The sequence below is a fragment of the Burkholderia sp. AU33803 genome (genome assembly GCF_002223095.1).
Lineage (GTDB): Bacteria > Pseudomonadota > Gammaproteobacteria > Burkholderiales > Burkholderiaceae > Burkholderia.
Map to the genome: position 1 here is coordinate 1,883,356 of NZ_NKFJ01000006.1, position 57,671 is coordinate 1,941,026.

Here is a 57,671-nt window from a genome sequence, read left to right on the forward strand (position 1 = left end):
TCGCGGCGCCGACAGGCCGAGAATACGGGCCCACCCGGGATAGCTTGCAAACATGGTGTGTCATGAATCGTTCATTCTCGTTTAGCCGGGAACGCGCATATAACATTCGATCGCTGACGATCCAGCAGAAGACCCATATCGGCTTCGCACTCGTCACCACGCTGCTGGCCTTGCTGTGCGGCACGATCATCTGGGGGAGTGTCCGGCAATACCGGCAGGAGAACGCCGACCTGCAGAGTTTCGAATTCGTCCGCGGCGCGATAAGCGCCGCCAACGTGATCTCGGCCGAACGCGGCCCGACGAACGACCTGCTGGTGCGCCCGCAGGACGACGGCGCCGCCGAGGCCCGCAACCTGCTCGCCGCGCGCGTGCGTTCCGACCAGGCGCTCGAGCGTTTTCGCGGCGGCATTGCGCAGGCGACCGTGCTCGACGATCGCGAACGCAGCACCTTGCTGCATGCCCTCGACTCGGTCCGGATCACGCTCGCCGATGCGCGTACGGAAGTCGACGCACTCGGCAGGCGGCCGCTCGCGACACGCGGCGTTCACGATATCCAGCACGCGCAGGCGCGCCTGTTCCGGATCGTCGACACGCTGTCGCTGCTGATCGACGGCGCCATGACCGACACCGCGATGGGCGACCCGCGCACATCGGGGGCGATCCTGCTCGCGCGGCTCCTCGGCGAACTCCGCGAATACGCGGGCCGCACCGGCTCGCTGCTGATCGCGCCGATGTTCGCGCGGCAGGCGCTCGACCGCACGCAGTTCGCGGACATCATGCGGATGCGCGGCCGCATCGAGCAATTGCGCGCGCTGATCGACGGCTCGATCGGCGCGCAGCTCGACGACCCTGACGTGGCGCGCGAATACGCGCAGCTCAACGACGCCTTCGACGCGCATATCCTGCCGCTCGTCGACGCGGCCGTCGCCGGCGGCAAGAGCGGTGTCTATGCGATGAGTGCGGCCGACTTTTCCCGCGCGATCGTGCCGCATTTCCGGCCGAGCGAGCGGCTGCGCGACCACGTGATCGACCTGGCCCGGCGTCGCGCGATCGGCGACCGCAACACCGCCCGGCTCAAGGTCGCGTTGTCGGCGTTCGCCACGACACTGTGCATCGCGATCCTGGCCTCGCTCGCGCGCGGCGTGCAGCGACTGCTGTCGAAGCCGCTCGATGCGCTCGGCCGCCGGATCGTCGCGCTCAGCGATGGCGATACGTCGCACGTCGCGATGCCGCGCGGCATCGGGCCCGAGATCACGCAGATCCACCACGCGCTGGAAACCCTGCGCCACGCGACCGTCCGCCGCGACATGCTCGAGCGCCAGCGCAACGACATGCTGACGCTGTTCTCGCACGACATGCGCGCTCCGCTGACGTCGTTGATCATCCTGATCGACACGCAGGCGCGACGGGCGGGCGACGGGCAGATGAAGCAGCAGTTCGAGAGAATCGGCAAGCTGGCGCGGCACACGCTGGCGCTGGCCGACGGCTTCGCGCAGCTCTCGCGTGCGGAGGCCAGCGACTACGAACGCGTGCCGGTCAACCTCGCCGACCTGATGAACGAGGCACGCGACGCGGTGTGGCCGCTCGCGCACCGGAAATCCATGTCGATCGACGACGTGCCGCGGCGCGACGACACGATCGTGCAAGGCGACCCGGCGCTGCTGTCGCGCGCGCTGATCAACCTGCTCGACAACGCCATCAAGTACAGCGCATCGCTGACGAGCGTCGAATGCAGGGTCGAGCCGGGCGCCGACGGCAAGACCGTGCGCTGCACGATCCGCGACAGCGGGTGCGGGATCAGCAGCGCGGACCAGACGCGGCTGTTCGAACGTTACCGGCGCTTTCGCACCGCCGGCCAGCCGGAAACCAGCGGCGTCGGGCTCGGCATGGCGTTCGTCAAGGCCGTCGTCGAACGGCACGAAGGCACGATCCACGTGCACAGCGTCATGCTGCAGGGCACCACGGTCACGATCACGCTGCCGGCCGCGGCACTTCCATGACGATGACACCGGCGCCGCCGGCGGCAAGCGGCCGACACGGCACCGCAGCACCGCCCGATTCTTCGATATACTCAATCGAACCCTTTTCGGGGCAACCGCGGGCCACCACGCCCTTCGCAGGTTCGCCCCCACCTGCGTGGAATTGCTCACCGTGAAACCGCGAGCCGGACTGATCCTCGAACTCTTCGTCAACCTCGTGCTGCCCTGGGTTGCCTACCGGGCCGCGCAGCCGTCTTTCGGCGAAACCGGCGCGCTGTACGCGTCGGCGGTGCCGCCGATCATCTGGTCGATCGTCGAATTCATCCGCTCGCGCCGCGTCGATGCGGTGGCGGCCATCGTGCTGCTCGGCATCGCGCTGTCGATCCTCGGGATGGCGCTCGGCGGCAGCGCCCGCACACTGCTGATGCGCGAGTCGCTCGCGTCGGGCACGATCGGCGTCGTGTTCCTGCTGTCGTTGTTCCGCGAACGCCCGCTGATCTTCTATCTCGCACGCGCCACGGTGGCCCGCGAGATGGATGGCGGCGCCGCGCATTTCGAAGCCGTCTGGGAAGCGCAGCCGGGGCTGCGGCAGATGCTCCGGCGGATGACCTTCGTGTGGGGTGCGTTCATGACGCTGGAAATGCTGCTGCGCCTCTGGATGGTCGTGACCTGGCCGGTCGAACGCGTGCTGGTCGTGTCGCCGGTCATGGGCTATACCGTGTTCGGCTGTCTGCTGCTGTGGACGTTCTGGTACCGGCGGCGGATGCGCGAGCGCAACAGCGTCCACGTCCCGGGCCGCGACCGCGCCACCGAAACCGCCGGCCGCTGACCGCTCCCCACCGGCATCGCAAGACGGCTGCTGTATGATGCGCGGCGTCTGGTCCGACGAATGCCGCTCCTGTCATGTCCCTTTCGCTCCTCCCTTCCGCCACGATCTGGCTCGCGCTGTTCGCGGCTGCCGCGTTCGCATGGCATCGCCCGCAGCACGGCCTGAGCGTCGGCCTCGCCGCGCTCGGCTATGCGTGCGCGCTGGCATTCGGCAAGCTCGGGCCGCTCGCGCTGGCCCCGCTCGCATTGCTGGCCGCGGCCGCGTGGGGGGTGATGCCCGAGCGCCCGCGCGCGATGCGCATCGCCGCGCACGTCGTCTTTGCCGCCGTCGCGATCGCGCTCAGCCTGCACCTGATTCCCGGCTTCCACAATCCGCGCGTGATCGGCCCGACGCGCTTCACGCCGGATGCCGCGCCGTTCACGATGTACCTGAATCTCGACAAGCCGCTCGTCGGCTTGTGGCTGGTATGGGTGCTGCCGTGGGTCGCCCCCGACATCCCGCTGTCGCGCGCGCTGCGTACCGGCGCGGTGGCGGCAGTCGCAACGGCGGCCGCGTGCCTGGCCGGCGCGCTCGCGATCGGGATGGTCGGCTGGGCGCCCAAGTGGCCGCCGTCGGGCTGGCTGTGGCTCGCGAACAACCTGCTGCTCGTGACGCTCGCCGAGGAAGCGCTGTTCCGTGGCTACGTGCAGGGCGGACTGACGCGCGCGCTGCGCGCGTTCGCGTGGGGGCCGTGGGCCGCGCTTGCGATCGGCGCGGTGCTGTTCGGCGCCGCGCATGCGGCAGGCGGCTGGCAATGGATCGTGCTCGGCACGGTGGCCGGCATCGGCTACGGCCTCGCCTGGCGGCGCGGCGGGCTGCTCGCGTCCGCGCTCGCGCATGCGGGGCTGAACGTCGTCCACTTCGGCCTGTTCACCTACCCGATGCTCGACGCCGCGCGCTGACGGCCGCGCGGCGCCGCCGCTCAGTTGATCCCGGCGACCGCGTGCGGCACGTACGGGCGTTCGAGCGCGGCGATCTCGCCGTCGGTCAGTTTCAGTTCGAGCGCGGCCAGTGCGTCGTCCAGCTGCTGCGGCTTCGAAATGCCGACGATCGGCGCGGTGACTCCGCGCTTCTGCGCGACCCACGCGAGTGCGACCTGCGCACGCGGCACGTTGCGTGCCGCCGCGATCGTCGCCACGGCATCGACGACCGCTTTATCCGCCTCCGCCGTCGCATCGTAAAGCCGCTGGGCGACCGCGTCGCTCTGCTGCCGCTCGGTCGACTCGTCCCAGTTGCGCGTGAGGCGGCCGCGCGCGAGCGGGCTCCACGGAATCACCGCGATCCCTTCGTCTTCGCACAGCGGCAGCATTTCCCGCTCCTCTTCCCGATACAGCAGGTTCAGGTGGTTCTGCATGCTGACGAAGCGGGTCCAGCCGTGCTGCTTCGACGTGTGCAGCGCCTTCGCGAACTGCCACGCGAACATCGACGACGCGCCGATATAGCGCGCCTTGCCGGCCTTCACGACGTCGTGCAGCGCCTCGAGCGTCTCCTCGAGCGGCGTGCCGTTGTCCCAGCGGTGAATCTGGTAGAGATCGACATAGTCAGTGCCGAGCCGCTTCAGGCTCTGGTCGATGTCGGTCATGATCGCCTTGCGCGACAGCCCGGCGCCGTTCGGCCCAGGCCGCATCCGGTAGAACACCTTGGTCGCGATCACGATGTCGTCGCGTTTCGCGAAATCGCGCAGCGCGCGGCCGACGATCTCCTCCGACGTGCCGTCGGAATACATGTTCGCGGTATCGAAGAAGTTGATGCCGGCTTCAACCGCCCGCTGGATGATCGGACGGCTCTCCGCTTCCGGCAGCGTCCACGGATGCGAGCCGCGTAACGGTTCGCCGAACGTCATGCAACCCAGCACCAGCTTCGACACCTCCAGCCCTGTCGATCCGAATTTCACGTATTCCATTGCACGCCTCGCCATTGAAGTTGAGCTGACGGCCGGATGCGCGCCGCGCATCCGCCGGACCGTCGCATGGTATCCCGGGCGGCAAAAATGCGTGCGGCGTCGCCGCAAGGTGCGAAGGCGGTGCGCGCGAGCGGCGGTCGTGCGGAGCGCCGGCCGCTTGCTTACTTGACCTGGTCGGCGATCGGCTGCAGGAACGCGGAAAAGCCGGTCAGCATGATCTGCACGCCGATGCACAGCAGCAGGAACGCCGACACGCGCTTCGCGACCTTGGTGCCTTCGCTGCCGAGGTAGCGCGACAGCAGCGCGGAGCGGCTGTAGACCTGCCAGATCACGATCGCGACCAGTACCGAGACGGCGATCGACACGATGCTCGACAGTGCGAACTCCGACAGCTTGTGCGTGCGGTTCGCGTTCAGCGCGATCGCGGTCGCGATCGAGCCGGGGCCGACCGTCAGCGGCATGGTCAGCGGGAAGAATGCGCGCGTCATGATCGCGTTCGCGTCGATCGGCTTGACCGGCGTGTCGCCGCCGCCCGGCCCGTCGGGTTCGTTCAGCATCTGCCAGCCGGCCACCGCAACCGCGAAGCCGCCGCCGATCCGCAGCGCTTCCATCGAGATCCCGAAGAAATGCAGCACCGGCGTGCCGGCGAAGAACGCGACCATCAGCACGACGAACGCGTTGAACGCGACCTTCCTCGCGAGCAGATCGCGCTCTTGCTCGGTGAGCGCCTCGGTCCGTTCGAGAAACAGGAACGCGATGCCGATCGGGTTGATGATGCCAATCAGGCCGGTGAAGCCGAACAGGATCTCGGAGATAAGGCGGTTGACGATCATCGGATGAAGAATCGGTCGGGGCTGGGCCGGCAGCGCGCCGGAGGTCACGCATTGTAGAGCAAGCGCCCGCGCCCGAGCCGCAAAATTCGGCCTGGCCCGCCACACCGCCGAGCGCCGCCGTTTCGCCCTGGTTTCCCCTCGGTTTCCCCTCAGTTTCCCGTTACTCGGCGCCCGCCTCCCAGGCCGGCGGCCGCTTCGCGAAGAACGCGGCGAAGCCTTCCTTCGCTTCCGGCGTCGCCCGCACGCGGGAGATCGTCTGCGCGGTGAACGCCGCGCGCGCGTCCGACGGTGGATACTCGCCGATCGCGTCGAAGAAGCGCTTGATCTCCATCAGCGCGTTCGGGCCGTTGCGGCCGAGTTCGGCGAGCGTCCTGTCGAGCGCTTCGTCGAGCGCATCGAGCGGCACGGCCTGGTGGATCAGGCCGATCGCGACCGCTTCGCCGGCGGCGAGCTGGGTCGTCGTCAGCGCGAGCCGGCGCGCCTGGCGCTGGCCGACCGCCTCGACCAGATACGGGCCGATCACGGCCGGCAGAATCCCGAAGCGCGCCTCGCTGACCGAGAAGCGCGCGTGATCGCTCGCGATCACGATGTCGCACGCCGCGCACAGGCCGACGCCGCCACCGAACGCATGGCCCTGCACGCGCGCCACCGTGGGCTTCGGGCATTGCCGGATCGCGCGCATCATCGCGGCGAACCGCTCCGCGTCGCGCAGGTTCGCGGCCGCGTCGTTCGCGCTCGCGCGCTGCATCCACTGCAGGTCGGCGCCCGCGCAGAACGCGCGGCCCTCCGAACGCAGCACGATCGCGCGCACGTCGTCACGCCGGCCGAGCGCCGTGAACGCGTCGGTGAGTTCGGCGATCATCGTCTCGTCAAATGCGTTGAGCACGTCGCCACGCTGCAGCGCGACGGTTGCGATGCCGCGCGCATCGACCGTGACGGCCAGGGTCTTCAATCCATCCATCGAACAGGTTTCCTCGGGTTGAACGGCAAACAGGAGAATCAGGCGGCCTGGCGGCGGTCGATCACGCGCCGCGCCTTGCCGGTCGCGGTGGCGGGAATGCCGCCCGCGGCCAGCACCGTCACGCCGGACGACACGCCGACCATCGTCTTGATCCGGTGCTGCAGCTCGCGCGCGAGCGCCGCGCGATCGCTTTCGCTGACGGACGCGGCCGCTTCCGAGCGCAGTTCGACCGCGAGGTCGAGGCGGTCCATGTGCCCGTCGCGCGACAGCGTGATCTGGAACTGGCCCGACAGCTGCGGCAGCGCGACGACGATCTCCTCGATCTGGCTCGGAAACACGTTCACGCCGCGCACGATCAGCATGTCGTCGGAGCGGCCCGTGATCTTCGCGAGCCGGCGCATCGCGCGCGCGGTCGGCGGCAGCAGCGCGGTGAGGTCGCGCGTGCGGTAGCGGATCACCGGCATCGCCTCCTTCGTCAGCGACGTGAACACCAGCTCGCCCTGGCTGCCGTCGGGCAGCACTTCGCCCGTGACCGGGTCGATGATTTCCGGATAGAAATGGTCTTCCCAGATCACCGGGCCGTCCTTCGTCTCGACGCATTCGCACGCGACGCCCGGGCCCATCACCTCCGACAGCCCGTAGATGTCGAGCGCGTCGATGCCCACGCGCGTCTCGACCTCTTCACGCAGCGCCTGCGTCCACGGCTCGGCGCCGAAGATGCCGATCTTCAGCGACGATTCGGCCGGGTCCATCCCCTGCCGCACCATCTCGTCGATCAGGTTCAGCATGTACGACGGCGTGACGAGGATGATCTTCGGCTCGAAATCGCGGATCAGCTGCACCTGCTTCTCGGTCTGCCCGCCCGACATCGGCACGACCATGCAGCCGAGCCGTTCCGCGCCGTAGTGAATCCCGAGACCGCCGGTGAAGAGCCCGTAGCCGAATGCGTTGTGCAGCGTGTCGCCCGGACGGCCGCCGGCCGCGCGGATCGAGCGCGCGGTCACGTTCGCCCACGTGTCAATGTCGCGCGCGGTGTAGCCGACCACCGTCGGCTTGCCCGTCGTGCCGCTCGACGCGTGCACGCGCACGACCTGCTCGCGCGGCACCGCGAACAGCCCGAACGGATAGTTGTCGCGCAAATCGTTCTTGGTCGAGAACGGAAATTTCGCAAGATCCGCCAGCGACTTCAGGTCGTCCGGATGCACGCCCGCCGCATCGAACGTGCGGCGATAGTGAGGGACGTTGTCGTACGCGTGGCGCAGCGACCACTTGAGGCGCTCGAGCTGCAGCGCCTGCAGTTCGTCGCGGCTGGCGGTCTCGATCGGCTCGAGAGCGGCGGCGGGATGCGTCGGGTGAGTCATCGGGGTGCTCCTCCAATGGAGTGATGTCGTTATCGTGTTCGAAGTAACGGGGGCGACGGCTACGACCGGAACGTGCGGCCGGCCGCATGCAGCGCGGCGATGCGCGGCGACACGCGATAGCGGTCCTCGCCGTAGCTCGCCGCCAGGTTCGACAGCACGCGATGCACGCGGCCGATGCCGATCGCATCGGCCCACGCGAGCGGGCCGCACGGGTAGTTCACGCCCTTCTCCATCGCGAGATCGAGATCGGCGGGCGAGCACACGCCCTGATTCACCGTGTCGGCCGCCTCGTTCGCGAGCATCGCGACGGTGCGCATCGCGACCATGCCCGGCACGTCCGCGACACCGACGACGCGAAAACCCGCCTGCTGGAACAGGCCGACCGCATCCGCATAGGCCGCGTCGCTGCACTGGAGCGCGCGCGTCAGCGCAACGAGCCCGGCCTGCGCGTAATCGCGCGCAAGGTCGACCAGCACGAGATCGGCCGCGCCCGTCTGCGCGGCGCGCTCGGTCGCGGTACGGCCATCGGTCAACGCGATCGATGCGCGGCCGGCCGTCGCGAGCAGGTCGTCGGCATGCGCGCCGGCCTGCCGGGCGCCCGGAAGGCGTTCGGCGAAGCGCGCGTGCAGCGCGGCGGCCGGGCCGTCCTGCGCAAACAATGCAACGTCGGCGGGCGCATCGCGCGGGGCTTCGAGATCGGGTGCGGGCGGCGTCGCGCCGTCCGCATACGAATAGAAGCCGCGGCCCGACTTGCGCCCAAGGAAGCCCGCGTTCACGAGTTCCTGCTGGATCAGCGACGGCGTGTAGCGCGGATCGTTGAAATACGCGCGGAACACCGATTCGGTCACCGCGAAGTTCACGTCGTGGCCGATCAGGTCCATCAGCTCGAACGGCCCCATCCGGAAGCCGCCGGCCTCGCGCATCACCGCGTCGATCGATGCCGGCGCGCCGCCCTGCTCGTTCAGCACGCGCAGCGCCTCCGCGTAATACGGCCGCGCGACGCGGTTCACGATGAAGCCCGGCGTCGATTTCGCCATCACGGGCCGCTTGCCCCACGCGGCGGCGGTTGCATACAGCACCTGCGCGACCGCGGGCGCGGTCGCGAGCCCGCTGACCACCTCGACGAGCGCCATCAGCGGCGCCGGGTTGAAGAAATGCAGGCCGGCGACACGCTGCGGCACGCGCAGCCCGGCCGCGATCGACGTGATCGAGATCGATGACGTATTGGTGGCCAGCAGGCACGCGTCGTCGACATGGCGCTCGAGCGTCGCGAAGATCTCACGCTTCACGTCGAGCCGCTCGGCCGCCGCCTCGACGATCAGCGCGGCGCCCGCGAAGTCGGCCAGTTCACGCACCGCGCGAATCCGGGCGCCGGCCGCGTCGGCCTGCGCCGGTTCGAGCCGGCCTTTCTCCGCGAGCCGCGCGAACTGCGCACGGATGCCGGCCAGCGCCTTGTCGCAGGCGGCTTCGTTCAGGTCGTACAGCAGCACCGCATGGCCGGCCGCCGCCGCGACCTGCGCGATGCCCGCGCCCATCGCGCCGGCGCCGATCACGCCGACGACGGCCGACGGCGCCAGCGCGCCCGAGTTCACCGAATGTGCAGAAGAAACAGCCATCGCTTGCGATCCGTCATGAAGTGGAGATGCGAGCGATTATAAACCGACCGGTCGGTAGATTTATGTCAGGGCGAGCCCGAATGTGTCGTGCAAGAGATCGTTACGGAAACGGCAAAGACAAAAAAATCGACAGGTCGGGGCACTTTTTGTAAACCGAAAGGTCTATGAAAGCATTCGAATATGAGATAGTGACCCCCGAACGCCTGATAAAATTCGACAAACCGCCGGATTTCAGGGGGAAACCGCGTGTCATGTCGCCACCGCCGTCCAATGCCGGCCGCCCTTTCAGGGTCGGAACCGAGCCTCCGGCCCGTGCGTCGTCACACGTGCTCGCCTCGTCGTTCGCGGCCGGCCGCATCGAATCGTTTCATCCCGCGACGGGCTCCGGCCCGCCCGCGCCCCTCGCTGCCTCATGGCGGCGAACCCCCGGGCAGCACCGTTGCGTGCCGCCCCCTTCGGTTTCATCATCCTCGTTCGGCGGATAGTACGGCCGGGCTTCGTCAACCCGTGACGGCGCGTCGCACGCCGCCGCTCGCATAAGGAAACCCTCCATGCCGCTCTCGTCCAACCAGCTCCCGCGCTGGACCCTCGTGGCCCCGCTTGCCGCCTGGCTGGTCCTCGCGCTGTCGCGCGTCGTACCGGCCGAAGGCCTCGTCATCGCGGTGTTCGCCGCCGCCCTCGCCGGCGCCGTGTTCGCCGCCGTCCACCATGCCGAAGTCGTCGCGCACCGCGTCGGCGAACCGTTCGGCACGCTCGTGCTCGCGGTCGCCGTGACCGTCATCGAAGTCGCGCTGATCGTGTCGGTGATGCTCGGCGCGGGCCCCGAGAAATCGGGCCTCGCGCGCGACACCGTGTTCGCCGCCGTGATGATCATCTGCAACGGCATCGTCGGTATCTGCCTGCTGGTCGGCGCGTGGAAGCACGGCGAACAGGACTTCCAGGGGCGTGGCGCCAGCAAGGCGCTCGCGGTGCTGGCATCGCTGTCGGTGCTGTCGCTCGTGATGCCAAACTACCTGAACGCCGCGCCGGGCCCGTTCTTCTCGAAATCGCAGCTCGCGTTTGCCGGCGTGTCGTCGCTCGTGCTGTACGGCGCGTTCGTGTTCGTGCAGACCGTGCGCCACCGCGACTACTTCCTCGCCGAGCACGACAGCGCGAACGAGGCCGTCCACGCGGCAGCGCCGAGCAACCGCACCGCCGTGATCAGCATGCTGCTGCTGTTCGCGAGCCTCGTCGCGGTCGTGCTGCTCGCGAAGCTGCTGTCGCCGGCCGTCGAGCACGCGGTGATGAAGCTCGGCGCGCCCGAAGCCGCGGTCGGTATCGTGATCGCCGCGCTCGTGCTGCTGCCGGAAGGGCTCGCAGCCGTCACCGCCGCGCGCGCGAACCGCCTGCAGACCAGCATGAATCTCGCGCTCGGTTCGGCGCTCGCGAGTATCGGGTTGACGATCCCGACCGTCGCGGCCGTGTTCATCTGGGTCGGCCAGCCGCTCACGCTCGGCATCGGCCCGATGGAAACCGTGCTGCTGGCGCTCACGCTGCTGGTCAGCACGCTGACGCTCAGCCAGGGGCGTACGACGGTGCTGCACGGCGTCGTGCACCTGTCGCTGTTCGCCGCTTACCTGTTCCTGTCGATCACGCATTGACGCGGAAAAGCGCGCGGCCCGGCGGATCACCTCCGCCGGGCCGCGCGCCGTCTTTCACGTCCCTTCAGCTTCCTTCGTTCACGTCACGCCGCCGTTACCGCACCGGAATCACCAGATGCTGGCCCGCCAGGATCAGGTTCGGGTTGGCGAGGTTGTTGCGGCGTTGAATCTCGCGATAGCGCTGGCCGCTGCCGAGCTTGCTCGCGGCGATCATGTTCAGCGTGTCGCCCGCCTTCACCACGTACGTATGCTCGCCCGACGCGGCCGCGGTCGTCACCGCCTGGTCGCTGACGAAGTACTTGCGCAGCAGGTCGAGATACTGCGGCGACTGCTTGAGCTTCGCGATCGCGGCGTTCAGGTAGATCAGCAGATCCTGGTCGTCGGCGCGCACGCCGATCTTGTATGCGATGTTCGAGCCGTCGAGCTTGGTCACCGCGAACTTCAGGTCGGTGTCCTTGATCGAGCTGACCGCGAACGGATAGTCGTAGATGAACGCGTCGACCGTATGGCCGTCGATGCTCTTCGCGATGAAGGCCGGATCGGAATCGTCGACTTCCACGAACTTCACGTTCGGGTACTGGCGTGTGACGAACGCACGCACGTCCGGGTCGCCCTTCAGGATGCCGACCGTCTTGCCCGCGAGATCGTCGGTCGAGCGGATCGCGGAGCCTTGCCGCACGATCAGCGAATAGCCGAAATCGTCGACGTACGGCACCGAATAGACGACGCCCGACGGCGTGTTGTCCGGGAACGTCAGCCCGTCCATCGCCACGTCGACCACGTGGTTCCCCTTCGCATCCGTATCGAGCAGCTGCTTCGGCACGCCCGGATACGTGTCGACCTCGTGACGCGTATCGACGACCACCGGCTTGCCGCCGTGCGAGAACGACGGGTCCGCGAACAGCAGCCGCGCGAACTCGACGTTGAAGCCGTGCGGCGTGCCCTTGTCCTCGCCGAAGAACGGTTCGCTCGGGTTCTGCACGGAGATCCGCACGATGCCGTTTTCGGCAATCGATTTCAGCGTGCTGGCCTGCGGCGTGAAGCCGGCCGGCAGCACGTTGGACGACGGCGACGTCTGCGTGGACGGGCCGCTGTCGCCGCCTTGCGCGGACGTCGAGGCCGGGGCCGCGTCATGCGCGGGAATCAGCGTCGACAGGCCGCCCTGATGCACGATCCATACGCCGACGAGCACGACCAGAAATGCGATGGCGCCAAGAAGTTTTTTCATGGTTGCGAGCCTGCAGGAAGTTATTGTTGTTTCGACGGCAGTTGCGCGGGGGTCGTCGCGTCGAGCCCGGGCGCGTGCGGCGCGTTCATCACCGCCTGCTGCTGTGCCTGCTTGACCTCGGGGTTATCCATCAGCGACGTCTCCATTTCGGAGAACGCCTTGTTGACCGAGCGCATCACCGAATCGACGGCCACGTCGGTCTTGATCTGCTCGAACGTGTCGGACGCCTGCCGGCCCGCGAGCTTGTTCATCTGCTGCGCGGCCTGCGACATGTCCCACATCGCCTTCGCGCGGTCGATCGCCGACGCGAAATTCTTCAGTTCGGCCTGCACCTGCTTGTAACGCCCCTCGCGAAACGAGAGCAGCTGCTTCATCGTGTCGAGCTGCTGCCGGAAGCGTGGTGCGTCGTCCGGATACTGCTTCTCGAACAGCTCCGTCTTGTTCTCGAAATTCTTCACCTCGGTGCGGAACGCCGTGATGCTGTCCGCGAACTTCTGGGCCGCCTGGCGCTTCTCCGCGAGCTGGTTGATCAGCGTCTCGATCGGATTCGCCTGCGCCTCCTGGACGATCATCTTCACCTTCTGGTTCGCGAACTTCATCGCGACGACCGGCGCGAAATAGATCGCGCCGAGGCCGATCACGCCCGCCGTGACCAGCGCGATCACCCCCTTCAGGATGAACAACGCCGCCGGTGCCGCGATCGCGACGCCGGCGATGATGATCGCCCACTTGATCAGCTTGACCTTGCCACTCCCCGAACTGCCGTTTGCTTCTTCATTCGAAAGCTGCGACATGAGTTTTTCTCCTTGAACCTCGAACCGAACTGCTTGCGTTTGCTTTTTCAAGCTCAATCGAAATGCTTCGGACTCCGGTGCCGCCGGGCGGTCAGGCAGGCTGGCGGCGCAATACAAGGATGGGCGCGACGGACGTCACGAGACGCCGGTGTAGGCGCCGTTCAGGATGCGATGATGAGGAGCGGCAGACGACGCTGCGATGCGGCGCGCCCAACGGGCGCCGTTCATCGTCGCGGCTCGCGCGCGGACGGGAAAGTGTACCGAGGCACGGTACGAAACGGGATGACGGATACGTGACGCGACGGGCGTCGGGAGAAGCATGGTTCCGGCGGGCCGACAAACGCGGGGCCGGTGTTCCGGTACGAGTGCGTAAAGGCTCATCGTTGTTCTTTTGCGTATCGCGGGTGCAGGAACCGCGCGGCCGGCGCGTCCCGCTCCACATGCACGGACGTATCCTGCGCCGACCGGCATGCAGCGTCAAGCAGTTGTCGCAGTGCAGCGAAGCGCTGCGCGCCGCCGTTGGAACACCGGTAGCGAGATAGCTTTCAGCACGGTAAGGATCGACAGGACTGCGACCTGTCGGGCTCGGTCAGGATTGCTTGGCATCGCTTGCGCAAGCTTCCGGATTGAAAGCTTGTGACGCCCGGCCTCGTCCTGGCGGACGACTCAGAAGCCGTAGAGTACGGTCGGGTTGTCGACCAGAATCGCGCGACTGACCGCGTCGTCTGCGGTGCAGTCGTCCAGCCAGCCGAGCAGGCACAGGTCGTCGGGGACCGGCGACGCGTTCGGGTGCGGCCAGTTGCTGCCCCATACGCATCGCGCCGAATGGTGGCGCGCCAGCACGGCGGCGAGACGCGCGACATCGTCATAGCCGGGCGCGCCCGAGCGCGACGTCTCGTACGGCGCGGACAGCTTCACCCAGGCGTGGCCGCGGTCGAGCAGGCGCCGCAGCGCGAGAAACGCAGGCGCGTCCGGTGCGACGGGCGTCAGGAACTTGCCCGTGTGATCGATCACGACCCGGGCCGGTAGCGAGGTCAGCAACGGCACGACCTCGGGCAGCGTCCGGCCGTCGAGCTGCAGGTCGACGTGCCAGCCAAGCGGCGCGATCCGCGCGGCCACGCTCTCCAGTTCGTCCCACCGCGCCAGGCCGCCCGCCAACGTCATGAACCGGACGCCGCGCACGCCTGCCGCGTGCAATCGCGCCAGTTCGGCATCCGGCACGTCGGCCGGCAACGTCGCGACGCCGCGCGCCTGCGGGCCGAATGCGGCCAGCGCGTCGAGCAGGCAACGGTTGTCGACACCATAGCCAGTCGGCTGCACGATCACGACGCGGGCCAGGCCGAGCGTCTGCTGCACCCGGCGATATGCCTCCACCGGCGCGTGCGGCGGACGGAAGGTCGCCGTCGGCGCGAGCGGATACGCGTCGTCATAGATGTGGATGTGGCAATCGCACGCGTCGGCCGGCCGCCCGGTGGGTGTGTCGGGTCTCATCGCGCGCCCGCCCCGGTATCGGCCCCTGCCGTGCGCCAGCGCGCCAGCCGCGACGCGTGCGCCGCGTTGACGGCACCGCGCGGCACGTTTCCGGCGAGCAGCGCGGCGAGCTGATCGACCGTCTCCAGCGCCTGGTGCTCGACCGCGGGCAGCGTCAGGCCGCCGACATGCGGCGTCGCGATCACGCGTGGATGCGCGGCGAGCGCGGGCGTCGGCATCTGGTCCGGCGCGCGCCCGACGTCGAGTGCACAGCCGGCGAGCCGGCCGGTGTCGAGCGCATCGGACAGCGCCTGCTCGTCGACCAGTTCGCCGCGCGACGCATTGATGAAGTACGCGCCCGGCTTCATGGCCGCGAACGCGCCCGCATCGATCAGGTTCGCGGTGGCCGGCGTCGCCGGCGCGAGGCACACGACGAAATCGGCCGCCTGCAACAGCGCCGCGAAGTCGACCTGTTCAAGCGTCGGCGCATCGACGCGCACGTACGGATCGCTGACGAGCACGCGCATCCCGAGCGCCGTCGCGATCGGCGCCAGGTGGCGCGCGATCTGTCCGTAACCGATCAGGCCGAGCGTGCTGCCGCGCAATTCGCGACCCATCTGCGGCACGGGCGGCATCCGTTGGTGGTAGGCCGACGCATAACGGCCGATACCGCGCGCGAGATCGATCATCGCGCCGATCACCCACTCGGCGACCGCCGGCGCGAAGCCGGGGCTCGCCTGCGTGACCAGCACGCCGAACGCGCTCGCCGCGTCGACGTCGACGGTGCGGATATCGACCGCGCAGCGCAGGAACGCCGCCAGCGCGGGCAGCCCGGCGAACAGCGCACGCGGCGCGGGCGTCTGCCGGTACGCGATCATCGCATCGCAACCCTGCGCGGCCGCGATCAGTTCGTCCGTGCCCAGCTCGTGGTCGAGCGGGTTGCACGTGACGTCCGCGATCGCCTGCAGCGCGCGCATGGCCTTCGCGCCGAAATAACGGTCGAGCATCCCCGACGGATGCGTGACGAAGACGCGCGTCATGCGGCGCCTCCGTGCGAGTGGTCCGCTTGCGGCGGCGGCGCGACCGAGGCGCGCTCGATGAGCGTCACGCCGGAGAATACGTGCGGCTCGCGCGCCAGCGGCATGTCGCCGTCCGCCCGCATCACGCGCCGCACCATGTCCTCGGCCATCGCGGTGACGGGCAATTGCACCGTGGTCAGCGCCGGATTGGAAATCGCCGACAGGAAATGACCGTCCATCCCGACGACCGACACGTCGTCCGGCACGCGCAGGCCGCCATCGCGCAACCCGGCCATCAGGCCGAGCGCGAACAGGTCGTTGACCGCGACGATGCCGGTCGGCCGCGCCGGATCGGCGGCAAGCGCGACACCCAGCGCGCGCCCCACGTCGACGATCACGGCGTCGCCGTATTCATTCGCCGGGCCGCCGTCGAACACCCGCGCGTGTGCGTCGACGCCCGCCTCGCGTGCCGTCTCGAGAAAGCCCCGGATCTTGTCGCTGCGGCTCACCGTCATGCCGGCGACCGTCGCGAACGCGAGCCGCCGGTGTCCCGCATCGACCAGGCAGCGCGTCGCGAGCCGCGCGGCGGCCTCGTTGTCGGCCGTGACGTGTTCGACCTTCGACCGTTCGCCGGGCGTCGCGCGCCGGTCGTAGCTCACCACCGTCATCCCGCGCTCGGCCGCGCGCTCGAGGTGGCTTTCGTCGGCCAGCGACGAAATCACGATCACGCGCCGCACGCCATGCGCGAACAGGTCGTCGAAGAACGATGCTTCCTTCTTCGCATCGCGATACGTATTGCCGATCAGCACGCGATGGCCGTACCGCTCCTGCGCGCAGGCCTCGACCTCGCGCGCGATGTAGCCGTACATCGGGTTCGCCATCGACGGCACCAGCAGCCCGACGAGCGGCGTCTGCCCGGTCTTGAGCTGGCGCGCGAGCGTGCTGGGCCGGTACTGCAGCGCTTCCATCGCGGCCTTCACGCGTTCGAGCGTTTCCTGCTTCATCTGGTCGGTGCGGCCGTTGAGCACGTTCGAAACCGTGCTGACCGAAACGGCCGCATGACGGGCCACGTCCTGAATCGTACTCATGTCGTCTTGCTGTAAAAGGCGGCTACAGGCCGAAATGGGCCGGCAGCCACAACGAAAACGCCGGCACGAGAATCAGCGCCACGAGGGCGGCGACCAGCACCAGCAGATATTTCACCATCGGCCGCGCGACGTGCCGGACTTCGGTGCCCGTGATCGCGCAGGTCGTGAACAGACCGAGTCCGACCGGCGGCGCGAACAGGCCGAGCCCCATCGCCACCACCACGACCGTGCCGAAATGCAGCGGGTTGATGCCGAGCTGCAGCGCGATCGGCGCAAGCAGCGGCCCGAAGATGATCAGCGCCGGCGCCCCCTCGAGCACCGCGCCGAACACGATCATGACCAGCGCCGCGAGCAGCAGGAACATCGTCGCGCCGTACTGATGGGCGAACGCGGTCATTGTGCCCGAGACCAGCGCCGGAATTTGCTCGATCGACAGCGCGAACGACACACTCGACGCCGCGGCGACGATGAACAGGATGCCGCCGGCCATCGACGCCGCGCGCACGAACACGCGCCCGACCGACCGCCAGGTCAGCTCGCGAAACGCGAGCCAGCCCGCCACGAGCGCGTAGACCACCGCGAACGCCGACACCTCGGTCGACGTCGCGATCCCCGACGTCACGCCCTTGCCGATCATCGCGACCATCACCAGCGCGACCAGCGCGCCGCCCGCGAGCGGCAGCCACGCGCGGCGTTCCGTGAACACCGCCGCGACGTCGATCCTGCGCCCGGTGATCACCGTGACCACCGCGAGCGACGCGGCCAGCACCGCGGCCGGCACGATGCCCGCGACGAACAGCCCGGCAATCGAGATGTTCGCGACGAAGCCCATGATGATCATGTTCACGCACGGCGGGATGGTCTCGGCCATCACCGCGCTGCACGCGAGCAGCGCGGCCGTTTCGTCGGGATCCTGGCGCGCACGGCGCACCGCCGGCATCACCACGCCGCCGACGGCCGCGATGTCGGCGAGCTTGGAGCCCGACACGCCGGAAAAGCAGGCCGTCGCGAGAATCACGATCAGGCCGAGCCCGCCGCGCACGCGCCCGAAGATCCGCAGCAGCAGCTCGACGAGCCGCGCGGACATGCCGTTCGATTCCATCAGCAGCCCGGCCAGCACGAAGAACGGCACGGCGAGCAGCACGAAGTGATCGGCGCCGGCCATGACCTGCTGCGAATAGACGAGCAGCGGCAGGGTCGGGTCGGCGAGGAGATACAGCAACGCCGAGAACGCGAGCACGAAGCCGATCGGCACGCCCAGCACGAGCCCGCCGACGAAACCGGCCGCCAGCAGCAGGCCCGGCGCGATCGCGTGCGCCGGCACCAGCGCATTCCATCCGTACAGTGCGGCCGCGATTCCTGCGCAGCACGCGAGCGTGCCGATTACCCGGCGGCGCGGCGCGTTAAGCGCGTTCGCCAGCGCGAACACGGTCATGAACAGCGCGCCGAACATCATCGGGTACACGTTGATCCAGCCCGGCAGCCCGCCCGGCGTCAACTGGTCGTACGAATCGGCCAGCAACTGGCACGACGACACCAGCAGGTTCAGCGAGACGGCCGCGACGATCCAGTGGCCGATCTGCACGAGCGCGCCCTGCCAGCGCGCGGGGAACGCGCCGCGAAACAGGTCGATGCCGACATGCTGGCTGCGCCCGAGCACCGTCGCCGCACCGAAGAACACCAGCACGATCATCAGCGCACTCGCGACTTCTTCGGTCCAGTCGAGCGGGTCGTGCAGGAAATAACGACACACGACCGACACGAACACGACCAGCACATCGACGGCCAGCACGGCCGCGGACACGTATTCGATCGCGCGCAGCATCGCGTCCAGCACGCGCGCGCCGCGGCGTGCCGGGCGGCCGGCGCCAGGCGCCGCCGCGGCGCCCGAAACGGAACAGGTCTCCATCGTTCAGCCCCGCCCGGCGGCGATCGCCGGAAACAGCGGCGCGGTCGCCGGATACTGCGCGGCGAATGCCGTATAGAGCCGGTCGTGCATCGTCTGCCGCAACGCCGCGCGTTCGGCCAGCGCCATCGGATGGAAGCGCATGCCGTGCTGCTTCAGCGCCTGCTCGGCCTGGTCGGCCTTCTGCGCGGCAATCGCGCGCTGCTGCGCGGTGGCGTCGGCTACCGCGCGATCGAACGCGGGACGCAGGTTCGCCGGAATCCGGTCGAGCGCACGCCGCCCCATCACGACGGTCATCGCCGCAAACACGTGCTGCGATTGCCAGCACGACTTCACCACTTCGTCGAACTTGCTCGCGAGCACCGTGGCCGGATCGTGCTCGAGCCCGTCGACGACGCCAGTCTGCACGGCCATGTACAGCTCGCCGAACGGAATCGGTGTCGGCACCGCGCCCATCGCCTTGAAGGTATCCATGAACGCGGGCGTCGGCAGCACACGCAGCTTCGTGCCTTTCAGCCCCTGCAGCGCCAGCACGGGCTGCTTCGTGAACACGCAGCGCCCGCCGAAATGCGAGCCCCAGGTCAGCACCGAGCAGCCCGCGCGCTTTTGCAGCAGCGCATTCAGGCTGGCACCGACCGGGCCGTCGAGCACTTTCGCGACATGCGCATAGCTGTCGAACAGATAGCCGAGATCGAGCATGCCGAGCTCCGGCGCCACCGTCGCCCAGATCGACGAACCCGCGATCATCATGTCGATCGCGCCGATCTTGACCTGCTGCACGACATCGCTCTCCTTGCCGAGCTGGCTGTTCGGAAAGTAGTCGACCCGGATCGCGTCGCCGACACTCGCCTTCAGGTTCGCGGCAAGGCGCTCGTACCACACGTAGTGCGCGGCGTTCTGGTCGGCCGGCATCGACGACGAGCAACGCAGCGTCACGACCGGCTGCGCGCGCACGGCTTCCGGCAAGCCGCCTGCGGCCGCGAGCGTCGCGGCGGACACCGTCTGCAGAAAGCGCCGCCGGGTGTAGGTATTCATGGGCCGTCTCCTTTGCGATGGCGTCTCGCGACGCACTGTATCGATTTAGTGTATCGATACAGTAATACGACGACCGATGAGATAAAAATGAGGGTTTTCCCGTGACGAGGGTGGAAATCAGGGATCTCCGGCGTCTATTTCCAATCGATTTCTTTGCAAATCAACGGAATTCACGCTGATTTCGAAATGACCCGGAAATGATTCGAGCGGGCACCTCGAATCGTCTGACGACAGACTTTAAACCCGGCAGACAGGCGAGACGCTCGCGCGTCGCTCCCTCGCCTCTATGCGCCCGCTTCGTCGGCGCTCTCGGTCAGGAACCGCTCGACCATCCCGTTGAACACCGGCAGCGCCGGGTTGTCGTTGTCCGCGCGCCATGCGAGATACAGCTCGGCCGCCACGTCGGCACCCGCCAGCGGCCGGAACACCACGCCGTCCACATGCAGTTCGCGCGCCGATGCCGGCACGAGCGCGGCGCCGAGCCCCGCGCGCACGAGGCCGAGGATCGTATGCGTCTGCCCGACGTAATGCAGGTAGTTCGGCAGCCGCCCCGCGTTCGCGAACAGGCCCGAGATCAGGTCGTGGAAATATTTCCCTTCGTTCGGCGAATACGCGATGAACGGCTGCCGGTCGAGCTCGTCGGGGCCGATGCGCTCGCACGCGGCGAGCGGCGCGCCCTCCGCGACCGCGACCAGCATCGGCTCGCGCTGCACGAGCCGGTATTCGAGCGGCTGGCGCGCGGCGCGCTGACGCACGAAGCCCGCATCGAGCATCCGCGAGGCCAGCGCATCGATCTGTACGGTCGACACCATCTCGCGCAATTCGATGTCGACGTCCGGCAGCGCGCGCGCGGCGTGCGCCAGCAGCATCGGGATCATCCGGTACGCGCTGACCGCCGTGAAGCCGAGCGTGATGCGGCCCGCGCCGCCATGTGCGACGCGCTGGGCGGCCTGCTCGGCCCGTGCGGAGAATTCGAGGATGTGCCGTGCGTCGCGCAGAAAGCGCTCGCCGGCCGCGGTCAGGCTGACCTGCCGGCTGCTGCGTTCGAGCAGCGCGATGCCGAGCGCATGCTCGAGCAACTGGATCTGCCGGCTGAGCGGCGGCTGGGTCATGAAGAGCCGCCGCGCCGCGCGACCGAAATGCAGCTCCTCGGCGACCGCGACGAAACAGCGAAGCTGGTGCAGTTCAATCATCCAATTCTTGAATCAATCGATAGTCTTTTGATGTTAGACGCATATCGATGCGATTTCTATACTCGGTTGCACCTGATGCGCGGCACGGCCCGCACCGCGCAGGACGACCGAGACCTTCATGACCATCGACATCCTCCTCACCCAGCCGCTTCCCGACGCCATCGACGCCGAACTGTCCGCCCGTTACGCCGTGCACCGGCTGTATGCGGCCGAGCAGCCGGACGCGTTGCTCGACCGCGTGGCCGCACGCATTCGCGGTGTCGTGACCGGCGGCGCGAACGGCCTCGCCGCCGCGCTGATGGACCGGCTGCCCGCGCTCGAGATCGTCGCGATCAGCGGCATCGGCACCGACGCCGTCGATCTCGACCGCGCGCGGGCACGCGGCATCCACGTGACGACGACGCCCGACGTGCTGACCGACGACGTCGCCGACATGGCGATGGGGCTGATCCTGATGACACTGCGCGACCTCGGCGCCGGCGAGCGCATCGTGCGCGCCGGCCGCTGGGGCAAGACGGCCCAGCCGCTCGCGACGCAGGTGACCGGCAAGCGGCTCGGCATCGTCGGGCTCGGCCGCGTCGGCCGCGCGATCGCACAGCGCGCGCAGGCGTTCCGGATGCCCGTCAGCTACTTCGGCCCGCGCGAGCATCGCGACAGCGGCTATCGCTTCATGCCCGACCTCGCCGCGCTCGCGCGCGACAGCGACGTGCTCGTGATCGCGGCATCGGCCGATCACGGCAACGTGCTCGTGACCGCCGACGTGCTCGCCGCGCTCGGCCCAAAAGGATTCCTGATCAATGTCGCACGCGGCAAGCTGGTCGACGAAGCCGCGCTGATTCGCGCACTCGCCGACGGCACGATCGCCGGCGCCGGCCTCGACGTATTCGCGAACGAGCCGCACGTGCCGGCCGAATTGCTCGAGCTCGACCGCGTCGTCGTGCAACCGCACCGGGCGAGCGCGACCCGCGAAACCCGCGAAGAGATGGGCCGGATCGTGCTGGCCAACCTCGCCGCGTGCTTCGCGGGCCAGCGCCCGCCGACCAGCGTCACACGTTGATCGCAGCCCACCGCACGGCTGCCCCTCGTTACAACACCGGATGCCTCCGCACGACGGAGGCCAGGAGACACGCATGCCCAATCGATCCAGCGGCGCCGCCCTCGCCGCGTCACCCGCCGCCTCGCGCACGATCGGCCGCGTCCGCTATGCGGTCCTCGCGCTGATTTTCGCGGTCACCGTCATCAACTATGCGGACCGCGCGACGATGTCGATCGCCGGCACCGGCGTCGCGCACGACCTCGGGCTGACGCCCGTGCAGCTCGGCATCGTCTTTTCCGCGTTCGCGTGGGCCTATGCGATCGGGCAGATTCCCGGCGGCTGGCTGCTCGACCGCTTCGGCGCACGACGCGTGTACGGCCTGAGCCTGCTGCTGTGGTCGGTGTTCACGATGCTGCAGGGCACGGTCGGCTGGCTCGCCGTGCAAGGCGCGTCCGCCACGCTCGCGCTGTTCGTCATGCGCTTCATGCTCGGCCTCGTCGAATCGCCGGCGTTCCCGGCCAATTCGAGAATCGTCGCGTGCTGGTTCCCGACCGCCGAACGCGGCACGGCGTCGGCCCTGTTCAATTCCGCGCAGTACATGGCCGTCGTGCTGTTCACGCCCGCGATGGCATGGCTCACGCATGCGCTCGGCTGGGAGCACGTGTTCCTGTGGATGGGGATGCTCGGCATCGCGCTCGCCGCGCTGTGGTTCGCGTGGTATCGCGAGCCGCACGGCCACCCGCGCGTGAGCGACGCGGAGCGCGACTACCTGCGCGCGCACGGCGCGCTCGTCGATCTCGAAGCGAACCGTGTGCGCCATCGGCCGCGCGTGTCGTGGCACGACGTGTCGCAACTGTTCCGCCACCGGAACCTGTGGGCGATCTACATCGGCCAGTACTGCATCACGGCACTCACCTACTTCTTCATCACGTGGTTCCCGATCTACCTGATCAAGGGGCGCGGGATGACGATCATGGAGGCCGGCTGGGTCGCCGCGCTGCCGGCGATCTGCGGCTTCACGGGCGGCGTGCTCGGCGGCGTGCTGTCGGACTGGCTGATCCGGCGCGGCATGCACCCGTCGAAGGCGCGCAAGACGCCGTTCGTCGTGGGGATGGCGATGGCGACGCTGCTCGTGCTTGCGAACGGCGCATCGTCGAATGCGGTCGTGATCGCGCTGATGACGATCGCGTTCTTCGGCAAGGGGCTCGCGGCGGTCGGCTGGGCCGTGCTCGCCGACACCGCGCCGGAAGGCATGGTCGGGCTGAGCGGCGGCGTGTTCAATGGCCTCGGCAACATCGCCGGGATCGTCACGCCGCTCGTGATCGGCTATTTCGTCGCCAGCACCGGCTCGTTCGCCGGCGCATTGTGGTTCGTCGCCGCGCACGGGCTGCTCGGCATTGCCGCCTACGCGTGGCTCGCGGGCCGCTTCGAGCGGATTCGCATCGCGTCGCGCGCATGAACTTTACCGCGGCCCGAGCGGTGCGCGCGGCGCACGCCCGCGCCGATCGTCACGCGCGCTTGCGGCCGCCCGGCGTCAGTTCGGTCGTCAGCCGGTCGAGTTCGCGCAAGTCATTCTCCAGCGCGGGCGTGAGCGTCGTGCGCAGGTGGTCGAGGAACGTGCGGATCTTCGCGTCGAGATAGCGGCGCGTCGCGTAGACGGCATACACGCTCACCGTCTGCAGCCGGTACTCCGGCAGCACGCGGATCAGCCGCCCCTCGCGGATGTCGTCGAGCACCGTATACAGCGCGACGCACGCGATCCCGCGCCCGGCGCGCACCGCGACGCACAGCGCGTCCGGCACGTTGACCTGGAACGGCGCAGGCTGCAGCTCGTAGACGGCCTCCTCGCCATCGCTGCGCTCGAGCCGCCATTCGCCGGCCGGCGACGCAGGCGTGTCGAGCCGCAGGCACACGTGGTTCGGCAATTCGTCGGGCGACTGCGGCGTGCCGTGGCGCGCCAGGTATTCGCGCGACGCGACGAGCACGCTGCAGCTCGTGCCACAGGTTTGCGCGACATAGCCCGAATCGGGCAGTTGCGACGCCGTCACGATCGATACGTCATAGCCCTCCTCGACGAGATTCGGCATCCGCTGCGCGAGCGTCAGTTCGACCGACACGTCGGGGTTGTCCTCCTGGTAGCGGACGATCGACGACACGACATGACTCTGCCCGAGCCCCGTCATCGCATGGATGCGCATCTTGCCGCTCGGCCGCAGCAGTGCATTGCGCGCCTCCGCGTTCGCGTAGTCGATCTCCGCGAGGATCGATTTCGCGCGCTCGAAATAGCGTTCGCCGCTTTCGGTGAGGCCGAGGTGGCGCGTCGTGCGATGCAGCAGCCGCGTCTGTACGTGCGCTTCGAGGTTCGATACCGCGCGCGACACCTGCGCGGTGGTCGCGTCGATTTCCTTCGCGACCGCAGTAAAACTGCCGGATTCGACAACGCGCACGAACAGGCGCATGTTTTCGAGCATGTCCATTGAATTGGCTTGGGGGAGTCAGTGGGGAGGCGTCGGCAGCGCTCGCGTCAGGTGGGGAACGGAACGCAGCCGCGAACCACGTCGAATCGATCACCGTGCCGGGAGAAAGGCGGGAGAGCGGGCATCGCGTACGGGGTTCTGGCATGACGGGGGATTCAGTGGCCCGAATTGTACGCCGCTGCAGACAAATTTGCGCGGATCTGCGGCCCGCAAACTCTCATCCGATGAAAGGTTCTTGCAAGCAACGCGCGTCGCGCACGTGCAACGGCCTGATGCAGCGCGACAATTTGTATCACAACACGATATAATTCGCCGCTTGTCGCTGCGCGCCTCCGCGCCGTCACTCTTACCGCTTACCGTCCATGTCGTCAGGCTCCCCTTCGTCGCGCCGCACGTTGCGGCAATGGCTGCACAGCTTCATTCCCCATCCGATGTCGCTGGGCTGGCGCGAGCGCCTGCGTTCGTGCACGGGCGCGCTCGTCGGCATCGCGACGGTCGGCGTGACGATGCGGCTGCTGCCCGGCGTGCCGGGGCTCGTGCCGTTGCTCGTCGCGCCGATGGGCGCGTCGGCCGTGCTGCTGTTCGCGGTGCCGGCGAGCCCGCTCGCGCAACCGTGGTCGATCATCGGCGGCAATCTCGTCGCGGCGACGGTCGGTGTCGCGTGCGCCCAATGGATCGCCGATCCGATCACGGCCGCCGCGGTCGCGATCGCGTGCGCGATCGGCGGCATGTTCGTGCTGCGCTGCGTGCACCCGCCGTCAGGCGCCGTCGCGCTCACGGCCGTGGTCGGCGGCCCCGCGATCCATGCGCTCGGGTTCAGTTTCGTGCTCGAGCCGATCGCGCTGCAATCGGCCATCCTGCTGTCGGCCGCGCTCGCCTATCACGCGCTGACGGGGCACCGCTACCCGCACGGCGGCGTGCGCCCCGACGCGAAACCGCAGGCAGGCGGCGCCGCACCCGCGCGCGGCGGCTTCACGCGCGGCGACCTCGATGCCGTGCTGAAGCGCCGCGGCGAATGGCTCGACGTCGATCCGGACGACCTCGAAGCGCTGCTGCGCGAAACCGAGATGCAGGCTTATACGCGCACCTTCGGCCAACTCTCGTGCGCCGACCTGATGACGAAGCATGCGATCGAAGTCGCGCCGTCGACGTCGGTGACGGCCGCGCTCACGCTGCTCGACCGCCACCGCGTGAAGGCGCTGCCGGTCGTCGACGGCGAAGGCCGCCTGACCGGCATCGTCACGCGCGCCGACCTCACGCGCCAGCTGCGCCGTCCGACCCCGCTGTGGCAGCGCCTGTCGGCACGGCTGCCGCAATCGTTCGGTGGCCAGCCGGCGAGCGTCGCCACCGTGATGACGCGCGACGTCGCGTGCGTGCCGGAAACGATGCCGATCACCGCGCTTGTCCCGCTGTTTACGCATTCGGGCCACCACCACATTCCGGTCGTCGATGCATCGCGCCGGCTCGTCGGGATCATTACGCAGACGGATCTCGTCACGGGCCTCTATCGCCAGACGCAAATGCTCGAGGCCGCGTAGCGCATGCGACGCGCGTAACGCGCCGACACAACGCGGAGTGCATTTTATTCGCCCCCATTCGACCATTTATATCATGTTGTGATATATTCATCGCTACCGAAACTGACTGTCCGACCGCCCCGATGAACGATACCCGACGCGCGCTGACGAAAGGCGATTTCCAGCAACTGTCCGAGTTCCGCTACCAGATGCGCCGCTTCGAGCGCTTCTCCGAACGCGCCGCGCAAAGCGAAGGCGTGACGCCGCTGCAATACCTGCTGCTGCTGCACATCAAGGGCTATCCGCATCGCGAATGGGCGACCATCGGCGAACTCGCGGAACGCCTGCAGGCGCAGCATCACGGCGTCGTCGCGCTGGTCACGCGCTGCGAAGCGCTCGGCCTCGTGAAGCGCAAGACGAGCGAAGCGGATCGCCGCCAGGTCGAAGTCCACCTCGAGCCAGCCGGCGAAACGCTGCTCGCGCGTCTCGCGGCCATGCATCGCGCCGAGCTGAAGTCGCTCAAGGACGCGTTCCAGGTTCCCCGGATCGATTACTGACCCCTGCTCTTTCCACACCGATGAACGCACCCCACAAACGCGATTTCGCGACCAACGACCGCCTGCCCAGGATCGCGTTGCTCGCCGCCGGGATCGGCCTGCTCAGCACGCTGGCCGCATTCGTGCTGTTGAGCCTGATCCACCTGTTCACGAACCTGTTCTTCTTCCAGCAGTTCTCGTTCGCCGATCGCTCGCCGGCGAACCACGCGCTGGGCGCGTGGGTGATCGTCGTGCCGGTGATCGGCGGGTTGATCGTGGGGTTGATGGCGCGTTTCGGTTCGGAAAAGATCCGCGGCCACGGCATTCCGGAAGCGATCGAGGCGATCCTGTTCGGCAAGAGCCGCATGTCGCCGAAGGTCGCGATCCTCAAGCCGCTGTCGTCGGGCGTCGTGATCGGCAGCGGCGGCCCGTTCGGCGCCGAAGGCCCGATCATCATGACGGGCGGCGCACTCGGCTCGCTGATCGCGCAGTGCGTGCACGTCACCGCCGCCGAGCGCAAGACGCTGCTCGTCGCCGGTGCGGCCGCCGGCATGACGGCCGTGTTCGGCACGCCGGTCGCCGCCGTGCTGCTCGCGGTCGAACTGCTGCTGTTCGAATGGCGCCCGCGCAGTTTCCTGCCGGTCGCGCTCGCCTGCGCAGTGGCCGGTTTCGCCCGCGCCGTGTTCTTCGGCGTCGATCCGCTGTTTCCGTTGACCACGGCCGCACCAACGCCCGTCGCGCTGCTGTCGTGCATCGTCGCGGGCCTGCTGTCGGGCATGCTCGCGTGCGGCCTGTCGGCGGCGCTGTATCGCGTCGAGGACACCTTCGCGAAGCTGCCGGTGCACTGGATGTGGTGGCCCGCGCTCGGCGCGATCGTGATCGGCATCGGCGGCTGGCTCGAGCCGCGCGCGCTCGGTGTCGGCTACGACGTGATCGGCGACCTGCTGCATCAGCACATCGCATTGAAGATCGCGCTCGCGCTGCTGATCGTGAAGGCCGTGATGTGGGTGATCGCGCTCGGCTCGGGCACGTCGGGCGGCGTGCTCGCCCCGCTGCTGATGCTCGGCGCCGGCCTCGGCACCGTGCTGTCGCCGATGCTGCCGGGCGGCGACCCGGCGCTATGGCCGCTGGTGTGCATGGCCGCGACGCTGGGCGCCACGCTCGGCGCCCCGCTGACCGCGATCGTGTTCGCGTTCGGCCTCACGCACGACGCGAATGCGTTGCTGCCGCTGCTCGCGGCGACGCTCGTCGCGCACGGCTTCGCGACCGTCGTGATGAAGCGCTCGATCATGACGGAAAAGATCGCGCGCCGCGGTTATCACATCTATCGCGAATACGGCGTCGATCCGCTCGAGCGGCACGACATCGGCGAAGTGATGACGTCGGCCGACCGGCTCGTCGCGATCGACGGCGCAGCAACGCTCGAGGCCGTCGAGTCGCAGTACTTCGGCGCGAAGCAGACGCACCGTGCGTACCCGGTCGTGCAGAACGGCCGCCTGCTCGGTCTCGTCGATCGCGCGACGCTCGACGCGCAACGCGCCCAGGCCGCGGCCAACACGCCGATCGCGGCCGCATTCGCCGAGCGCGCGCCGGCGGTCGCGCAGGCACACGAAACATGCCGCGTCGTCGCGTCGCGACTCGCGATGCTCGGCCTCGAACGCCTGCCGGTCGTCGACGACGAGCAATCGATGCGCATCACGGGCATCGTGTCGCGCAGCGACCTGATCAAGCCCGCACTCCAGCACTTCGACGACGAACAGAAGCGTGAACGCTTCCGCCCGATCGTCCCGGCCAACCTCCGCGACATCGGCACGCGCAAGGCCGGTTGACTCACTGCATTGCGCGGCACTCTCGCCGCGCACGCCCTGCTCGCGTCACCGCTTCCGCTCGATGCGGCACGCCCCGCGCGTGCCGCATCGCATTCCGCCGCTTCCCGTGTTTAAAGTTGGTTAACAATTCGACGGGCGAAAGTTTGTCATCATGGTGCTCATGCGACGGGGCCATCCAACTAGCCATTCCACTTCGCGATCCAATAAAGAGTCACGGCACGGCATGCACACACATGCCGTTCGCCGCGACCGTCACGTCACCACACGACCGGGCAGCGCGCCGACCATGCAGCGCATGACGTCGTGCCGCACACGATGTATGCCGCGCCGCAGCAACGTGCAGAGCATCGGAGCCGCCATTTGGCAAGCGCGTTAACAACTTGTTTCGGAATAGCCGGAACCGTGCTCCGCCGATGCAATCTCACTTGTACGCAGTCCTGTGCTGCGCATCCCACTCAATCAATCACGACTCGAGGGAGATAACGTGAACGCGAAATACTTACCGCTCATCGCATTGACCGTGGCATTTTCTGCTCATGCAGCCGATTCTGCCCTGCAGAACGTGGGACAAAGCCAGAAACCCGCCGACGAGGTCGCGCAGTGCATCGCGAAGACCTGGGCCGACAAGTCGCAGCAGCAAGTGACGTCGCAGTATGAACTCGCGAACGGCCTCGCCATGGCCGTGTATGCGCCGGGCCAGCAGCCGCCGAATGGCGCTGCCGCCGTCGTGCGCCCGGCCAACGCCGCGAATGCGAAAACCTGGGTGGGTTTCCGCGGCGGCGATGCATCGTCGGCCGGCGACATCAACGCCTGCCTGTAACGAGAACAGGCGCTTCGGATGGCCTGGGCGCCATCCGCTTGCGACACGCCCCGCTTCGGCGGGGCTTTTCTTTTGCAGCGCGGCTGCGTGTTACAGGTAGCTGCAGACGTAATCGAGCGTCTCGAGCACTTCGATGTCGAAGCGGCTCTTGCCCGGCACCGAGAACGATTCGCCCGCGCCGTAGGTCTGCCATTCGCTGCTGCCGTCGAGCTTCACGCGGCACTTGCCGGCCTGCACTTCCATCAATTCGGGGGCGTCCGTGCCGAAGTTGAGCGCGCACGGCAGGATCACGCCGAGCGTCTTGCGCGTGCCGTCCGGGAAGAGCACGGTATGCGACACGCACTTGCCGTCGAAATAGACGTTCGCGCGCTTGACGACCGATACGTTGTCGAATTGGGTTGCACTGGTCATGAAATGCCTCTGATTGCTGGATGCCGGATGGCGATGTGGTTGGAGGCCGGCCGGAGCGGCGGGCCGGCCGCTATGATACCGGCTCGCGCGGCATGCGCCGGAATGGCGTGCCCGCTGCGCAAGCCGCGTGTCCGTCAAACGACGGCAACGCCGCACGGATAATCGTCAGGATGACGATGCATTGAAGAGCGCCACCCGCGGGCGCCGGTTCACCGCAGCCCCTTGCGCCGCGCGGAATCACGCAGGCAGTCGAGCAGCATCGCCGCTGCCGGCGTCAGCGGGCTGTCGCGACGCGTGATGACCTGCACCGAGACGCCCGGCAGGCGCTCGCGGATCGGTAGCACCGCGAGCTGGTCGCGCGCCCATTCGGCCTGCAACAATTGCTCGGGCATCGACGCGATCAGGTCGCACTCCATCATCAAACTGCGCGCGAGCCCGAAGCTCGGGCACTCGACGACGCGCGCCGGCACCGGCAGCCCGTAGGCGACGAACGAATTGAACAGCACCTGCGTCGAGCTTTCCGGCGACGGGTTCATCAACCAGTCGGCTTCGACGAGATCGGCGAGCGACGTGGCCGACGCGAGCGGATGCCCCTTGCGGGCGACGATCAGCGACCGGCTCGCATAGAGTTCCGCGTGATCGAATTCGGCTGCGAGCAGTTCGGGCACGACGACGGCCACCGCGAAATCGAGTGAGCCATCGTGCAGGCGCGGCAGCGCGACGCCCGGAAACCCTTCGATCAGGTTGACGCGCGCCACCGGGAAGCGGCGCCGGAATGCGCGAAACGCGTCGGGCAGGATCGTCACCGCGGCGGCCGGCGTGATCGCCGCCGCGACGGAGCCCGTCATCGCGCCCTGCGCCTGCTCGATGTCATCGCGGGCGCGCTGCATTTCGGCGACGATCAGCCGCGCGCGCACCTGCAACTGCTGGCCGAACGCGGTGAGCTGCACGCCGCGCGCGGTGCGCACGACGAGCGACACGCCGAGCGCGATCTCCAGTTCCTTGACCGCCTTCGTCAACGCCGCCGGCGACACGTTCAGGCGCCGCGCGGCCGCGCGAATGCTCCCCTCTTCCGCGACGGTGACGAACGCTTTCAGCTGATGGTATTTCATGGCGGCGACGCGTGATCCGTGGAAACCCTGTGCTGCGCGGCACACGCCCGCTCAGGGTATTCCCGAGCGGCAACCGGTGGTGAGCACCAAAGCAATTTATCAGCTTCTGGTACACAAAAGAAATTTATATGCTTGCTCGTCATCGGTGCGTCAACCGCCCCACGTGCCCCACAGGAGACACCATGCTGCAAGCCGTGAACCCCGTCATCCCCGGTATCGCCGCGATCGCACCCGAGCTGGTCGAAGTGCGCCGTCGCATTCACGCTAACCCGGAGCTCGCGTTCGAGGAGACGCTCACGAGCGATCTCGTCGCCGAGCTGCTCGCCGGCTGGGGGTATGAAGTGCATCGCGGCATCGGCAAGACGGGGGTGGTCGGCGTGCTGCGCGAAGGGCAAGGCACGCGCACGGTCGGGCTGCGCGCCGACATGGATGCACTGCCGCTCGCGGAAACCACGGGCCTGCCGTACGCGAGCCGCCACGCGAACAAGATGCATGCGTGCGGCCACGACGGCCACACCGCGATGCTGCTGTGCGCGGCGCGCCACCTCGCGGCCACGCGCCAGTTCTCCGGCACGCTGAACCTGATCTTCCAGCCGGCCGAGGAAAACTTCGGCGGCGCGAAGGCGATGATGGACGATGGCCTGTTCGACCGCTTCCCGTGCGACGCGATCTTCGCGATCCACAACATGCCGGGCCGCGCGGCCGGCGACATGGCCTTCCGCACCGGTGCCGCGATGGCGTCCGCCGATCGCGTGACGATCACGCTGCGCGGTGTCGGCGGCCACGGCGCGATGCCGCATTTCGCGCGCGATCCGATGTCGGCCGCGGGCAGCATCATGGTCGCGCTGCAGACGATCGTCGCACGCGAGGTCGATGCGCAGCATGCGGCCGTGATCACGGTCGGCAGCGTGCAGGCCGGCGAGACGTTCAACATCATTCCCGAAACCGTCACGATGAAGCTGTCGGTACGCGCGCTGAACGCCGACGTGCGCGCGCTGCTCGCACGCCGCATCGAAGCACTCGCGAAAGGCCAGGCGGAAAGCTTCGGCGTCACGGCGGAAGTCGACTACGACTACGGCTACCCGGTGCTCGTCAATCACGCGGAGCCGACCGCGTTCGCGGCCGACATCGCGCGCCAGATGCTCGGCGCCGAACGCGTCGAGTCCGACGCCGCGCCGCTGATGGGCAGCGAGGATTTCGCGTTCATGCTCGAAGCGCGCCCCGGCTGCTACGCGTTCATCGGCAACGGGATCGGCAGCAAGGGCGGCTGCATGGTGCACAACCCCGGCTACGACTTCAACGACGACATCCTCGCGATCGGCGCGAGCTACTGGGTTCGCATCGCCGAAGCCTGGCTCGCGGCCTGATGGCCCTTCACCCCATCGTTTCGCGCCCAACGGGGAGTCCCACATGGAAACGTCCGCCCTTTCGTTCGCCGGCACGCCGGTCGATGCACGCGCCGCCGCGAAGAAGCGCCGGCTGATCGCGGCCGCCGCCGTCGGCAACGCGCTCGAGTTCTACGACTTCACGGTCTACAGCTTCTTCGCGATCCTGATCGGCAAGCTGTTCTTTCCCGTGCATTCGCCGTTCGGGCAATTGATGCTCGCGGTCGCAAGCTTCGGCGTCGGCTTCGTCACGCGCCCGCTCGGCGGGCTCGTGATCGGCATGTATGCCGACCGCGCCGGCCGCAAGAAGGCGATGATCCTCACGCTGCTGCTGATGGCGCTCGGCACCGCGACGATCGCGGTCGCGCCGACCTTCGCGCAGATCGGGCTCGCCGCGCCGCTGCTGCTCGTGCTCGCGCGCCTGCTGCAGGGGTTCGCGTCGGGCGGCGAAGTCGGCGCGTCGACGACGCTGCTGCTCGAACAGGCGCCGCAGCATCGTCGCGGCTTCTACGCATCGTTCCAGTTCTCGAGCCAGGGGCTCGCCGCACTCGCCGGCGCGCTGACCGGCGTCGCGCTGACGTCGACGCTGAATGCCGCGCAGCTCGAAAGCTGGGGCTGGCGCGTGCCGTTCATCATCGGCACGCTGTTCGTGCCGCTCGGCTACTGGCTGCGCCGCACCGTCGAGGAAGTGCCGGCCGCCGCGCCTGCCGCCGCGCACGACGAGCCGGTTGCATCGCTGCCGCTGGCCGACGTGCTGCGCCATCACGGCAAGGCCGTGTTCGCCGGCCTCGGCGTGACGATCGGCGGCACGTCGATCCACTACATCATCGTGTTCTACATGGCGATCTACGGCGTGCAGGTGCTGCACCTGCCGACGTGGCTGTCGATGACGGCCGGCTGCGTCGCGGGCGCGATCCTGATGCTCGTGACGCCGATCGGCGGCTACCTGTCCGACGTCTACGGGCGCAACCGGATCGTCTGGTGGACGCGCATCGTGCTGATGGCCGCGATCTACCCGGCGTTCATCGCACTGAACCGCTGGCCGGGCGCCGCATCGCTGCTGTCGATCATCGCCGCGCTGTCGATCGTGCATGCGATCAACATCGGCGCGACGGGCGCGATGCTCGGCGAACTGTTCCCGCGTGCGGTGCGCGCCACCGGCGGCGCGCTCGTGTACAGCGTCGGCGTCGCGATCTTCGGCGGCTTCGCGCAATTCTTCGTCACGTGGCTGATCGCGGCGACCGGGAATCCGAATGCGCCTGCGTGGTATGCGATCGGGTGCGGCGCGATGACGCTGCTTGCCGTGCGGTGCATGGATGAAAAGGCCGGGAAGGCACTCGACTGACTGGTGGCCGATGCGCGATTGACGTGGCGCGCGCGCATCGGGCATGATCGATCCATGCGCCACATCACGACCACCCTCTCTACCACGACGCGCACGACCGCCTTCGGCGGGCTCGTGCGGCGAGTGCGCGCCAGGTCGTAGCGCCATCCCTCACAGGCCCCGCCGGTTCCGGACGGGGTCTTGTCGTTTCTCCGTCCGTATCGGTCACTCAGGAGAAACGCAATGCCAGAAGTCTGTTCCCCGAAACGTGCACTGCTCGTCATCGACATGCAGGTTGGCCTGTTTCATGGCCCCGAGCATCCGTACGACGGCGAACGCGTGCTCGCGAACATCAACCGGTTGATCGGTCGCGCGCATGAAGCCGGTGCGCCGGTGTTCGCCGTGCGCCACACCGGGCCCGCCGGTTCGCCGATTGCACCCGGTTCCCCGCCGACCGCGCTGGTGCCGGAACTCGCAATCGATATGAAGCGTGACATCGTGTTCGACAAGGCGCAGTCGAGCAGCTTCGCCGGTACGCGGCTCGCCGAATGGCTGCGAGAGGCCGGCATCGGCGAGATCGTCATCGCGGGAATGAAGACGCAGTACTGCGTCGACACGGCCTGCCGTGCGGCCGTTGATCACGGCTTTCGCGCGGTGCTCGTGACCGATGCGCACACCTGCATGGACACGCCGGAACTGCCTGCCGAGCGGATCGTCGCGCATCACAACGCGACGCTTGGGGGTCCGTTTGCGACGCTGACGACGACGGAGCTGTGCGGGTTTTGACATCAGTCTCGGTTCAATCACACATCCGAATGCTCGCGCATGAAGTGTTTCAGCATGGGCACGAAAAAATCGTGCCCACCGATCAGCGCGATTTCTGTTCCAAAAAGGGGAAGCCACTGAAAACTGAATTCAATTCGCTCTCCACCGGAACTTGGATCGGTTTCGAAATGCGACCACTGCGCGTTCATTGCACGCGTGTCGCTCACCGTGACATGCACGACATGCCGGTGCTGGATCTCGCTTCGTCCGAATTTCGTCATCGAATAAAAGTAGTCGCCAAGGACTCGCACGACTCGGGCATCGTCGATGCCACTTTCCTCCCGTAGCTCGCGTAGCGCAGCGGCTACCGGCATTTCTTCCCGGTTCATCGTGCCGGCGACCACCTGCCTTCCGGCCTCCGGGAACCTGGGTTGCGTAAAAGTGAGCAACCTATCTCGCCACGTAAGATAGACAAGTACCTTGTTCTTGATTTGCACGATGATTTCCCGGTCGGCACCGCTCGAACCCGACAACAGGCCAATTGAATTACAGTTCTCCAACCACTTCGCTCAACGTCCGGATCGCCGTTGATCGAAAAGCATTCGAGCTGTCGAGCGGAGCGTTCTTGTCCGTCCAGGCGATGGCCGCGAGGCATTGCACGCCAACATAGTAGAGAAATTCTGTTCGAGAAACCCGCTCACCGTACGTTTTCTCCCAGCCTGCGAGAAAGGCACGCCGCAGCGTCTGGTCGGAAAAATCCATATCCACCCAGACAATCTTCGCCAGATCATAGGTTGCATCTCCAATGCGCGCGGCGTCGAAATCCAGAATCCCGGAAACGCAATCATCGGCGTCGACCAGGATATTTCTTCCGATGTAGTCGCAATGCAGCAGCCGGATATCGGAGGGCTCACGCAAACCGGCACCGGAATGAAGAAGTTGATCCAGCTGGATGCGGTATTCGGAGTAGTCTGGGGCAGCCCGGTTCAAGCGTGACATCCACTTCGAAACCATCCCTTCAAGATGAGCACGCCACTCGACGGTTTGCCCCAACGTCCCATCACGCTGCTGCCAGAATTTCATCGCCAACAAGCGGGACGGCGTGATCGCGCGATGAAGCTGCCCGAGAGCCGCACCGGCAGCCTCAACGAGCCGAAGTTTCGTCTCCCTCCCGGCGCTTTTCAAAACATGATCAAGCTGATTGCCCGGAATGGCGCTCAGGACGACGACCGCATAGTCATCCCAAACGGCCTTCTCCAATATTTTCGGTGTGAAAGAACTCGCTTCGAGCGCCGCCAGGATTTCACACTGCCGGTCGAAAGCCGCCTTATCCGTCGTCGCCTTGACGAACACCCTTTCATGCGAGGTACGAGCCTCGGCGACGAACGTGCCATCCCGCTCGACAACCAGCCTAAGGTCGTCGACTCGGGCAATTTTTTCCAATGCGGCCAGATCCTTCATGTGAAAGAGATTCCTGTATGCGTTGCCATGGGCGTCAAGATTACACAACGAACGTTCTGCCGTACTCGTATCTCGTCTTTTGAGTCCGGCGCGATGTACTGAAGGTCGGCACGGCAGCGATCCGGCAAGCGGCGTAAACGCAAAAAGGCACGGGCTTGCACCCGTGCCTTTTGTACCTCCGGCGCCCCGCGCGTTCAGAACGTATGCATCATCCCCACATACGCCCCCGTCTGCGACTCGCCCGTCATCGGGCTCGTCCCCGACGTCGCATCCCGCGGCGTCGCGAGCAGCGAGAAATTCGAATTCCCGCCGTTGCGCACATACGCAACCGTCCCATACAGGAACGTCCGCTTCGAAAGGTTGTACGTCGTGCCGAGCACGTACATCATCGCGTGGCCCGAAGGATCGTGCGACGCATCGCCGCCGCCATCGCCCACCTTCACGTAGTACCCGCCGCCCGTCACCGCCCACTGCGGCGTCGCGGTGTAAGTCGCGCCGAGCCAGTAGTGATCGGCCCGATCGGCGACACCGGCCGGACTATCCGGCGCCTGGTAATGCGTATACGCGCCCTGGATCTTGAACTTCGACACCTTCACGTTCGCGCCGACGAAATACTCGCGCGACGCGGTGAAGATGTTGCTGAACTTGCCGTTGTTGTCGCGCAGTTCGTCGTAGATGCCGCGCACGTCGAGCAACGGCGAGTGGTACGAGATCATGATCCCGTCCGAGCGGCCAAAATCGTCGGCCGCACCGTAGTTGAAGCCGCGCGACTGGTTTCCGAACGCGTATTGCGCCTGCACGTCGAAGCCGCCGATCACCGGGCTGTGATATTCGATGTTGTTGCTGGTCTGCTGCCAGTTACGGCCGCGCACGAGCGAGGCCGACGAAAACGCCTGCTGCACGAACGGGTCGAATTCCCACACGCCGTCGCTGTCGATGAACAGGTTGCGGCCGGCCTGCAGTTGGCCCCACGTGTTGCTCTTCAGCCCGACGTACGCGCGACGCGACCACATGCGGCCGCCGCCGGTCTGGCCGTTCATCACCTGGAACGCGGTTTCGAGGTTGAAGACCGTCGACAGCCCGCCGCCGAGATCCTCGATGCCCTTCAGCCCGAACATGCTGGTGCCCCAGTCGCCGCTTTCGGCGCTCCAGCGGGTCCCGCTGCCGCCATTCGGCTTCGCGATGTGGTTCAGGTATTCGATGCCGCCGTCGACGCGGCCGTACAGCGTGACGCTCGTCTGTGCAAAAGCGGCCGCCGGTGTGGCAGCCGCGATCAGCCATGCGAAATGTTTGAGTCGCAAAATGATGCCCCCTCGGAGTCTCGACCTTCCAGCGCGTGCCCCATGCGCGCGCCCCGGGTCCGTTTATCCGCGATCGATCGAAAAACGACCGGGGCCTGCCGCACAAAGCGCGAGCAGGCCGCCTGCGATCGCGATGTTCTTGTAGAAATGAATCATGTTGTTGATCTGCTCGCCGCCCGTCATCGTCCAGTAGTGGTGGCCGATGATGCCGGTGCCGATCGTATAGAGCGCCAGCAGCAGCGCGAGCGCCCGCGTCTGGAAACCGACCAGGATCGCGATCCCGACGAACAGCTCCATCACGACGGAAATCGCGGCGGAGATGATCGGCGCGGGCGCGCCTTCTGAACCCATGAACGCGATGGTCCCGGGGAAGTCGACGATCTTCTTCCAGCCGAACATGACGAACAGGATCACGAGCAGGATCCGGGCAAGCAGCAGCAGCACATCGCGCTGGGACGCGAGAAACGGTTGGTTCGGTGTCATGGTGTCGATCAACGAAAGCGATGCGCATGGCGAAAACACGCCCGGCGCACCGGATTGCGAATGAACCAGGACGGGCGGCCGCCTGCGCCGCCCGCCCCGCTCTGCAACAACCGGCATCGGGCAACGACCCGATGTGCTGTGCTCCTCCTCTTGTCAGTTATCGCCCTGCTTCGTCACGCGCCGCATCAACGCAGCTTCGCGACGTCCTGCTCGGTCACCTTCGCGGCCGGATTGCCGAACTGCCCGGTCAGGTAGTTCGTCAGCGCGGCGATCTGCGCATCCGACAGCTCGTGGCGGAACGCCGGCATCCCGACGTCCTCGCTGCCGGCCTTGCGCTGCACGCCGTTCAGGATCACCTGCACGAGGTTGGTCGGATTCGACGCGCCGACCGTCGAGTTGTGGAACAGCGGCGGGTAATAGCCGTCCGGCGTGCCCTTGCCCTGCATCTGGTGACAGGTTGCGCAGTTGCCGAGATAGAGCCGGGCCGGATCGATGCCCGACGACGCGAGCGCGACGCCGCGCAGCGTCAGGCCATCTTCGGCCGGCTTGCCCCACGACGCGCGCGACTGCTTCGCATCGCCGCTGGCGACGGCCGGCACCGTGCGAATGTACGTCGCGATCGCGCCGATGTCGGCTTCCGTCATCTTCGAGAAGCTGTGCTCGATCGCCTCGGCCATCGGGCCGGCCGCCTGCGCGAGGCCCGGCACGCTGCCGGTGCGCAGGTACTGGACGAGCTGCTGCTGGGTCCAGCCGCCGATCCCCGCATTGGCGTCGGACGTGATGTTGTAGCCGTCCCAGCCCGCGAGCACCGAGCCCGACAGGAAGCTGCCGCCCGTCTCGTCGAGCGACTTCTCCTGCATCGCGATGCCGCGCGGCGTGTGGCACGTGCTGCAGTGCGCCAGCCCCTGGACCAGGTACGCGCCGCGGTTCCACTCGGCGCTCTGCACCGGCTTCGGTGCGTACGCGCCCTCCTTCAGGAACAGCCAGTTCCAGATCTTCAGCGGCCAGCGCATGCTCAGCAACGCGGGGATCTCGTTCTTCGGCGGCGCCTGCTTGACCGGCTCGACGCCGTGCATGAAGTACGCGTACAGCGCCTGCACGTCGTCGTCGTTGATCTTCGCGTACGACACGTACGGCATCGCCGGATACAGGTTGTCGCCGTTCTTCGACACGCCGTGACGCACCGCGCGCTCGAAGTCCTCGGCCGACCAGTTGCCGATGCCCGTCTCGGGATCGGGCGTGATGTTGCTCGTGTAGATCTTGCCGAGCATCGGGACCGGCATGCCGAGACCGCCCGCGAACGGCTTGCCGCCCTTCGCGGTGTGGCACGCCATGCAGTCGCCCGCGACCGCGAGATATTCGCCGCGCTTGACCAGCGCCGGATCGGCCGCATCGGCCGCGCGTACGAGACCCGGCAGCGCGAGGCAGCCGGCAAGGAGGAAGGTGAGAGTAGATTTCCGCACGGTCAGACTTCCTTCTTCAGCGTGTCCGACATCCGCAGCGCCAGCGCCGCGATCGTCAGCGTCACGTTCACCGTACCGACGGTCGGCATCGTCGAGCTGCTCGAGATGAACAGGTTCGGATGGTCGAACGTGCGGCAGTCCTTGTCGACGACCGAGTCGCGTGCATCCGCGCCCATGATCGTCGCGCCCGTGATGTGGTTGTTCGGCGCGAACTCGTCGTTGAAGACGACTTCGGTGCCGCCCAGCACCTTCGCGGCGGTCGCATAGACCTCGCGCGTGTGCACGGCGCCGCGCTTCACGTAGTCGTCGATCGCATACGTGATCTCGGGGCGCGGGATGCCGACCGCGTCGGTGGCCGTCTTGCTCGGCACGATGCGGTTCTCGGGTTGCGGCAGGATTTCGTGGAAGCAGTCGAACTGCACGTAGCGCGCGGAACGGTCGCGGATCTGCGCGTCGAGCTCCTCGGGCTTCATCAGCTTGCCGGCCTTGAAGATCTTCTGCGTTTCCTGGTTGATGCGCGACATGTTCGACAGGTGGATCTTCTTCGCGGCTTCGGTCGCGCGGAACGGGCCGTCGCGGAAACCGATCAGCGACGTCATCTCCTGCGGGCCGCGGCCCGGCCACAGCTTCTCGCTCGCGTAGAACGACACGCCGGTGCCCGGGTGGTCCATCAGGTTGCGACCGACCATGTCCGAGCTGTTCGCGACACCGTTCGGGAAATCGCGGTTCGCGGACATCAGCAGGATCTTCGGCGTCTCGATACCGTTCGCGGCGATCACGAAGTACTTGCCCTCGACGCGATGGTCGGCGCCCGTCTTGTCCTTGTAGACCGCGGCGGTGATGCGCTTGTCCGGCCCGGTCTCGAGCTTGTAGACGACCGCGCTGTCGATCAGCTTCGCGCCGGCCTGCTCGGCCTTCTCGACGTGCACGATGCCGTTGTACATCGCGCCGATCGGGCAGATCGGCATGCAGTTGTTGTTCCCGCAACAGGTCGGCCGGCCGTCGTACGGGCGGCTGTTGCGCGCGACCGGCTCGGTCACCACGTGGAACTTCGGGTCATAGCCGTTGAGCGCGCTCTTGATCGTCTGCTCGTTGAACGACAACGGCAGCGGCGGCATCGGGTACGGCTCCTTGCGCGGCGAGTACAGGTCTTCCTCGGGGCCCGGGCCCCACACGCCGAGTTCCTCTTCGGCGCGCTGGTAGTAATGCTCGAGGTCGTCGTACTGGATCGGCCAGTCGCGGCCGACGCCGTACACGGTCTTCATCTTGAAGTCGTTCGGGATGAAGCGCCACGCCGACGCGGCCCAGTGCCACGTCGTGCCGCCCACCGCGCGGATGTACTGCGAGTTGAACTTGTGCTCGCCCTTCAGGATCAGGTAGTCGTTCGGCGGGCCGTATTCCGGATGCGGCGCCCACGCGCTCGACGGGTACGGCGCCATGAAATCGGTCTTGTCGACCTGGTTGCGGAAGCGCTCGACGATTTCCCAGCGCGGCATGCGCGGGCCGGCTTCCAGCAGGATCACGGACTTGCCCGCCATCGCGAGCTGGTGCGCAACGATCGCGCCTGCGACACCCGAGCCGACGACGACGACGTCGGCCTTTTGCGTATCGGTATCGGCCATCAGGCTTGCCTCTCGATCGGTTTTTCGGCCCAGAAGCCGGGTTTGTTGGGGCAATACGACGGGATCACGAGCGTATCGGATACGACGCTGAACATTAGTGCTTCTTCGTAGGTAATCACGACGTTGTCGACGATGCCGAGATACCACGCTTCAAGAATCTTCAGCGCGAGTGCTTCCTGGTCGGGATTCAGCGAACCGGACGCGAGTGCGCCGGCGAGTTGCGACAGGCTGTCGGCCGTCTTGAACGAACCCTTCTGCAGCGCCTGCAGGAAGCGCTGGCCGAGCACGCGGCTCAACCCCTTCTTGCCTGTCACTGCTTCGGAGAGCGTCATGAACGTATCGAGCGGCGCGGTGCCGGGATCGTCGGCCAGGGCCCGCAACGCCAGCGAGCCCGTGAGGCCCGCCGCCGTCAGCGCCAGTGCGCCCTGCAGCCATTGACGCCGTGTGATGCCTGTTACGGCTGCGTCGCCCGAGCGACGCGAGTGGGGAGTGTTGTCGTTGTGCATGTTTCCTTCTCTCGAACACCGGATTCGGGAAAACCACGCTTGATATTTCTCAAACATTGGCGCGGACCTGAAATGTACGCGCACAAATCGGATCGAACAATCTTTTTATAGTCCATTAAATGTTCCGCAATCCGAGACAATCGACATTTCGCTGCATTTTTGTGTCGTTGACGCGACAAATCTGCGGCACGCACCCCAGTGTCGCACGCCGACGACACACTGTGCAGTGCGATGCGCGCGCAGGTCGGTCGGTTAGAATCGCGTGCAATCAAACAGAAAGCTTCCCTCCGAGGGCAATCGAGCGATGAAGCAGCACGACAAACAGAACAACGCAAAACGAACCGACCACACCACCCGGCTGCTCTGGCGCATCGGCGCCGTCGCGGCGCTCGGCGGCGCCACGGCGCTGTCGCTGCATGCGGGCGCGGCGCGCACGGTGAGCGTGTCGCCGCAAGGCACCGTCACCGAAGTCCGGCAGACGGTCGTCAAGTTCGACGAACCGATGGTCGCGTTCGGCTCGGCCTCCGCGCCGAATCCCGCACGCGTGACCTGCAACGATTCCACCGCCGCGCGCGGCCAGGGGCACTGGCTCGACGACAAGACCTGGGCTTACGATTTCGAAAACGACCTGCCGCCCGGCGTGCGCTGCTCGGTCGCGCTCAACGACACGTTGCGCTCGGTCGCCGGCAACGCGGCCAGCGGCCCGCGCCGCTTCACGTTCCAGACGGGCGGCCCGTTCCCGGTGAACGTGCGCCCCGGCTCGCGCGAGATCGAGGAACGGCAGATGTTCGTGCTGAAGCTGAACGGCCCGGCCGAACCGCGTTCGGCGCTCGCGAACATCTGGTGCGAAGCCGCCGGCATCGGCAACCGCATTCCCGTCACGGCCGCCGACGACGATGCGCGCAACGCACTGCTCGATCACTTCGGTCTGAAGAAGGATGCCGCGCGCGTGCTGACGCTGTCGTGCGCGCAGGCCCTGCCGGCGAGCGCGAAGATGCAGCTCGTGTACGGCAAGGGCGTCACGAGCCCGAGCGGCATTCCGAACGAAACGGAGCGCCGCTTCGACTTCACCGTGCGCGCCCCGTTCGCCGCGAGCTTCTCGTGCGAACGCGAGAATGCGAAGGCGCCCTGCACGCCGCTGCGCCCGCTCACGCTGTCGTTCAACGCGCCGATCTCGCGCAAGAACGCCGAGGCGATCAAGCTGCGCGGCCCTGACGGAACGCTCGCGCCGACCTTCGCGGCCGACGACAAGAGCGAGGAAGTCACCACCGTCACGTTCAACCCACCGCTGCCCGAACAGGCCGCCCTCACGATCGAACTGCCGTCGGGCCTGCGCGACGTGACCGACCGGCCGCTGTCGAACGCCGACCTGTTCCCGCTCGCGACGCGCACCGCGCCGATGCCGCCGCTCGCGAAATTTTCGTCGGGCACCTTCGGGATCGTCGAGCGCTTCGCCGAACCCGATTCGCCCGCGCTCGTGCCCGTCACGCTGCGCAACGTCGAGGCCGACCTGCATATCGACGGCCTCAACACCCAGGGCGCGCAGTTCTCGAACCTGAAGGTCGACGACGACACCGCGATCCGCCAGTGGATGCGCACGGTCGACCGCTTCGACAACTGGTCGATGACGGCCGGCTCGATCGACCGCCAGATTCCCGGCCTGCTCGAACGCAAGGGCCAGCATCCCGTGTACGTGCCGCGCGAAGCCGGCGAAAAGGCGCCCGCGCCGAAGGATCGCCGCATCGACGTGCGCTCGCTGACGCTGCTCAAGGGCCAGCCCGGCGTGCAGGCGCTGACGCTGCCGAAGGCGGACCCGAAGGCGCTGCGCCCGTTCGAAGTCGTCGGCGTGCCGATCGACAAGCCCGGCTTCTACGTGCTCGAACTCGCGTCGCCCGCGCTCGGCCGCTCGCTGCTCGCGAAGCCGTCGAGCATGTACGTGCGCACCACGGTGCTCGTCACCAACCTCGGCGTGCACCTGAAACAGGGCCGCGAAAACAACCTCGTGTGGGTCACGACGCTCGACAAGGGCAAGCCCGTGCCGAACGCGCAGATCCGCGTGTCGGACTGCAACGGCGACGAAATCGCGTCCGGCAAGACCGATGCGCAGGGCCTGCTGAAGATCGACGGCGCGTTCGAATCGAAGCGCGCCTGCAGCTCGTCCGATTCGGAGCAACGCTTCGACGACTACTTCGTGTCGGCCCGCGTGAACGATCCGAAGACGGGCCCCGACATGGCGTTCGTCAGCTCGGGCTGGAACCGCGGAATCGAATCGTGGCGCTTCAACGTGCCGACCGACACGGACAGCGCACGCACCGTGCGCGCGCATACGGTCTTCGACCGCACGCTGCTGCGCGCCGGCGAAACCGTGTCGATGAAGCATTTCATCCGGGCCGAGACGCTGCAGAGCCTCGCGTTCCCGTCGCAATATCCGACGCGCGCGACGATCCGCCATCTCGGCACGGGTCAGACCTACAAGCTGCCGCTCACGTGGGCAGCCGATCACAGCGCGGACACGCAGTTCACGCTGCCGGCCGCCGCGAAGCTCGGCGAATACAGCGTCGAGCTCGAAGGCGGCCCGGAAGACGCACCGACCGCCACCTATTACAGCGGCAGCTTCCGCGTCGAGGCGTTCCGCCTGCCCGTGCTGAAGGGCTCGATCGGCGCGCGCGACGCGCAGAAGAGCCCGCTCGTCGCCGTCAAGGAAGCACCGCTCGCGGTGCAGATCGACTACGTGTCGGGCGGCGGCGCATCGAACCTGCCGGTGCAGGTGTCGGCGCTGATGAAGTGGGCGTCGCCGCCGTTCGCGGATCGCTTCGAGGACTTCGGCTTCACGCCGTATCGCCCCGAAGCGAGCGACGGCAACGCCGACGACGATTCGCAGGACGGCGACAACGCATCGACGTCGAACAACGATCCCGACGCGACCAAGCTGATCGCCGACAAGCTGCCGCTGACGCTCGACCGCAACGGCGCGGGCTCGGTCACGCTCAAGGGTCTGCCCGACGTCGACGCGCCGAAGCGCATCGCGCTCGAAGCGACGTTCGCCGACCCGAACGGAGAAGTGCAGACGATTCGCGGCGACACGATCCTGTGGCCGGCTGCCGTCGTGGCCGGCATCAAGGCGGGCCGCTGGGTATCGGTCGGCCAGCGCGTGCCCGTGCAGGCCCTGGCGGTCGACCTGCAAGGCAAGCCGCGTGCGTCCGTGCCGATCGAGATCAAGGGCATCGCGCGCATCACAACGTCGTCGCGCAAGCGGATGGTCGGCGGCTTCTATGCGTACGACAACAAGAGCGACACGCGCGACCTCGGCGTGCTGTGCTCGGGCAAGACCGACGACAAGGGCCGCATGGCCTGCGACGCGACGCTCGAACAGGCCGGCAACGTGCAGCTGATCGCGGTCGCCAAGGACGGCGACGGCCGCACGTCGAACGCGTCGACGTCGGTGTGGGTCACGCGCGAGGACGAACTCTGGTTCGGCGGCGACAACACCGACCGGATCGACGTGATCCCCGAGAAAACCGCGTACGAACCGGGCGAAACCGCCCGCTTCCAGGTACGCATGCCGTTCCGCTACGCCACCGCGCTGGTCGCGGTCGAACGCGGCGGCGTGATGGAAACGCACATCGTCGAGCTGAACGGCAAGAACCCGACGGTCGACCTGAAGGTCGGCGAATCGTGGGGGCCGAACGTCTACGTGTCGGTGCTCGCGCTGCGCGGCCGGATTCGCGAGGTGCCGTGGTACTCGTTCTTCACGTGGGGCTGGAAGGCGCCGGTCGAATGGGCGCGCGCGTTCTGGCGCGAGGGCCGTCACTATGAAGCGCCGACCGCGTTCGTCGACCTGTCGAAGCCGGCGTTCCGCTACGGTCTCGGCGAAATCAAGGTCGGCACCGGCGTGCACCGCCTCGGCGTGACCGTGACGACCGACGCGACGCGCTACACGGTGCGCAGCAAGGCGCAGGCGCACGTGAAGGTCACGCTGCCGAACGGCCAGCCCGCGCCGGCCGGCACGCAGATCGCGGTCGCGGCCGTCGATGAAGCGCTGCTCGAACTGATGCCGAACAACAGCTGGGACCTGCTCGATGCGATGCTGCGGCGACGCGCGTACGGCGTCGAGACATCCACGGCACAGATGGAAATCGTGGGCCGCCGCCACTTCGGCCGCAAGGCCGTGCCTGCGGGCGGTGGTGGCGGCAGCGCGCCGACGCGCGAGCTGTTCGACACGCTGCTGCTGTGGAATCCGCGCGTGACGCTGGATGCCAACGGCAGCGCGACCGTCGAGGTGCCGCTGAACGACGCGCTCACGCGCTTCCGGATCGTCGCGATCGCGGCGGTCGGCCCCGACCGCTTCGGCACCGGCAGCACGTCGATCCGCAGCACGCAGGATCTGCAGCTGATCTCCGGCCTGCCGCCGCTCGTGCGCGAAGGCGACGCGTTCCGCGCGCAGGTCACGCTGCGCAACACGACCGACCGCGCGATGCAGGTCGTCGTGACGCCGCGCGTGACGGGCCTCGACGTCGCGCCGCAAACCGTCTCGCTCGCGGCCAACACGGCCACCGAGGTCGCGTGGACGATCACCGTGCCCGAGCAGGCGCTCGACGCGGCCGGTGCGCTGAACTGGCGCATCGAAGCGGCCGAGCAAGGCGGCAAACGTGCGGCCGACGCGCTGGCGGTCGCGCAGAAGGTCGTGCCCGCGCTGCCGGTCACGGTCCAGCAGGCGACGCTCGCGCAAGTCGACGGCACGCTGACGGTGCCGATCGCCTCCCCGGCCGGCGCCGCGAACAACGCGCAAGGCCTGCCGCGCGGCGGCATCGCCGTGTCGCTGCAGTCGAAGCTCGCCGACGGGCTGCCCGGCGTGAAACGCTGGTTCGAGCGCTATCCGTACCGCTGCCTCGAACAGCAGACGTCGCGCGCGATCGGCCTGCGCGACCCCGCGCAATGGCAGGCGCTGATCGCACGCATGCCCGTCTATCTCGACAGCGACGGGCTCGCGAGCTACTTCCCGCCGTCGTCCGACGATTCGCATGCCGGCAGCGCGACGCTGTCGTCGTACCTGCTCGTGGTGTCCGACGAAGCGAGCCGTCTCGACCCGCGCTTCGCGCTGCCGGAAGACCTGCGCTCGCAGCTCGAGGCCGGGCTCGCGCGCTTCATCGACGGCCGCCTCGAGCGCAACCCGTGGGCGCCGCGCCAGGACCGCGACCTGCGCAAGCTGGCCGCGATCGAGGCGCTGTCGCGCTACGGCGCCGCGCAGGGCCGCATGCTCGGCTCGATCGAGATCGCGCCGAACCAGTGGCCGACTTCCGCGGTGATCGACTATCACGCGATCCTGACGCGCGTGAAGGACATCCCGCAACGCGACGAGAAGCGCGCGCAGGTCGAACAGATCCTGCGGGCACGCCTGACGTACCAGGGCACGCAGCTCGTGTTCTCGACCGCCCGCGACGACGACCTGTGGTGGCTGATGACCAGCAACGAGACCAACGCGGCACGGCTCGCGCTGGAATTCGCCGGCGACCCGGCGTGGAAGGACGAGATGCCGCGCGTGACGGCCGGCCTGCTCGCACTGCAGCGCCAGGGCGCATGGCAGACCACGACGTCGAACGCGCTCGGCCTGCTCGCGGTCGAGCGCTTCTCGCGCACCTACGAGAGCACGCCGGTGGCCGGCGCGACGAAGGTCGCGCTCGGCGGCGACGCGCGCACGATCTCGTGGTCGCAGGCGTCGGCCCCCGCGTCCACGCCCGCCGACACGCCGGCGTCGGCCACCCCGGCCACCCCGGCCACCCGCGCCGCCGCGGCCCGCAGCGTGATGCTGCCGTGGCCGCGCGCGTCGCAGGCGCCGGCCACGCTGTCGGTCACGCAGGACGGCACGGGCCGCCCGTGGGCCACGATCGAAAGCCTCGCGGCGGTGCCGCTGCGTGCGCCGTTCGCGGCCGGCTACCGGATCACGAAGACCGTCACACCCGTGTCGCCCGCCGTCAAGGGCGTGCTGACGCGCGGCGACGTCGTGCGCGTGCATCTCGACATCGATGCGCAGAGCGACATGACGTGGGTCGTCGTCAACGATCCGGTGCCGGCCGGTTCGACGATCCTCGGTTCGGGCCTCGGCCGCGACTCCGAAGCCGCGACCCAGGGCGAGAAGACGCCGGACGGCGCGTGGCCGGTGTTCATCGAGCGCGACTTCGACGGCTACCGCGCGTACTACGACTATCTGCCGAAGGGCAAATTCTCGGTCGAGTACACGGTGCGGCTGAACAACGTCGGCACGTTCGGGCTGCCGCCGACGCGTGTCGAGGCGCTGTACGCGCCGTCCGTGTACGGCCTGTGGCCGAACCCGCCGATGACCGTGAAAGCGGCCGAAGCGGGCAAGTAACGAGCAAGCGATGATCGATCAGGGTTTGCCGCGGCCGGCGCGTTTCGCCGGCCGCGTATTCGTTGCCATCGTGCTGGCCGCCCCGCTCGTCGCGCATGCGCTGCCGAGCTACGACGAAGTGCGCCGCAACTGGCGCAGCTCCGACTGGGTGCTGCTCGCACGCGACGGCACGCCGCTGCAGCGTACGCGCGTCGACCTCACCGAACGGCGCGGCGACTGGGTGTCGCTCGCCGACGTGTCGCCCGCGTTTCGCGAAGCGATCGTCGTGTCCGAAGACAAGCGCTTTTATGAACACAGCGGCGTCGACTGGCGCGGCATCGCCGGCGCCGCGTGGGGCAACCTGTGGAACGAGCGCACGCGCGGCGCGTCGACCGTCACGATGCAGCTCGCCGGGCTGCTCAGCGATTCGCCGCGCCGCTCGGGCCAGCGCTCGCTGCCGCAGAAAGCGTCGCAGGCGGTCAACGCGCTGCTGCTCGAACGCGGCTGGCGCAAGGACCAGGTGCTCGAGGCATACCTGAACCTCGTGCCGTTCCGCGGCGAGACGATCGGCCTTGCCGCGCTGTCGAAGGTGCTCTTCGGCAAGGCGCCGTCGGGCCTCGATGCCCGCGAAGCCGCGATCGCCGCCGCGCTCGTGCGCGCCCCCAATGCAACCTCCGCGAAAGTCGCCGAGCGCGCGTGCCGGATCCTGCGCGACATGCATGCCGAGCAGGCCTGCGCGTCGCTCGACGGCTACGTGCAGCTCGTCATCGCGCGCCCGGCCAGCGCCGCGCGCGACGACGGCGCCGCCCTCGCTCCGCACTTCGCGCGACGCATCGCGGCCGAGGTCCGGCCAACGGCCGGCGCGCAGATACGCACGACCCTCGATGCGCCGCTGCAGCGCTTCGCGCGCGACACGCTGGTGCGCGCGCTGACCGAACTCAACGCGCCCGCGCACCGGCGCAACGTGCAGGACGGCGCGGTCGTCGTGATCGACAACGCGACCGGCGAGATTCGCGCGTGGGTCGGATCGTCCGGCGCACTGTCGGGCGCACGCGACGTCGATGCCGTGCTCGCGCCGCGCCAGGCCGGCTCGACGCTCAAGCCGTTCCTGTATGCGCAGGCGATCGACGAGAAACGGCTGACGGCCGCGTCGCTGCTCGACGATGCGCCGATCAACCTCGCCGCCGGGGGCGGCCTCTACATTCCGCAGAACTACGACAAGGATTTCAAGGGCTGGGTGAGCGTGCGCAGCGCGCTCGGCGGCTCGCTGAACGTGCCGGCCGTGCGCACGCTCGTGCTCGTCACGCCGCACCGCTTCGCGCGCACGCTGACCGCGCTCGGCCTGCCGCTCGCGCAGGAAGGCGATTACTACGGCTTCAGTCTCGCGCTCGGCAGCGCGGACGTCACGCTGCTGTCGCTGACCAACGCGTATCGCGCGCTCGCGAACGGCGGCGTTGCCCGCAAGGTCGTCGACCGGCCCGCACCGGCAGCCGGCGCGTCGGCCACTGCGCAAGCGACCGACGGCACGCGCGTGTTCAGCGACGCGGCCAGCTTCGTCGTGACCGACATCCTCTCCGACAACAACGCGCGCGTGCGCACGTTCGGCTTCGACAATCCGCTCGCGACGCGCTTCTTCTCGGCGGTCAAGACCGGCACCAGCAAGGACATGCGCGACAACTGGACCGTCGGCTTCACGTCGCGTTATACGGTCGGCGTGTGGGTCGGCAATGCGGACGGCTCGCCGATGTGGGACGTGTCGGGCGTCACGGGTGCGTCGCCGGTGTGGTCGGCCGTCGTCGGCTACCTGCACCGCGACCAGCCGAGCCGTGTGCCGCGCGCGCCGGCCGGCGTCGAGACGCGCCGCATCACGTTCGAACGCGATATCGAACCGTCGCGCAACGAGTGGTTCGTCGCGGGAACGGCGGTCGACACGATCCGGCTCGCCGCTCCCGTCACGCCGGGCAAGGACGGTGCGCGTGCGCCGCTGACGATCGGCACGCCAACCGACGGCACGATCTTCGCGATCGATCCGGACATTCCGCCGAAGAACCAGCGGATCTGGTTCGAGCGCTCGGCCGGACGCGCGACGAAGTTCGCGTGGCGGCTCGACGACAAGGTAATCGGGCATGCCGATCACGTCGCGTGGATGCCGTGGCCGGGCCGGCACCGGCTCGAGCTCGTCGATGCGCGCGGCAACGTGGCCGATACGATCAGCTTCGAGGTGCGCGGCGCATTCGCGAAGGCGGCTGCGCGCAAGCCCTGAACACGTGAATACGTGAATGCGTGAGCCGGCCTTACTCGCCGGCGACCTTCGCCTTCGGCGACTGCGACTGCGGCTGCGCGGAGAAATCGAGCGCCGGCGCGGTCGAGATCGCCGCTTCGTTCGCGACGCCGAAATTCGGGCGCGGCTGGTAGCCGAAGATCTTCGCGATCACGACGCCCGGGAACTGACGGATCTGCACGTTGTAATGCTGCACGGTCTTGATGTAGCGGCCGCGCGCGACCGCGATGCGGTTTTCCGTACCTTCGAGCTGCGTCTGCAGATCACGAAACGCTTCGTTCGCCTTCAGTTCCGGGTAGCGTTCGGACACCACCATCAACCGGCTCAGCGCCCCCGACAGCTCGCCCTGCCGCTGGTCGAACGCCGCGAGCGCGGCCGGATCCTTCGCCATCTCCGGCGTCATCTGCATGCTACCCACGCGCGCACGGGCCGACGCCACCTCGGTCAGCACGCGCTCCTCGTGCGACGCATAGCCCTTCACCGACGCGGCGAGGTTCGGCACGAGATCGGCCCGTCGCTGGTACTGGTTCAGCACTTCGGACCACGCGGCATTGATATCCTCGTCAGACGACTGGATCGCGTTGTAGCCGCACCCCGCGAGCGGAGCGAGCACGCAGCACACGAGCAGGATTCGAAACCATTTCATCGTCGGTTGTTTCCGGTTGAACGCTCCGGACGGAGCGAAGGGTAAAGAGAATCATTCGCGCGGATGGGTCGCGTGGCACCTACCAGCGGCCCGATGCGCCACCGCCACCGCTCGAACCGCCGCCGCCGCGGAACGAATCGGAGCTCGAGCTCGAGCGCGAGTTCGACGACGGCCACTTGAAGCCTGACGACGAAGACGAGGAAGACGAGCCGCTCCAGCCGAATAGCTTGTCCAGGATGATGCCGATCACCATCAGCACGCAGAAAACCGTCAGCAGGACCTCACCGGGCGAATAGCCCATCGCATGCCCGATCGCGATCAATACCGCCAACGTCCCGCCGATGATCGCCGTGTATCTGCGGATGCGCACGGAACGAACGACGCCGATGCCGAGCAGGCACGCCCCTGCGCCGATGCTCGTCGGAACGAGCATCAACGCCCCAAGGATCGCTTCCAGGCTGCCCTCGAAGATCGCCCCTACGGGCAGCATCACGATCGGCACGATCGTCGCGACGAGATAGCTGGCCGGGACCGTCACCTGCCAGCGCAGCTTGCGCCACTCGGTCGCGACGCCCAGCGCGAGGTTGGCGAGCGCGAGCAGGAGCCAGAACGTGAAGCTGCCGTGATCGATCGGCTCCTTCTCCAGCAGCCCGTTCGACTGCCGCCTTTCCGCGCCGCTCGCGTCGAGGTTGCCGGCCACGTCATTCTGCTGCGCAGGCGTCTCCGGCGGCGTCATCTCGCGCACCAGTGCGTCGAGCGCATCGCTGACGCCGGCCTCGATGCGGTTCTCGCGGAAAGCCGGCACGATGCGCTCGCGGATAATCCGCCCAGCCACGATGTCCGGCACCGCGCCTTCCAGGCCGTAGCCGACCTCGATCCGCACGGTGCGGTCGTTCAGCGCGGCGACGAGCAGCATGCCGTTGTCGATCTTGCTCTCGCCGAGACGCCATTTGTCGAACACGTCGGTCGCGAACTGCTCGATCGTCGACTGGCCGGTCGAGCCGACCAGCAGGACCGCCATCTGCACGCCGAGGCGGCGCTCGAGATCGGCGAGGCGGTCGGTCAGTTCCGCGGCGCATGCGGCGCTCAGCGCGCCGGCCGTGTCCGTCACGCGCCCTTGTAGCCGCGGTGGTGATTCGGGTTTGGCTGCAATGGGATAGGTCGTTGCGGCGGCCACGTGCCCGCACGCCGACGATACTTCGGCTATCGGCACGCCGGCCGCGTTGGCGGCATCGTCGTCGGTCGGCGCCGCGAAAGCCGCGCCATGGACGAGCGCGATGCCCGCCAGCACGGCGACCACCGCACATTTCGCGTTGCTGCCAAGGCGGGCCGTACCGTGCGCACGTGCGGGCGGTGCATCGTTTCGGGTCGGGCCGGCCGACGATCCCGGATCGCCCTCGCCATCCGGCGGGCACGGCCGGCCCGTCTGTCGTTTCAGGTTCATGTCGGAAACGGCGCACCGGCTCCATCGGGAACGGCGCATTCTCTCGTCGTTTTCAATCGTCCCGCAGCATAACCAATTATGAAAGGAACTGAAAGGTTTCCGGCCGGACCGGCAAACCGGCAAGCAGCGCGCGGATCCGCAATCTAGAATGACGTGACAGCGCCGCTGCCCCGGGCGCGCACCGGCTGCCCCTTTCTTCCGGACACCCGCCACCATGAACGATCGCCTTCCGCGCTCCATCCGCCCCGCGCTCGGCACGCTCTGCCTCGCCACCCTCACGACGCTTCAGGCGTGCAACGGCGATGCGTGCTTCGGTGTGGATGCCTGCTTCAACAACAACACGCAGACGGTCGCGCTTTCCGGCACGGCCGCGACGGGCGGCGCGCTCGCCAGCGCGCAGGTAACGGTCAGTTGCGCGGCAGGGTCGGCAACAACGCTGACGGATGGCGGCGGCAACTACAACGTGACGGTCAATGCGGCGCTGCCGTGCGTGATCACGGTAACGTCGGGCGGCACGAGCCTGCATTCGCTCGCATACGCGGGCGGCACGTTCAACACGACGCCCGAGACCGAACTGCTGCTGGTCTATCTCGCCGCCCAGCTCGGCACGAACACGGCCACGTTGATCGGCAATTTCCAGGGGAATTCGCGCTACCAGCAGGCGATGAACAGCGCGAACACCGTCCAGGCCGCGCAATCGGCCGTGGTAACGAATCTGCAGCAGCGCTATTCGGTGGCGCTCACCGCGCCGGCGTTCCTGACGACATCGTTCACGGTCGGGCAACCGGGTGTCGACAGCGATCTCGCCGCACTCGCGAAAGCCGGTGCAATCGACTCGAACGGGATGCCGGACGCGGCGGCCGTTTCGCTGCTGACGCAGGCCGGCGCGGCGCATCCGCTATAAGCGACCGGTGGCGGGAAGAAGATCGCCCGGTATCGGATGTCGGCCGTCAGGCGCGCGCTTCGGGCTCGCCGTCGGCCAGCAGCGCCCACCGTTCGTGGTCGCGCCATTCGCCGCCGATGCGCAGATAACGCGGCGAAAACCCCTCTTTCGTGAAACCGAGCCGCCGAACCAGCGCAATCGACGCGTGATTCCCGGGCTGGATGTTCGCTTCGAGCCGATGCAGCCCGAGTTCGCCGAACGCGATGCCGATCGCCGCGCGCAGGGCTTCGGTCATCAGTCCCGTACGGCTGAATTCCACCATCCCGTAGTACCCGAGGTATGCGCTCTGGAACACGCCGCCGACGATCTCGTTGAGGTTCACCACGCCGACCACCGCCCCGGACGTGCGTTCGCGCGCGACGAGGCCGACGTTCGGCCCCGTCAGGCAGCGGCCGAACCACTGGTCGAAACCCGCCTGGTCGGTGAACGAATCGACCCACGGCAGATGGTGGCTCCGGCTCGCGCGATTGGCGGCGACCAGGTCGGCGGCGTCGGTTTGGGCGACGCGGTTCAGCAGGATCGGGCTCATGGCCCGGTCGACAGGTGGCACTTACGCGGCCTCCCCACGCCCGCACACGACGGGCGCGGCCTGGGCCTGCTGCTGCGACAGGTACCGCAACAGCTTGGTGACCATCCACACGACGATGCACGACAGCACGACGAAGAACACCGCGAGCGGCGTCAGCACGTGAATCGACACGAAGCCGGCCAGCCCCATCATCGCGGACGACACCAGCAGCAGCGCACATCCGAGGATCGCGCTCGTCAGGCCGGCGATATGCGGAAACAGCGAATTGCCCTTGGCCATCAGCGTCGGATACATCGCGCCCGCGCAGAAGCCCATCACGAGCACCGGCGTCGCGAGCGTCCAGACGCGCAGCCCGACGGTCAGCGCCAGCACCAGCATCGCGACCGACGCGCCGGCCATCACGCGCGCGCCGATGCGCAGCCGTTGCTCGGCGCTCGGCAATCCGTGCCCGTGAATCCGGTTCGACAGGCCGCCGAGGAAATACATCAGCCCGATCCCGAGCGCGAGATAGCCGAAGAAGGTCGGCGGCTTGTGCAGCGTGGTCTGCACCATGAACGGCCCGACGATGTTGAACACGAGCAGGATGCTGTAGCACAGCCCCTGTGCGAGGAAGCAGCTCTGGAACACCGGGCTCGCCAGCACCTTGCCCGCGTTCGCCATCAGCGTGCGCGGCTCGAGATGCACGGGCTTCGGCAAGGTTTCGCGGTAACGCCACAGCAGCGCCCACATCACCAGCGAGTACACGAGCAGGAACACGAGGCACGCACGCCAGCCGAACCATTCCTGCAGGTGCGCGCCGATCACCGGTGCGACGATCGGCGCGAGCCCCCACGCGATCGACATGTACGTGAACGCGTGCATCAGCGCCTGGCCGGAGAACGAATCGGTGATGATCGCCTTCGCGAGCAGGTTGGTGGTCGCGATCCCGAAGCCCTGCAGGCAGCGCGCGAGCACGAACGTCTCCAGGTTCTGCGCGCCGAGCGACAGCAGGCAGCCGATCGTGTAGATCACGAGCCCGAACGCGAGCACGCGCTTGCGCCCGTAGGCATCGGCCACCGGCCCGAAAATCAGCTGGCCGAGCGCGTAGGCCGCCATATAGCCGGACACGCTCGACTGGATCGCCTGCGGCGTGGTGGCGAACGAACGTGCCATGTCGGGCAGCGCGGGCACGTAGATGTCGATTGCGAGCTGGCCGGCGGACGCGAACAGGCAGATCAGGAACAGCAGGAAACGCGGCGAGTTCGACTCGCGCGCCGGAGTGAGCGTGGCGTTCATGACGACGGGGAAGGAGGTCGGGCAGCAGCGGCGCAGCCGTGCGATGTTCGAGTGGCGAACACGCGTGCGCCGTGGCGAATCCCGTATTGTGCCCGTTGTCGCGCCACGCAGCCGGATTCCCCTGGCGAGGACGAGGTTGAATGCCGATTGCGCAGCGTCCCGACATGCGCTGACCGGGCCGGCCGGCGGCGGTTTTAATGTTGATTTAAGCCGACGGCGGCATTGTCCCGGATGGCTCACTCCGTGAGCCGCACGTCATTGTTGATTCGATCAGTCTCGTTTGATGGAGATACGAAGATGCGATTCCGTTCGTATATGGCGGCGGGCGCGCTGGCGCTGGCGCCCGTGTTCGCCCTGGCCGGGCAGGCCGGCGCGGCGGCCGCCCAACCGATGTTCGTCAACGTCGACGGGCAGGCCGTGCCCGTGAAAGCCGAAACGCGCGTCGTCCAGACGGCCGTCGGCCCGATGAAGGTCAGCACGTGGAGCTGGCACAGCCCGCAAGGCGGCGCGAGCTTCGAGATGCAGACGTCGTCGTCGGACGGCCTGCCGCCCGCCGCAGCGTTGCGGCACATGCAGGCCGTGCAGTACCGGATGCAGGCGGCCCAGGCGCAGATGGTCGCGATGCAGCAGCAGATGATGGCGCTCCAGCACATCGCGCTCGCCAATGCGTTCGCGATGCCGATGCCGCAGCCCGTCGGCTTCGCGATGGCGCCGTGGGCCGTGCCCGAGCCGGTGCTCGTCATCGTGCCGGCGCAGCCGTCGGTGCGTTCGACGGCCCCGGCAACGCCGGCCGCCCCGGCCGCCCCCGCCGCGCGCGGCCCGGAAATCAAGGCCTGACACGCTTCGCGCCGCTCGTCGCGGCGCGCTCGAACCGCCGGCATACGCCGGCGGTTTTTCATGGCGACGGCCGAATCAATACTGCGCCTGATCCGTCGGATTCCTGAACAGCTGCTTCATCTCCGCCGACAGCGGATAGTCGAGGCTCACGCCCTTGGGCGGAATCGGCTGCGTGAACCACTGGTTGTAGAGCTTCTCGGCCGCGCCCGACGTCTGCATCTTCGCGATCACGCCGTCGACCACGTGCTTGAACGCCGGATCGTCCCTGCGCATCATGCACGCGTAGTTCTCGTGGACGAGCGGCGTGCCCGTCACCGTGTACGCGCCCGGGTTGCGGTCCTTCGCGATCTCGCCGTACAGCAGCGGCTCGTCCATCACGAACGCCACCGCGCGCCCGGTCGTGACGTTCATGAACGCTTCGGCATGATCCTTCGCGCTGATGATCGTCATGTTCATCGCCTTCTCTTCGTTGAGCTTGCGCAGCAGGCGCTCGTCCGACGTGCCGGCCGTCGTCGCGACCGTCTTGCCGGCCAGGTCCGCGAAGTCCTTCACGCCGGAATCCTTGCGCGTGCTGAAGCGGATGCCATAAAGAAAGATGCTGTTCGAGAACGCAGCCTGCTTCTGCCGTTCGAGCGTGTTCGTCGTCGATCCGCATTCGAAATCGATCGTCCCGTTCTGCAACAGCGGAATCCGGTTCTGCGACGTGATCGGGATTTCCTTCACGACGAGGTTCGGCGCGTTCAGCTCCGTCTTCAACTGGTCGATGATGCGCGACGCGATGTCCCGCGAATAGCCGATGTTCTTCTGCTGGTTGTCCGAATACGAGAACGGCACCGACGATTCGCGAATGCCCAGCGACACCACGCCCGTGTCCTTGATCTTCTTCAGCGTGCCGGTGAGGGCCTGCGCGTGCGCGGCGCCCGCCAGCGCACAGGACAGCGTAACGGCCAGCCAGCGTAAGCGGCGATCCATGCCTTTCTCCTGACGAAACGTTGATCGAATCGCGATCGTACGCCCGACAAAATTCGCGTCGCATCAGGGAAAGCGTAATCAACCTTCCGGCGCGGCCGCGCCGTGAAAGATGTTTTCCGTACCGCGCAAACGAGCCCGCGCCGCATATGTCGCCCGACCGGCCGCGCACGGACTCGCGCGACCTTCTGTGCCACGCGTTCCAAACACGCGTTCATGCTGCAACGCAGCAACGTAATCGTTTGCGCCCGCCCCGGTTTTTCTCGTGAAACGCACTCAAGAAGCCGCCGCGCTGGCCGTTACCCAGTGCATGGCGCGTCGCAGCAACCTGGCTGCAACCGTCAGACAAAACAAGACAAGGTCCGGGTCAGCCGGACCAGCGCCACCGCCGGCACGACGGTTATCTACGAGGATCGAGTTTCAACATGAGAACCAAGCGTTTCAATCTTGCGCTGGCGCGCTCCGCACATGCGCGCATGCTCGCCGGCATGCTGTCCGCCGCCGCCCTCCTGCCCCTCGCCGGTTGCGGCGGTGGAGGCGGCGGCGACGGCAGCAACCCGTCTTCTTCCAACGCAGCGCCTGCCCCAGCACCGTCGCCCGCACCCTCCAATCCCACGGCCCCTCCCGCGTCTTCCGGCAGCAATGCGTGCACGACGCAGCAAGCCGCCGTGCAGATGGCCGCGCAAACCGCGCCGACCGAACCGCCGATCGACCACCTGATCGTCAAGCTGAAGACGCTGACGGCCACGCGCGCGATGGCGGCCATCGACAACGGGACGCGGCTCGACGCGGTGATCCAGCGCTCGCTGACGCGCTGGACGGCGCCGGTCGCCGGCAGCGCACGTGCGTATGCGAGCACGGTCGGGCAATCGCCGGTGAACATGCAGGTCGAACGGACGATCTCGAACGGCGCGAGCGTGCTGTCGCTCGGCCAGCGCATGGCCGCCACCGACGCCGCCGCGCTCGCGCAGGCATTCGCAGCCGATTCGGACGTCGACTACGCGGAACCGGATCATCCGATGCAGATCCGCGACACGCCGAGCGACCCGCTCTACAGCCAGCAGTGGTACCTGTCCGACCCGACCGCCGGGATCAACCTGCCGCCCGCGTGGAGCGTGACCAAGGGTTCGCCGACCGTCGTCACGGCCGTGCTCGACACGGGCTACCGGCCGCACGCCGACCTCGTCGGCAACCTGCTGTCCGGCTACAGCTTCATCAGCAACGTCAACACGAGCAACAACGGCCTGACCCGCAGCTCTGACGCAACCGACCCGGGTGACTGGGTCACGCAGCAGGAGCTCGACAACGTTAACGGTCCGTACTATCACTGCGCGAGCCAGCCGAGCGACAGCAGCTGGCACGGCACCCGCGTGATGGGCGTGATCGGCGCGACCGCCAACAACGGCACCGGCATCGCCGGCGTGTCGTGGCTCGGCCAGATCCTGCCGGTGCGCGTGCT

46 protein-coding genes (1 of these 46 running past the window's edge) are annotated in these 57,671 nt (G+C 67.7%); 18 read left to right on the forward strand and 28 right to left on the reverse strand.

Annotated features, from left to right (window positions below):
* Nucleotides 1-62 precede the first annotated feature (62 nt).
* From CFB41_RS25725 to CFB41_RS25735, 3 genes are all read left to right on the forward strand, one after another.
* On the forward strand, nt 63-2,000 hold the full coding sequence (locus CFB41_RS25725) for a HAMP domain-containing sensor histidine kinase (RefSeq protein ID WP_089458389.1): 1,938 nt from the start codon (nt 63-65) through the stop codon (nt 1,998-2,000).
* 151 nt (nt 2,001-2,151) lie between these two features.
* Nucleotides 2,152-2,808: a VC0807 family protein gene (locus tag CFB41_RS25730; RefSeq protein ID WP_089442451.1), complete on the forward strand. Its 657-nt coding sequence runs from the start codon at nt 2,152-2,154 to the stop codon at nt 2,806-2,808.
* A gap of 74 nt (nt 2,809-2,882) precedes the next feature.
* Nucleotides 2,883-3,749, forward strand: a complete 867-nt coding sequence (locus CFB41_RS25735; RefSeq protein ID WP_089458390.1) for a CPBP family intramembrane glutamic endopeptidase — start codon at nt 2,883-2,885, stop codon at nt 3,747-3,749.
* Between the two features lie 20 nt (nt 3,750-3,769).
* Here the strand turns inward: CFB41_RS25735 and CFB41_RS25740 are convergent, their stop codons facing one another.
* The 5 genes from CFB41_RS25740 to CFB41_RS25760 form a co-directional block, all read right to left on the reverse strand.
* On the reverse strand, nt 3,770-4,750 hold the full coding sequence (locus CFB41_RS25740; RefSeq protein ID WP_089458391.1) for an aldo/keto reductase: 981 nt from the start codon (nt 4,748-4,750) through the stop codon (nt 3,770-3,772).
* Nucleotides 4,751-4,911: 161 nt separating this feature from the next.
* Nucleotides 4,912-5,583 carry a MarC family protein gene (locus CFB41_RS25745; RefSeq protein ID WP_069251769.1) on the reverse strand — a complete coding sequence of 224 codons (672 nt, stop codon included), beginning with the start codon at nt 5,581-5,583 and terminating at the stop codon, nt 4,912-4,914.
* Nucleotides 5,584-5,743: 160 nt separating this feature from the next.
* A complete protein-coding gene (locus tag CFB41_RS25750) occupies nt 5,744-6,544 on the reverse strand; it encodes an enoyl-CoA hydratase-related protein (RefSeq protein WP_089458392.1) in 801 nt (266 codons plus the stop codon).
* A 38-nt stretch (nt 6,545-6,582) separates the two neighbouring features.
* Nucleotides 6,583-7,905 carry a phenylacetate--CoA ligase PaaK gene (gene paaK, locus CFB41_RS25755; protein ID WP_089458393.1) on the reverse strand — a complete coding sequence of 441 codons (1,323 nt, stop codon included), beginning with the start codon at nt 7,903-7,905 and terminating at the stop codon, nt 6,583-6,585.
* A gap of 59 nt (nt 7,906-7,964) precedes the next feature.
* Nucleotides 7,965-9,521 carry a 3-hydroxyacyl-CoA dehydrogenase gene (locus tag CFB41_RS25760; protein ID WP_089458394.1) on the reverse strand — a complete coding sequence of 519 codons (1,557 nt, stop codon included), beginning with the start codon at nt 9,519-9,521 and terminating at the stop codon, nt 7,965-7,967.
* Nucleotides 9,522-10,072: 551 nt separating this feature from the next.
* Between CFB41_RS25760 and CFB41_RS25770 the strand changes: the two genes are divergently transcribed.
* The gene (locus CFB41_RS25770; RefSeq protein WP_089458395.1) at nt 10,073-11,161 is read left to right on the forward strand and encodes a calcium:proton antiporter; all 1,089 of its coding nucleotides are present in this window, start codon (nt 10,073-10,075) and stop codon (nt 11,159-11,161) included.
* Nucleotides 11,162-11,255: 94 nt separating this feature from the next.
* On the opposite strand, the gene CFB41_RS25775 is transcribed toward CFB41_RS25770, so the two are convergent.
* From CFB41_RS25775 to CFB41_RS25810, 8 genes are all read right to left on the reverse strand, one after another.
* Nucleotides 11,256-12,389, reverse strand: a complete 1,134-nt coding sequence (locus CFB41_RS25775; protein WP_089458396.1) for a transporter substrate-binding domain-containing protein — start codon at nt 12,387-12,389, stop codon at nt 11,256-11,258.
* 20 nt (nt 12,390-12,409) lie between these two features.
* Nucleotides 12,410-13,183 (reverse strand): hypothetical protein, encoded by a 774-nt coding sequence (locus tag CFB41_RS25780; protein WP_046548017.1) that lies wholly within the window; start codon nt 13,181-13,183, stop codon nt 12,410-12,412.
* A gap of 666 nt (nt 13,184-13,849) precedes the next feature.
* Entirely contained in the window at nt 13,850-14,674 is an 825-nt protein-coding gene (locus tag CFB41_RS25785; protein ID WP_089458397.1) for an amidohydrolase family protein, read from the reverse strand.
* Nucleotides 14,671-15,693 carry a hydroxyacid dehydrogenase gene (locus CFB41_RS25790; RefSeq protein ID WP_089458398.1) on the reverse strand — a complete coding sequence of 341 codons (1,023 nt, stop codon included), beginning with the start codon at nt 15,691-15,693 and terminating at the stop codon, nt 14,671-14,673. The genes CFB41_RS25785 and CFB41_RS25790 overlap by 4 nt, the downstream gene beginning before the upstream one ends.
* Entirely contained in the window at nt 15,690-16,760 is a 1,071-nt protein-coding gene (locus tag CFB41_RS25795) for a LacI family DNA-binding transcriptional regulator (protein WP_089458399.1), read from the reverse strand. Before CFB41_RS25795 ends, CFB41_RS25790 begins: the two co-directional genes overlap by 4 nt.
* Before the next feature lie 22 nt (nt 16,761-16,782).
* Complete coding sequence (locus tag CFB41_RS25800; RefSeq protein WP_089458400.1) at nt 16,783-18,669, reverse strand: TRAP transporter large permease subunit; 1,887 nt, start codon at nt 18,667-18,669, stop codon at nt 16,783-16,785.
* A gap of 3 nt (nt 18,670-18,672) precedes the next feature.
* Nucleotides 18,673-19,701 carry a TRAP transporter substrate-binding protein gene (locus CFB41_RS25805; protein WP_089458401.1) on the reverse strand — a complete coding sequence of 343 codons (1,029 nt, stop codon included), beginning with the start codon at nt 19,699-19,701 and terminating at the stop codon, nt 18,673-18,675.
* Nucleotides 19,702-19,985: 284 nt separating this feature from the next.
* On the reverse strand, nt 19,986-20,894 hold the full coding sequence (locus tag CFB41_RS25810; protein ID WP_089458402.1) for a LysR substrate-binding domain-containing protein: 909 nt from the start codon (nt 20,892-20,894) through the stop codon (nt 19,986-19,988).
* A gap of 118 nt (nt 20,895-21,012) precedes the next feature.
* Between CFB41_RS25810 and CFB41_RS25815 the strand changes: the two genes are divergently transcribed.
* Together CFB41_RS25815 and CFB41_RS25820 are read left to right on the forward strand one after the other, a co-directional pair.
* Nucleotides 21,013-21,951 (forward strand): 2-hydroxyacid dehydrogenase, encoded by a 939-nt coding sequence (locus tag CFB41_RS25815; RefSeq protein ID WP_089458403.1) that lies wholly within the window; start codon nt 21,013-21,015, stop codon nt 21,949-21,951.
* A 73-nt stretch (nt 21,952-22,024) separates the two neighbouring features.
* Nucleotides 22,025-23,389, forward strand: coding sequence for an MFS transporter (locus tag CFB41_RS25820; protein ID WP_089458404.1), 1,365 nt, complete (start codon nt 22,025-22,027; stop codon nt 23,387-23,389).
* Nucleotides 23,390-23,438: 49 nt separating this feature from the next.
* Here CFB41_RS25820 and CFB41_RS25825 read toward each other — a convergent pair whose 3' ends face one another.
* Nucleotides 23,439-24,407, reverse strand: a complete 969-nt coding sequence (locus CFB41_RS25825) for a LysR family transcriptional regulator (RefSeq protein ID WP_089427284.1) — start codon at nt 24,405-24,407, stop codon at nt 23,439-23,441.
* A gap of 362 nt (nt 24,408-24,769) precedes the next feature.
* On the opposite strand from CFB41_RS25825, the gene CFB41_RS25830 reads away from it, so the two are divergent.
* From CFB41_RS25830 to CFB41_RS25845, 4 genes are all read left to right on the forward strand, one after another.
* Nucleotides 24,770-25,945, forward strand: a complete 1,176-nt coding sequence (locus CFB41_RS25830) for an HPP family protein (RefSeq protein WP_089458405.1) — start codon at nt 24,770-24,772, stop codon at nt 25,943-25,945.
* Between the two features lie 122 nt (nt 25,946-26,067).
* On the forward strand, nt 26,068-26,481 hold the full coding sequence (locus CFB41_RS25835) for a MarR family winged helix-turn-helix transcriptional regulator (RefSeq protein WP_089458406.1): 414 nt from the start codon (nt 26,068-26,070) through the stop codon (nt 26,479-26,481).
* Nucleotides 26,482-26,501: 20 nt separating this feature from the next.
* Nucleotides 26,502-28,289, forward strand: a complete 1,788-nt coding sequence (locus tag CFB41_RS25840; RefSeq protein ID WP_089458407.1) for a chloride channel protein — start codon at nt 26,502-26,504, stop codon at nt 28,287-28,289.
* A 484-nt stretch (nt 28,290-28,773) separates the two neighbouring features.
* A complete protein-coding gene (locus tag CFB41_RS25845; RefSeq protein WP_046196524.1) occupies nt 28,774-29,109 on the forward strand; it encodes a hypothetical protein in 336 nt (111 codons plus the stop codon).
* 90 nt (nt 29,110-29,199) lie between these two features.
* On the opposite strand, the gene CFB41_RS25850 is transcribed toward CFB41_RS25845, so the two are convergent.
* Both CFB41_RS25850 and CFB41_RS25855 read right to left on the reverse strand, forming a co-directional pair.
* The gene (locus CFB41_RS25850) at nt 29,200-29,520 is read right to left on the reverse strand and encodes a pyrimidine/purine nucleoside phosphorylase (RefSeq protein ID WP_006478890.1); all 321 of its coding nucleotides are present in this window, start codon (nt 29,518-29,520) and stop codon (nt 29,200-29,202) included.
* A 209-nt stretch (nt 29,521-29,729) separates the two neighbouring features.
* Nucleotides 29,730-30,632: a LysR substrate-binding domain-containing protein gene (locus CFB41_RS25855; RefSeq protein ID WP_046548027.1), complete on the reverse strand. Its 903-nt coding sequence runs from the start codon at nt 30,630-30,632 to the stop codon at nt 29,730-29,732.
* 182 nt (nt 30,633-30,814) lie between these two features.
* On the opposite strand from CFB41_RS25855, the gene CFB41_RS25860 reads away from it, so the two are divergent.
* The 3 genes from CFB41_RS25860 (at nt 30,815) to CFB41_RS25870 (ending at nt 34,127) form a co-directional block, all read left to right on the forward strand.
* On the forward strand, nt 30,815-31,999 hold the full coding sequence (locus CFB41_RS25860; RefSeq protein WP_089458408.1) for a M20 aminoacylase family protein: 1,185 nt from the start codon (nt 30,815-30,817) through the stop codon (nt 31,997-31,999).
* A gap of 43 nt (nt 32,000-32,042) precedes the next feature.
* Nucleotides 32,043-33,362 (forward strand): MFS transporter, encoded by a 1,320-nt coding sequence (locus tag CFB41_RS25865; protein WP_089458409.1) that lies wholly within the window; start codon nt 32,043-32,045, stop codon nt 33,360-33,362.
* Between the two features lie 222 nt (nt 33,363-33,584).
* Nucleotides 33,585-34,127: a cysteine hydrolase family protein gene (locus CFB41_RS25870; RefSeq protein WP_089458410.1), complete on the forward strand. Its 543-nt coding sequence runs from the start codon at nt 33,585-33,587 to the stop codon at nt 34,125-34,127.
* Nucleotides 34,128-34,144: 17 nt separating this feature from the next.
* Here the strand turns inward: CFB41_RS25870 and CFB41_RS25875 are convergent, their stop codons facing one another.
* From CFB41_RS25875 to CFB41_RS25905, 7 genes are all read right to left on the reverse strand, one after another.
* Nucleotides 34,145-34,603 carry an NUDIX domain-containing protein gene (locus CFB41_RS25875; protein ID WP_218828698.1) on the reverse strand — a complete coding sequence of 153 codons (459 nt, stop codon included), beginning with the start codon at nt 34,601-34,603 and terminating at the stop codon, nt 34,145-34,147.
* A 49-nt stretch (nt 34,604-34,652) separates the two neighbouring features.
* Nucleotides 34,653-35,567, reverse strand: coding sequence for a phosphotransferase family protein (locus CFB41_RS25880; protein ID WP_089458411.1), 915 nt, complete (start codon nt 35,565-35,567; stop codon nt 34,653-34,655).
* Between the two features lie 194 nt (nt 35,568-35,761).
* On the reverse strand, nt 35,762-36,868 hold the full coding sequence (locus CFB41_RS25885) for a porin (RefSeq protein WP_046548031.1): 1,107 nt from the start codon (nt 36,866-36,868) through the stop codon (nt 35,762-35,764).
* A 63-nt stretch (nt 36,869-36,931) separates the two neighbouring features.
* Nucleotides 36,932-37,351 carry a DoxX family protein gene (locus tag CFB41_RS25890; protein ID WP_089429075.1) on the reverse strand — a complete coding sequence of 140 codons (420 nt, stop codon included), beginning with the start codon at nt 37,349-37,351 and terminating at the stop codon, nt 36,932-36,934.
* Nucleotides 37,352-37,536: 185 nt separating this feature from the next.
* Nucleotides 37,537-38,814, reverse strand: a complete 1,278-nt coding sequence (locus CFB41_RS25895; RefSeq protein ID WP_089458412.1) for a cytochrome c — start codon at nt 38,812-38,814, stop codon at nt 37,537-37,539.
* A 2-nt stretch (nt 38,815-38,816) separates the two neighbouring features.
* Nucleotides 38,817-40,436 carry a GMC family oxidoreductase gene (locus tag CFB41_RS25900; protein WP_089442268.1) on the reverse strand — a complete coding sequence of 540 codons (1,620 nt, stop codon included), beginning with the start codon at nt 40,434-40,436 and terminating at the stop codon, nt 38,817-38,819.
* On the reverse strand, nt 40,436-40,942 hold the full coding sequence (locus CFB41_RS25905) for a sugar dehydrogenase complex small subunit (protein ID WP_089442267.1): 507 nt from the start codon (nt 40,940-40,942) through the stop codon (nt 40,436-40,438). Before CFB41_RS25905 ends, CFB41_RS25900 begins: the two co-directional genes overlap by 1 nt.
* A gap of 304 nt (nt 40,943-41,246) precedes the next feature.
* On the opposite strand from CFB41_RS25905, the gene CFB41_RS25910 reads away from it, so the two are divergent.
* On the forward strand, nt 41,247-47,309 hold the full coding sequence (locus CFB41_RS25910) for an alpha-2-macroglobulin (RefSeq protein ID WP_089458413.1): 6,063 nt from the start codon (nt 41,247-41,249) through the stop codon (nt 47,307-47,309).
* Between the two features lie 10 nt (nt 47,310-47,319).
* Nucleotides 47,320-49,551: a penicillin-binding protein 1C gene (gene pbpC / locus CFB41_RS25915; RefSeq protein WP_089458414.1), complete on the forward strand. Its 2,232-nt coding sequence runs from the start codon at nt 47,320-47,322 to the stop codon at nt 49,549-49,551.
* 31 nt (nt 49,552-49,582) lie between these two features.
* Here the strand turns inward: pbpC and CFB41_RS25920 are convergent, their stop codons facing one another.
* On the reverse strand, nt 49,583-50,215 hold the full coding sequence (locus CFB41_RS25920) for a LemA family protein (protein ID WP_089458415.1): 633 nt from the start codon (nt 50,213-50,215) through the stop codon (nt 49,583-49,585).
* Nucleotides 50,216-50,294: 79 nt separating this feature from the next.
* Nucleotides 50,295-51,659, reverse strand: a complete 1,365-nt coding sequence (locus CFB41_RS25925) for a YgcG family protein (protein WP_179250164.1) — start codon at nt 51,657-51,659, stop codon at nt 50,295-50,297.
* Between the two features lie 214 nt (nt 51,660-51,873).
* On the opposite strand from CFB41_RS25925, the gene CFB41_RS25930 reads away from it, so the two are divergent.
* On the forward strand, nt 51,874-52,563 hold the full coding sequence (locus CFB41_RS25930; protein WP_089458417.1) for a hypothetical protein: 690 nt from the start codon (nt 51,874-51,876) through the stop codon (nt 52,561-52,563).
* A 46-nt stretch (nt 52,564-52,609) separates the two neighbouring features.
* Here CFB41_RS25930 and CFB41_RS25935 read toward each other — a convergent pair whose 3' ends face one another.
* The gene (locus tag CFB41_RS25935; RefSeq protein ID WP_089458418.1) at nt 52,610-53,131 is read right to left on the reverse strand and encodes a GNAT family N-acetyltransferase; all 522 of its coding nucleotides are present in this window, start codon (nt 53,129-53,131) and stop codon (nt 52,610-52,612) included.
* A 21-nt stretch (nt 53,132-53,152) separates the two neighbouring features.
* Nucleotides 53,153-54,406, reverse strand: a complete 1,254-nt coding sequence (locus CFB41_RS25940) for a multidrug effflux MFS transporter (protein WP_089442260.1) — start codon at nt 54,404-54,406, stop codon at nt 53,153-53,155.
* A gap of 297 nt (nt 54,407-54,703) precedes the next feature.
* On the opposite strand from CFB41_RS25940, the gene CFB41_RS25945 reads away from it, so the two are divergent.
* On the forward strand, nt 54,704-55,243 hold the full coding sequence (locus CFB41_RS25945) for a hypothetical protein (protein ID WP_089458419.1): 540 nt from the start codon (nt 54,704-54,706) through the stop codon (nt 55,241-55,243).
* Between the two features lie 75 nt (nt 55,244-55,318).
* On the opposite strand, the gene CFB41_RS25950 is transcribed toward CFB41_RS25945, so the two are convergent.
* On the reverse strand, nt 55,319-56,215 hold the full coding sequence (locus tag CFB41_RS25950; RefSeq protein ID WP_089458420.1) for a glutamate/aspartate ABC transporter substrate-binding protein: 897 nt from the start codon (nt 56,213-56,215) through the stop codon (nt 55,319-55,321).
* A gap of 422 nt (nt 56,216-56,637) precedes the next feature.
* Here CFB41_RS25950 and CFB41_RS25955 point away from each other — a divergent pair, with 422 nt between their 5' ends.
* Nucleotides 56,638-57,671 carry the 5' portion of a S8 family peptidase gene (locus tag CFB41_RS25955; protein ID WP_089458421.1) on the forward strand. 613 nt of this gene lie beyond the right edge of the window, so only the first 1,034 of its 1,647 coding nucleotides appear in the window; it begins with the start codon at nt 56,638-56,640; its stop codon lies off the right edge, out of view.

Excerpts from the sequence above, each read along its gene's own strand:
- CFB41_RS25725 (WP_089458389.1), top strand. The coding sequence starts at position 63 with ATGAATCGTTCATTCTCGTTTAGCCGGGAACGCGCATATAACATTCGA.
- CFB41_RS25735 (WP_089458390.1), top strand. The coding sequence starts at position 2,883 with ATGTCCCTTTCGCTCCTCCCTTCCGCCACGATCTGGCTCGCGCTGTTC.
- CFB41_RS25740 (WP_089458391.1), bottom strand. The coding sequence starts at position 4,750 with ATGGAATACGTGAAATTCGGATCGACAGGGCTGGAGGTGTCGAAGCTG.
- CFB41_RS25745 (WP_069251769.1), bottom strand. The coding sequence starts at position 5,583 with ATGATCGTCAACCGCCTTATCTCCGAGATCCTGTTCGGCTTCACCGGC.
- CFB41_RS25750 (WP_089458392.1), bottom strand. The coding sequence starts at position 6,544 with ATGGATGGATTGAAGACCCTGGCCGTCACGGTCGATGCGCGCGGCATC.
- paaK (WP_089458393.1), bottom strand. The coding sequence starts at position 7,905 with ATGACTCACCCGACGCATCCCGCCGCCGCTCTCGAGCCGATCGAGACC.
- CFB41_RS25760 (WP_089458394.1), bottom strand. The coding sequence starts at position 9,521 with ATGGCTGTTTCTTCTGCACATTCGGTGAACTCGGGCGCGCTGGCGCCG.
- CFB41_RS25770 (WP_089458395.1), top strand. The coding sequence starts at position 10,073 with ATGCCGCTCTCGTCCAACCAGCTCCCGCGCTGGACCCTCGTGGCCCCG.
- CFB41_RS25775 (WP_089458396.1), bottom strand. The coding sequence starts at position 12,389 with ATGAAAAAACTTCTTGGCGCCATCGCATTTCTGGTCGTGCTCGTCGGC.
- CFB41_RS25780 (WP_046548017.1), bottom strand. The coding sequence starts at position 13,183 with ATGTCGCAGCTTTCGAATGAAGAAGCAAACGGCAGTTCGGGGAGTGGC.
- CFB41_RS25785 (WP_089458397.1), bottom strand. The coding sequence starts at position 14,674 with ATGAGACCCGACACACCCACCGGGCGGCCGGCCGACGCGTGCGATTGC.
- CFB41_RS25790 (WP_089458398.1), bottom strand. The coding sequence starts at position 15,693 with ATGACGCGCGTCTTCGTCACGCATCCGTCGGGGATGCTCGACCGTTAT.
- CFB41_RS25795 (WP_089458399.1), bottom strand. The coding sequence starts at position 16,760 with ATGAGTACGATTCAGGACGTGGCCCGTCATGCGGCCGTTTCGGTCAGC.
- CFB41_RS25800 (WP_089458400.1), bottom strand. The coding sequence starts at position 18,669 with ATGGAGACCTGTTCCGTTTCGGGCGCCGCGGCGGCGCCTGGCGCCGGC.
- CFB41_RS25805 (WP_089458401.1), bottom strand. The coding sequence starts at position 19,701 with ATGAATACCTACACCCGGCGGCGCTTTCTGCAGACGGTGTCCGCCGCG.
- CFB41_RS25810 (WP_089458402.1), bottom strand. The coding sequence starts at position 20,894 with ATGATTGAACTGCACCAGCTTCGCTGTTTCGTCGCGGTCGCCGAGGAG.
- CFB41_RS25815 (WP_089458403.1), top strand. The coding sequence starts at position 21,013 with ATGACCATCGACATCCTCCTCACCCAGCCGCTTCCCGACGCCATCGAC.
- CFB41_RS25820 (WP_089458404.1), top strand. The coding sequence starts at position 22,025 with ATGCCCAATCGATCCAGCGGCGCCGCCCTCGCCGCGTCACCCGCCGCC.
- CFB41_RS25825 (WP_089427284.1), bottom strand. The coding sequence starts at position 24,407 with ATGGACATGCTCGAAAACATGCGCCTGTTCGTGCGCGTTGTCGAATCC.
- CFB41_RS25830 (WP_089458405.1), top strand. The coding sequence starts at position 24,770 with ATGTCGTCAGGCTCCCCTTCGTCGCGCCGCACGTTGCGGCAATGGCTG.
- CFB41_RS25835 (WP_089458406.1), top strand. The coding sequence starts at position 26,068 with ATGAACGATACCCGACGCGCGCTGACGAAAGGCGATTTCCAGCAACTG.
- CFB41_RS25840 (WP_089458407.1), top strand. The coding sequence starts at position 26,502 with ATGAACGCACCCCACAAACGCGATTTCGCGACCAACGACCGCCTGCCC.
- CFB41_RS25850 (WP_006478890.1), bottom strand. The coding sequence starts at position 29,520 with ATGACCAGTGCAACCCAATTCGACAACGTATCGGTCGTCAAGCGCGCG.
- CFB41_RS25855 (WP_046548027.1), bottom strand. The coding sequence starts at position 30,632 with ATGAAATACCATCAGCTGAAAGCGTTCGTCACCGTCGCGGAAGAGGGG.
- CFB41_RS25860 (WP_089458408.1), top strand. The coding sequence starts at position 30,815 with ATGCTGCAAGCCGTGAACCCCGTCATCCCCGGTATCGCCGCGATCGCA.
- CFB41_RS25865 (WP_089458409.1), top strand. The coding sequence starts at position 32,043 with ATGGAAACGTCCGCCCTTTCGTTCGCCGGCACGCCGGTCGATGCACGC.
- CFB41_RS25870 (WP_089458410.1), top strand. The coding sequence starts at position 33,585 with ATGCCAGAAGTCTGTTCCCCGAAACGTGCACTGCTCGTCATCGACATG.
- CFB41_RS25880 (WP_089458411.1), bottom strand. The coding sequence starts at position 35,567 with ATGAAGGATCTGGCCGCATTGGAAAAAATTGCCCGAGTCGACGACCTT.
- CFB41_RS25890 (WP_089429075.1), bottom strand. The coding sequence starts at position 37,351 with ATGACACCGAACCAACCGTTTCTCGCGTCCCAGCGCGATGTGCTGCTG.
- CFB41_RS25900 (WP_089442268.1), bottom strand. The coding sequence starts at position 40,436 with ATGGCCGATACCGATACGCAAAAGGCCGACGTCGTCGTCGTCGGCTCG.
- CFB41_RS25905 (WP_089442267.1), bottom strand. The coding sequence starts at position 40,942 with ATGCACAACGACAACACTCCCCACTCGCGTCGCTCGGGCGACGCAGCC.
- CFB41_RS25910 (WP_089458413.1), top strand. The coding sequence starts at position 41,247 with ATGAAGCAGCACGACAAACAGAACAACGCAAAACGAACCGACCACACC.
- pbpC (WP_089458414.1), top strand. The coding sequence starts at position 47,320 with ATGATCGATCAGGGTTTGCCGCGGCCGGCGCGTTTCGCCGGCCGCGTA.
- CFB41_RS25920 (WP_089458415.1), bottom strand. The coding sequence starts at position 50,215 with ATGAAATGGTTTCGAATCCTGCTCGTGTGCTGCGTGCTCGCTCCGCTC.
- CFB41_RS25925 (WP_179250164.1), bottom strand. The coding sequence starts at position 51,659 with ATGAACCTGAAACGACAGACGGGCCGGCCGTGCCCGCCGGATGGCGAG.
- CFB41_RS25930 (WP_089458417.1), top strand. The coding sequence starts at position 51,874 with ATGAACGATCGCCTTCCGCGCTCCATCCGCCCCGCGCTCGGCACGCTC.
- CFB41_RS25935 (WP_089458418.1), bottom strand. The coding sequence starts at position 53,131 with ATGAGCCCGATCCTGCTGAACCGCGTCGCCCAAACCGACGCCGCCGAC.
- CFB41_RS25940 (WP_089442260.1), bottom strand. The coding sequence starts at position 54,406 with ATGAACGCCACGCTCACTCCGGCGCGCGAGTCGAACTCGCCGCGTTTC.
- CFB41_RS25945 (WP_089458419.1), top strand. The coding sequence starts at position 54,704 with ATGCGATTCCGTTCGTATATGGCGGCGGGCGCGCTGGCGCTGGCGCCC.
- CFB41_RS25950 (WP_089458420.1), bottom strand. The coding sequence starts at position 56,215 with ATGGATCGCCGCTTACGCTGGCTGGCCGTTACGCTGTCCTGTGCGCTG.